The sequence below is a fragment of the Bacillus sp. ABR genome (genome assembly GCF_056172715.1).
Window position 1 is genome coordinate 398,910 of sequence record NZ_JAOYSL010000002.1, and the last position, 57,671, is coordinate 456,580.

The following is a 57,671-nucleotide window of genomic DNA, read 5'->3' on the forward strand; positions in this document are numbered from 1 at the left end:
AACAATGTTTCCCCCTACTTTCCATTACGCTTTGACTTTCTACGTTCCTGTCTTTTGATTTTATCCATCTCACGTGTCATTTTCTTTTTATATCCAGGTTTGACGGCTTTCGGTTTTCTCACAAGACGTTTTGCTTTTTCTTCAATTTCATTTGGTGCTTTTTTACGTCTTTGACGCTTCAGACGGTCATCTGCATCTCGCCATTCGCCATGAACAATGGTTTTGTTTTCAAACACAACGCCCATTTTCTCAATTTGAATGAGTGCATCCTCATCAGCCAGCTCATAAATGGTCATGGCAATTCCAGATGAACCAGCACGAGCTGTTCTTCCAACGCGGTGCACATAAAAATCAAGATCAGATGGTAGCTCATAGTTAATCACGTGGCTGACGCCTTTAATGTCAATGCCGCGAGCTGCAAGATCAGATGCCACAATATAAGTGAACTCCAAATCTTCAATTTGTTTCATGACTTTTTTACGTTCGCGCGGCGTTAATCCGCCATGAAGCAAACCGATTTTCATTCCTTTTTCTTGTAGGAACGATGCGATTTCATCAACAGTTGTTTTTGTATTGGCAAAAATAATCCCTAAATATGGCTGTACATTCGTCACCATTTCATGGAGCAATTTTAATTTATCACGCTGTTTAGATGGAACTAAAATATGCTGAATGTTTTCTGCTGTAATCCGTCTTGGTTCAACATGCGCATACTTTGGATTGTCCATATATTTTTTCAGGAAAGGCTTTAGTTTTTCTGGGATGGTTGCAGAGAACACTAGCATTTGCAACTGTTCTGGCATTTGTGCACCAATACGGTCCACATCTTCTAAAAATCCCATATCCAGCATTAAATCCGCTTCATCAATGACAAGAGAGGTCGCTTTGTAAACATTCAGCGCCTGCTCATGAATGAGATCAGCAATACGTCCAGGTGTGCCGACAACCAAATGCGGCTGGTTTTTTAGCTTTTGAATCGATTTCTGCTTGTCCGTTCCGCCAATGTAAAGCTTTGCTTTGATCTCTTCTTCTGGAGAAGCATTCTTTAAAATCGTTTGAGCTTCTTTGAAAATTTGATTGGCTAATTCTCTTGTAGGCGCAGTAATCACGACTTGTACCTGCTCTTTGCTTGGATCAATTGAATGAATCAGCGGCAGTAAGTACGCATGAGTTTTTCCTGTTCCTGTTTGTGACTGGCCAATCACGCTTTCTCCTTTTAAAACAGCAGGGATGATTCTTTTTTGAATATCAGTCGGCTCATAAAAGCCTAGTTCATGAATAGCATCTATAATAAAAGGCTTTAATTCATATGTCGTAAATTTTGTTTCTTTCATGTTTTCACTCCTTAAGGCAATGCCTTTTTGCTCATCTCCTCATTATAGCTGATTTTCAGTAAAAAAACCATGTCCGCTTTTCCTACAGGAAACCAATTGATGCTTCCTTGCATAACCTATGAAGAGAAAGAGAATGCAGTAAGGGAGGTACAAGTATGTTAGGGCAAAGGCCTATGGGCGATTTTCAGCCGCGCCGCCCCTCACGCCGGCACCTTGGAAATGGCGGACAGCCCCGAATGTTTCAAAGAGGGCAGCAGCCTCCTATCCAACAGCCTTTTCAAGGGCAAGGCAATCCATTTCAGCAAATGATGCCTCGCTCCCCGTCTGTACAGGGAGGCGGTTTACCCGGGATGGGCGGAATTCCAGGAGGTGAGAGCCGTGCACTAGGCGGCGGAGCAGGAATTAAAGGCATGCTCTCTAAATTTCTTCCTGGTGCAGGAGGAGCTGGAGTCTCTGGAGGTGGTGCGGGATTACAAGGAATCCAGAGCTTCACGAATCCTGCGACTCTCTCAAGCATGTTAGGAAATGTTCAAAAAGTGCTCGGGATGGCGCAGCAATTTACGCCAATGATTCAGCAATACGGTCCTTTAGTGAGAAACTTACCTGCAATGATTAAACTGTACAGCCAGCTTGGCAGTGCGGACGATGATGAAGCAAATGCAAATGATGATGATGCAGAATCAACGGAGACCAGCGCGGAAACAGAAGTGCCCGAGGAAGAAGCACAAACTGATGAAATAGAAGAAAATGTTGAACCCGAAGACATCCTTGTCAAAAAAGCAGCACCACACACATCACCTGCTCCTGAAGCAAAACCGAAAAAAAGATCTGGCAGCTCTGTTCCAAAACTATATGTCTAGTGATCTTTTAACGGCGAAGTGTTCACTGCGTATAACAATCTTTGATATATACGCTTACTTTGGCTATAATGGAAGCAAGAGAATGATAAAAAGCCGTTTTTTACGGCTTTTTATATTGTTCTTCTCTAGCAGCACTTCCCTACAGGAGGACGAATAAATGAATGTAATTAAAATATCGCCGCGTGGCTATTGCTATGGCGTTGTGGATGCAATGGTCATTGCTAAAAATGCCGCACTTGATAAGAACTTGCCACGCCCAATTTATATATTAGGTATGATTGTGCACAACAAACATGTCACTGATGCCTTCGAGGAAGATGGAATCTACACACTGGACGGACCAAACCGCTTAGACATTTTAAAGCAGGTAGAAAGCGGAACAGTCATTTTCACGGCTCACGGCGTTTCTCCTGAGGTTCGTCAAATCGCAGAAGAAAAAGGCCTTGTCGCCATTGATGCGACCTGTCCTGATGTCACGAAAACCCACGAACTCATTTCAGAGAAAACAGCCGATGGCTATGACATTATTTATATTGGAAAAAAAGGGCATCCTGAGCCAGAAGGAGCTGTCGGAGTAGCCCCTGACAAGGTACATCTTGTCGAAACAGAAGCCGATATTGAGGCGCTCGATCTAACATCAGAAAAACTGCTCATCACGAACCAAACGACGATGTCTCAATGGGATGTCCACGATCTGATGGAGCTGATTAAAGAGAAATACCCTCACGTCGAGTATCATCAAGAAATTTGCCTTGCGACACAGGTGCGTCAAGAAGCTGTCTCGCAGCAAGCTGGTCAAGCCGATTTAACCATTGTTGTCGGCGATCCAAAAAGTAATAACTCCAACCGTCTCGCACAAGTGTCAATGGAGATAGCCGGAACGCAGGCTTACCGTATTGGCGATTTAAGTGAACTCAAGCTGGAATGGCTGCAGGGCGTCAAAACCGTTGCTGTTACTGCTGGTGCTTCAACACCAACACCTATTACAAAGGAAGTCATTCGTTTCTTAGAAAACTATGAACCGGATGATGAAACGACCTGGAAGATTGAACGAACGGTTCCTCTTTCTAAAATTTTACCTCGCGTCAAAACAAAGAAATAAGAAAACGTCAGAGCATATCCGCTCTGACGTTTTTTGTTTACATAAATTGAAATGGGTTTGTGTTTGATTCAGAAACAAAGAGCTGTACGTCATACTTTTTATCTGCACATAGCGATTGAAGCTTCGCCTTTACGCCCTCTTTCATAATCTTTTCAGCATAATGCCCTGGGTCCACTACGTTCAGCCCAAGCATCATGGCATCATGCGCAACATGGAAATAAAGGTCTCCTGTCACATACACATCTGCACCCATTCTTTTCGCTTGATGGATGTATTTATTTCCGTCTCCGCCAAGCACCGCCACTTTTTTCACTACAGCGTCTTGATCTCCTACAAAACGAGCACCATGCACATCTAGCTTCGTTTTCACAAATTGTGTGAAATCTCTAAGTGTCATAGGCTCATTTAGCTCTCCAATACGGCCAAGGCCTTTTTGAATAGGAGGAAGATCTGTCGTGTGTACACTATAGGCGACTTCTTCATAAGGATGTGCTTTGATCATGTCGCGAATCACTTGTTTTTCTATACTTGCTGGGAAAATGGTTTCAATCCGCACTTCTTTCACAAATTCTAATTGACCCGACTCCCCAATAAACGGCTTAGCTTCTTCTGATGGCAAAAAGCTGCCTGTCCCTTCATTTGAAAACGCACAATGGCTGTAGTTGCCGATATGTCCTGCGCCCGCATTTCCTAAAGCTGTCCGGATGGCCTCTTCAAACTCTTCAGGGACATACAAAGCAAGCTGTTTGATTGGATCCTCGTATGTCGGCACTAACACACTTGTGTCCTCAAGCTCTAAAGCCTCAGCAAGCAAGTCATTGACTCCGCCATCAGCTACGTCTAAATTCGTATGTGCCACATATACTGCAATATCATGTTTGATGCATTTTTCAATGATCCGTCCAGCCGGCTGATCTGTCGCTACATTTTTTAATGGACGAAAAATCGGCGGATGGTGAGCAATAATGAGATCCACTTTTCGCTCGATCGCCTCATCTACTACATTCTCTAATACATCTAGGGTGATCATCACATTACTTACTTTTTTATTCAATGTTCCAATCTGGAGACCAATTTTATCACCTTCCATGGCATATGCCTTTGGTGAAAATTGTTCAAACAATTGGATGATTTCATGCCCGTTTACTGTTTTAGCCAACAGTCAAAACCTCCTTTAGCGTCTTTATTTTCGCATTCAGCTCTTCAAGGCGCTCTTTGTTTTCTTCTGTCCGTGCTGCCTGCTGAATTTGACTTTCTATCTTCTCCATATGCTGAAGCTCTTGCATCCACTTGCGCTGGAAGACGTCATTTTGCTCTTTCGCAAGAAACGGACCAACCAGCATGCCTGCTTCAAGTGACATTCCTTCATAAGCTTTATCTTTATCGCCTTTTTCTGCGATGATGATTTCGTATATTTTGCCGTCCTCTTCTAAAATGACTTCATCCATCAATTCATACCCCTCTTGATAAAGCCATAAACGAATATGGTGGGCATGGATATTTGGCTGAAGAATGAGCCGCTCATGGCCTGCGAGCTTATGCCTTCCATCATTTAGAATGCTTGCGATGAGTGCCCCGCCCATACCTGCAATCGTCACTGCATTCACTTCGCCTTTTTCAATGACTTCAAGGCCATTTCCTTTTCTGACCGATATCTGTTCATCTAATTCAAGTCTATGTACTTGCTGCTGCGCCGATTGGAGCGGTCCATCGGTAATCTCACCAGCAATGGCTTTCACTGCTTTTTGATGCAGGATCGCATAGCATGGCAAATAGGCATGGTCTGAGCCGATATCAGCGAAGACTGCCTCATCTGGTAAAAAGTCTGCGACTTTTTTTAATCGTTTGGATAAATTCATTTCATTCATACGTATCACTACTTTTCTTTAATGTTCATACTTGTCTATCTTATATAAATTATGGACTTTTTAAAAGTCGTTTTCAAATGAAAAAAGCTCTTCTTTTGAAAAAGAGCTTTTTGTGTAAGATTATTTAATTTTAGACACCCATTCCGCCATTTCATCGAGCTTTTCATTCGGAATCAGCCCGCCTGGCATCCCGTTGCCGCCTTCTTGAATTTTCTTCTTGATGTCAGCCACTTCAAGCTTGTCTCCAACACCTTTTAAAGCAGGACCTGCGCCGCCTTCATAGTTTTCCCCGTGACAGCTTAGACAGTTCTGTTTATACAATTCTTCCGGCGTCGCATTTGCTGTCTCTTCTTGCTTTTGCTCCTTGCCCCCTGAGGCAATTTTTTCTTCATCTTTCAGCCCCTTCATTGATAAGAAAAAAGTGAGTCCAATACCTAAAATGGCAATCAATAAAAATGGTATAAGTGGATTCCGTTTCATTTCTTTCATCCTCCCCTTTGTAAAAACCCCTTTGAGACTATGCAAACAATTCTAATTCTACTTTAATTTTACAAAAAGTAAACGAATTATGATACAAAACTTTGGTCAAGTTCACAGATTAGACAAAAATGATTCAAGATGAGAAATGAAGCCTCCAGCACATTTAGATGTATTTTTTATACATCTTTTCTCTAAGAACGTTGCAAATTCATTTGTTATTCAGTAAAATATAATCAGATTGAAAAAAGCGTTTTCATTTTTGATAAGAAAGAACGGATCTCTTTCAAGATCCGTCCGGTTTCTACTCTAAGAAGTCTTTTAATCGTTTACTTCTGCTTGGGTGTCTTAATTTACGAAGAGCTTTCGCTTCAATTTGTCGGATACGCTCTCTTGTTACGCCGAACACCTTACCAACCTCTTCTAACGTGCGTGTTCTTCCGTCGTCTAGTCCGAAACGTAGTCTCAGCACATTTTCTTCACGGTCCGTCAGCGTGTCTAATACATCTTCAAGCTGCTCTTTTAAGAGTTCGTACGCAGCGTGGTCAGATGGAGATGTCGCCTCTTGGTCTTCGATAAAATCACCAAGATGCGAGTCATCTTCTTCACCAATAGGTGTTTCTAAAGATACAGGCTCTTGCGCAATTTTAAGAATCTCTCTTACCTTTTCTGGAGTTAAATCCATGTCTTCAGCAATTTCTTCAGGCGTTGGTTCTCTGCCTAGGTCTTGCAGAAGCTGTCTTTGAACACGGATCAATTTATTAATGGTTTCCACCATATGAACCGGGATCCGGATTGTTCTCGCCTGATCGGCAATCGCACGTGTGATCGCCTGTCTAATCCACCAAGTCGCATATGTTGAGAATTTATATCCTTTGCGGTAATCAAACTTCTCAACCGCCTTCATCAGACCCATGTTTCCTTCTTGAATCAAGTCAAGGAACAGCATACCACGACCGACATAGCGTTTCGCAATGCTGACAACGAGACGAAGGTTCGCTTCCGCTAATCTTCTTTTTGATTCCTCATCGCCCTCTTCAATCTTTTGAGCATACGTTATTTCTTCTTTAGCAGATAACAAATTGACGCGTCCGATTTCTTTTAAGTACATACGAACAGGGTCATTGATTTTGACACCTGGTGGTACGCTTAAATCATTCAGGTCAAATTCTTCTTCCGCTTTAGCCAGCTGCTGAACATTTGGGTCTTCTGTCTCTTCGTTTTCACTAATGAGCTCTACACCCTGTTCGCCTAAGTATTCATAGTATTCATCCATTTGGTCTGATTCAATTTCAAAGCTAGACATACGCTCTGCAATTTCTTCGTATGTTAAAACGCCCCGTTTTTTACCCGTTTCAGTGAGCTTATCTCTCACCTGTTCAAAGGTTAATTCAGTTTCGGTTTCGTGGGCTTGTTTATCAGCCATTATGGATCCCTCCTTCCAAAGCTTGCAACGAATTCTAAAGTAACTTGCGATTTGCTTCCGCCCTGCTTTTCTCTCTCTGTCAAACAGAAGACGAAGCAAATAGGAATAAAATAAATAATGATGAAGGCAAGATGCTTGCGGTCTTATGCTCCTCCCGTAAAGGATTCATTGCCAGCCGTAAGTCCTGTCATTAATAATAGACGTATTACTTCAGCGAACGGTTCAACTGAATAATTTCTTTTGCAAGTGTTGCCGCTTTGAAGAAATCTTTTTGCCTCTCCGCTTCTGCACGTTCTAGTTCTTTTTCCTTTATCATTGACAAATTCCGATGATTCAACACTTTTTTTACATAATCACTTAATTCAGCTTCACTTAGTTCGTCTCCGACTTGAATCATCAATATATCCGTCAACAGCTGATTCATGACATCATCTTCTATCCGATTCATCAGATGCTGCGGCGTTGGTTCTTTGCCTTCTTCATACAAGGCATAAATGTACGTTGCCAGCGCCCTGTGCGAATCTATATTAAATTCAATCCCGATTCTGTCAAGTACTTTGCGGATCACGTCATCGCTTTTTAACATATGAGCAAGCAGCATTCGCTCTGCATTTTCATATGCCGGCCGCAGACGCTTTCTTCTCACTTGTGTTGACAGATGTGCACGCCGTTTTTCAAGCCCGTTTTCTTCCTGTGTGCTTTTGGTTTCTTGCCGCTGCTGCTTTTCAAACAGCTCCAGTTGTTCTTTTAATGAATCAAGTGAGATCGAAAACTCCCCAGCAAGCTGTTTCATGTAAATCTCTTGCTCCAAAGAGCCGTTTAACCGGCTGATTTCTCGGAGAACCTGCTTCATATAAGTAAGACGGTCTCCTTCGTCTGATAAGTTTTTTCCTCTTCGGAAAAAATTCATCTTAAACGTCATTAATGTCACACTTGCATCTATGATGTCATTCCTAAATTTCTCGCCGCCATATTTACGAATGTAATCATCTGGATCAAGTCCATCTGGTATCATGGCAACGCGAACTTTACATCCTCTTTTTCCAAGCAAATCTGACGCTTTCATGGTCGCTTCGTATCCGGCCGTATCAGAGTCATAGCAAAGGATGATCTCTTCTACGTTCCGCCTGAGAAGCTTTACGTGCTCTTCTGTAAGAGACGTACCCATTGTTGCAACACTTTCACCGACACCTGATGTAACAGCTGAGATGACGTCTGCAAATCCTTCAAAAAGAACTGCCCGTTCGCGTTTGCGAATATGCATACGTGCGTCATGAAAGTGATAAAGCAGCTTACTTTTATGAAAAAGCGGCGTTTCAGGACTATTCATATATTTAGGCTGCTGATCACCAAGCGATCTTCCGGAAAAAGCGATGACCGTTCCATGATGATCATGAATGGGAAACATGACACGATCTCTAAAGCGGTCAAAAAAGCCTGTGCCGTTTTCACGTTGAATCAAAAGACCAGCCTTCTCCATCATCACAGGATCAAATCCTCGTTTTTCTAAAAACTTGGTCACGAAATCCCAAGAATCAAGAGCATACCCGATCTCAAACTTGGCAATTGTTTCATCCGTAAAGCCTCTGGACCGTAAATAATCGAGTGCGTTTTGACCTTCCTTTGTATTTACCAGCAAATGGTGGTAAAATTTCTTAAGAAGCTCATGGGCCTCAATCATTTTATGATCTGCTGTGTCCTCTTGCTGAGAGGAACTCATCTGAGCATTCGCCACCTGATCAGGCAGATCAATATGGTACTTATCAGCCACATGTGAAACGGCTTCAATAAATGAGTAGCCTTCCATTTGTCTGAGGAACGAAAACACATTGCCTCCTGCACCACAGCCAAAACAATGGAAGATTTGCTTATCTGCTGAAACAGAGAATGAAGGAGTATTTTCACCATGGAATGGACAAAGACCGAAGTAATTTCGACCCTGCTTTCTAAGCTGTACGTATTCTCCAATCACTTCGACAATGTCTGCGTTTTTTTGGATCTGCTCCAAAAGTTCATCTGGTATACGTTTGCTCATCCTAATAACACTCCGTCGTACATTATTCGCCTTTTAATTTAAAAATCCTTCATGATTCGACAGGATTTTTTGTAGTTGCGCCATAAATCGCTTCTTATCCTCTTCTAAAAGCTTTTTGGGACCTTTTCCGTATACACCTTTTCTTCGCTGTTGGCTGGAAACATGCCTGCGTTCCAAATCAAAATCAATTGTTTCGTTTGTGTACATTCGTCCTCTTTCAGACAGAACAATGACCTGTCTCGGAAGCAGTAAGGAGGCAAGACCAATATCTTGGGTGACGACAATATCATGCGCGGCAGCTGAGTTGGCAATGACTAAGTCCGCTGCTTCCTTATGTGTATCTACAAACCGCCAATCTTCAAGTGGAGATCTTTTGGTTTGAAAATGCTCATATGAAGCAATGAATGTCACTGGTACTTTAAATTGAGATGCGACAGAAAGGATTTCGTCTTTTACAGGACAAGCATCTGCATCGACATAAATCGTCCTCTCTTTTTTACGTTCATTCAGGTGACTAATTCTCCATCCCTCCACCTTATTCCTGCTTTAGAGAAGCAAAAAGACCATACTTTTCCCCCATAAAGCAATCAACAGTAAAACTCATTTTGTCGAAAAGTTATGTTCAGAATCACTTGACTTCTGCCAATATTAGTTTATTCGTTCTTGACTTAACTTAAACCTAAAATCAATCATTTTATCACAATTTTTTATTATAATACAAATGCAGCAAATATGCTATTGTTTTTGTTTACCCGTTTCCCCCCATAGGAAAAACCCAGGAGGAGCATCCTGAGTTTATTCGGAACCTCTTTTGGTCAGCATTTGATGAATGACATTTGCCGTTTCCTCAACTGCTTTATTCGATACATCAACGACTTGACAGTTAATGCGGTCAACCACTTTTTCAAAATACTCTAGTTCCTCTTTAATCCGCTCAATGTTCGCATAAATAGCGCGATCATTTAAACCAAGAGATTTTAAACGCTCTTTGCGAATATGATTTAGTTTGTCTGGACTAATTTTCAAACCGATACATTTCTTCGGATCAACTGAAAATAACTCTTCTGGCGGATCAACTTCAGGTACAATTGGTACGTTCGCTACCTTCAGCCGTTTATGCGCCAAATATTGAGATAATGGTGTCTTAGACGTGCGTGATACACCAATGAGCACAATATCAGCCTTTAGAATACCTCTTGGGTCTCTGCCGTCATCGTATTTCACAGCGAACTCGATGGCTTCTACCTTTTTAAAATAGTCCTCATCTAATTGACGTACACGACCCGGCTCATGTTTCGCTTCATTTCCATAGGCCGTCTCCATTTTATCAATGAGTGGACCGATGATGTCATAATAAACAACACCATTTGCTTCTGCTTCCTCGATTAAGAATTGGCGCATTTCTGGCACAACAAGAGTAAAGCAGACGATCCCATTATCTGCTTTCGCCAGTGAAATGACTTCTTTAATCGTACCAACATCCTCTACATACGGGATTCTTCTAATATTTGAATGGTCTGATGAGCCGCCATCAAATTGGCTAAGTGCCGCTTTGACCACGAGCTCTGCCGTTTCTCCTACTGAATCTGATACCACAAAAATTACGCGATTACTCATAACATCCCCTCGCAGTCTTCTGTCATTAGATTATTTCGTTCTCCGATAAGCTGACAAGTATTTTCGTCATGTTTGTTTTCGTGATTCTTCCGACTACTTCAAAGCCTTTTTCCGTATCTTTTATCACAGGAAGTGCATCTATTTGCTTTTCAATCAAGTGCTTCGCCACATCCATAATGAAATCTTCTTTGCGGCAAACGGTGATGTTCGGCATTCTTGTCATAATAATATGGACAGGGATAGATGGAAGCTCCTGTTTCCCTATACTTGCGCGAAGGAGGTCTTTTCTTGATAACACCCCTGTTAAAATAGAGTGATCATCCACAACGAATAATGTGCCCACATCCTCTAAAAACATCGTACAAATCGCATCATAAACCGAAACATTCTCATGTATCACCACTGGAATGGATTGAAAGTCTTTCACTTGAAGTTTTTTCAGCTTATCTGCGAGAAGCTGCGTGCCTGTTTTTCCTGTGAAAAAGTAGCCGACCCTTGGTCTTGCTTCTAAAAAGCCTGACATTGTTAAAATGGCTAAATCCGGTCTGAGGGTCGCCCTTGTTAAGTTCAGCCGATCGGCGATATGCTCTCCAGTGATCGGACCATTCTCTTTGACAATCTGTAAAATCTGCTCTTGCCGTTTATTTAACTCGATTGTACTCACCACCTTTAAATAGAGAGAGCGAAATCTTTATTTTATGTATATCATTTTCATAACTCATCATATTATAGCGCATCTTTGTCCGAATGAAACAAAAATCCACTCAAAAACCGTGAATTAAATGAGTAAAAAACGATTGCCCTTCGGAAAAGGCAACCGTTCTTAGGTATTTATTTTACAATTAAATTGTTCATATTCGCAAATGATTGAATCACTTTGGCCAGTTTGACCATCTGTGCCAAACGATTTCGCTTCAGTTTTTCATCATCCGCATGAACCATTGTGTGATCGAAATAATGAACGATTGGTGTTTTTAACGTATCCAGCGCCTCAAGTGCCAAGCTGTATTGTCCTGCTGCTACATGTTCCTTGACAGCTTTCTCTACTTGCTGATACGCCTCAAACAGCTTTTGCTCATGTTCATTTTCAAACAGTTCAGGCTGAATCTCTGCGTCTTCGCCTTTTTTACTGATTGAAATGACACGTCCCAATGCTTCAGCCGTTTCTTTGAAGCTTTCTTGTTTTACACTCTCTTCAAGAACAGCTGCTTTTTTGACGACTGCATATGGCTCAATATTTTCAACATCCAGCACTGCATCAACAACATCATGGCGGATATGCTCTGCTTGAAGAACATATTTTAAACGATGCGTTAAAAATTCAATTAGAGCAGCTTCATGTTCTGTCTTTACTTGAGCAAGTGCTAACAGCTCTTTAAATGAAATATTCCAATGACGGTCGAGCAGGATTTGAACGATACCACTCGCTTGTCTTCTAAGTCCATAAGGATCTTGAGAACCTGTAGGGATCACATCGATTGAGAAGAATGAACAAATAGAGTCGAGCTTATCTGCTACGGCCACAATCGCACCAATCAAAGTAGACGGCGCCTCATCACCAGCAAAGCGCGGCATATAATGCTCGTTAATGCTTCTTGCCACTTCTTCATGTTCACCAAGAGCTCTTGCATATTTCTCACCCATGATTCCTTGTAATTCAGGGAATTCATAGACCATTTGAGTCACAAGGTCAAACTTCGAAATACTTGCTGCTCTAGCCACGCGTTTTGTTGTTTCGTCATCTGCTCCGACATGCGCCGCTAGACGGGTTGCAATGTCTGTCACTCTCTTCAGCTTGTCGCCGATTGTTCCAAGTTTCTCATGGAATACCACTTTATCAAGCTTTTTAATATTGTCTTCAATCACTAGTTTTTCGTCTTCTTTATAGAAGAATGCAGCATCTGATAAACGTGCGCGAAGTACTTTTTCGTTCCCTCTTGCGACATTTTCCAGCGCCTCACTGTTTCCATTTCTGACTGTAATAAAATGCGGCAATAATTCTCCTTGCTCATTTTTCACAGGGAAGTAGCGTTGATGCTCTTTCATTGTTGTCACCAATACTTCTTCCGGCAATGCAAGAAACTCCTCTTCAAAGGAACCAGACAGCACAGTTGGATATTCTACAAGATCGTTCACTTCTTCTAGAAGTTCAGGATCAACAGGAATGACCCAGCCTTTTTCTGAAGATAGCGCATTTAGCTGTTCAGTAATTAATTGTTTTCTTTTATCTGAGTCTGCAATCACAAATTGATCGCGCAAAGTTTGTTCATAAGAAGCAGGTGAGTCAATGCTGGCTGTCGTACCAAGGAAACGATGTCCTCTTGTTTCACGGCCGCTTTTCACCCCGGCAATTTCAACAGGTACAATCTCTTGTCCAAATAAACAAACAATCCATTTAATCGGACGGATATAGCGTAAATCTTCGCTTCCCCATCTCATGTTCTTTGGAAAGCTTAATGAAGCAGCGATCTCACCTAACGCTGGGAGAAGGTCTTTGACTTGCTTCCCTTCTTGAAACTTTTGGACATGGACATAATCCACTCCTTTGATCTCTTTGAAATAGAGATCATCTGTTGAAGCACCTTGGCCCCGGGCGAAGCCTTCAGCAGCTTTTGTCCAATTGCCTTCAGCATCTTGGGCAATCTTTTTAGCTGGACCTTTTGCTTCTTCTTTGATGTCTTCTTGTTTTTCTGCAACACCTTTCACAAGTACAGCAAGACGTCTTGGTGAGTTGAATAAAGCAGTCTCTTCGAATGAAATATTTTGCGTTTCAAACCATGCTTTTACTTTCTCACCTAGCTGTTTTGTGCTTTCTGGCATGAAACGAGCCGGCATCTCTTCTAAGCCGATTTCAAGTAATACATCTTGTTTATTCATGAGAAGCCGCCTCCTCTTTTAGCATAGGGAATCCCAATTTTTCGCGTTCTTCATAATAGGTTTTGGCTACTTTTCTTGCTAACTGACGCACTCTTCCGATATAACCAGTCCGCTCAGTCACAGAAATAGCGCCCTTTGCATCGAGCAGGTTAAACGTATGAGAGCATTTGAGGACATAATCGTATGCCGGGTGAACAAGTCCTTTGTCCATTTGACTGTGTGCTTCTTTCTCATAGGTTGTAAATAGCTCGAACAGCATGTCAGTATTAGATGTTTCAAATGTATAAACAGAGTGCTCATATTCAGCCATTAAGAATAAATCTCTGACCGTAAATCCGTCTGTCCATTCAAGATCGAAGACATTTTCTTTGTCCTGGATGTAAGAAGCAAGACGTTCAATACCGTATGTGATTTCAACAGAAACAGGCTTACATTCTAATCCGCCGACTTGTTGGAAATACGTGAATTGCGTAATTTCCATCCCATCAAGCCATACTTCCCAGCCAAGTCCTGCACAGCCAAGAGATGGATTTTCCCAGTTATCTTCCACAAAACGAATATCATGTTTCAGCGGGTCAATGCCAAGTGCTTTCAATGATTCAAGATATAGTTCTTGAATATTGTCAGGTGATGGCTTAATGATCACTTGAAATTGATGATGCTGATACAATCTATTTGGGTTTTCTCCATATCTGCCATCAGCTGGGCGTCTTGAAGGCTCTACATATGCTACCTTCCATGGCTCTGGGCCGATGCTTCTGAGGAACGTGTATGGACTCATCGTTCCGGCACCTTTTTCTGTGTCATAAGCCTGCATTAATACGCAGCCTTCATTTGACCAATGCTTTTGCAGCGTCAAAATCATGTCTTGAATATTCAATGATCGCACCTCCATCTTTTCTACACCAACCGCTATGTATGGCGGGTGGGATTAGAACCTTGTAAGAGAACACAAAAACTCCCGTCTCTATGCTCGCAAGGTTCTTTGCAAACATAGGGACGAGAGTTTTTCCCGCGGTTCCACCCTATTTGCTGGTGTCGTAGCATCCAGCCGCTTTGTTTTACGCTGCTCAAGAATGCCTTTCGTTACGCCTCCATCCTTAGCTCACACCGCCCTAAGGTCGCTTTTTATGGATTTTACGTAAGTACTTCTTTCTGTCAATGCAACATATTTTATCTTAGATGATCTTACAAAAAGTCATGGGAGATGTCAACTTTTGTTTTCGTCACCCATTAGCTTTTTCATGGATTCCATCTGATTCATGAATTTTTTTGATTTTAAATAGAGGCCGGAATATTCGTCATAGTAGTGATCAAGCACTTGACGAATTTCTTGTTTCGTCTGAGGCTTCACATCAACCTGACCAAGCCTTGATAAATCAAAATAATGAAACAAACGGAGCAGCCTTGCAGCTGCGGGGGATAAGGGCAGTTTATATGGATCTTTCGAAAAACAATTTTGACAAATAAAGCCGTTATCTCTTATCGAGAAATGGAACTGCCCTTCTTTTTGACCACAGTGAACACATTGATCAAGTTCAGGCTTCATCCCCATCACTGATAACATTTTAACCTCTACGATAAATAAAATAATATCAGCATCTGTGCCTTCGTTGAGATGACGCAGAGATTGAAGTAGAAGCTCAAACAAATAAGGGTTTGGCTTTTTTTCATCTGTCCCTTTATCAATCAATTCCGTCATATATGCGGCATATGCGGTCAGAAATAAGTCTTCCCGAATGGCCCGCATACTTTCAATCATTTCGCCTTGCTGGAGCGTTCCAAGTCCTGTTGATGATTGGATAAGAAAGGTGCCGTATAAAAACGGCTGACTTATGGCTGACAGGCGGCTGTTTGATTTTTTTGCGCCTCTTGCCATCACGCCAATTTTCCCATGTTCTCTAGTGAGCAGCGTGACAATTTTGTTTGTTTCGCCATAATCTGTTGTTCTAAGGACGATTCCTTCACTTTTAATGAGCATTTGTCTACACTCCGAGCGCTGGAGGGGGTCAAGAATTATAAAATTGGAAAATCAAATCGTGCTATTTCTTCTTCAAGTACATCGGGTCTTTCCAGGTTCTCCTTTTCTAACTCTTTGAAAAGCAGATACGTGTCAACGCTTCCTGTTTGTGAAAATACGTTCCATGTAAAATTCAACATAAAAACCCCACCTTTCTTTATTAGAAGCAGCAACGCTACATCCAACATATTAATTTTATCTTGACCAGGCTACCTCCATTTCATGATAAACAATTTTTACTAATCGAACCGCACCATTGTCAGATTTACTGACAAATGCAGCGATTTTTTAATATTCGTCTTCTCTAAATCCGAAGTCACGAAGGTGAGTGGATTTATTACGCCAGTCCTTCTGAACTTTGACCCAAAGCTCTAAATACACTTTTGAGCCTAGAAGTGCTTCAATATCTCTGCGCGCTTTTTGTCCCACTTCTTTTAACAAGCTGCCTCGTTTACCAATGACGATCCCTTTTTGCGAATCACGTTCTACGACAATGGTTGCCGCGACATGGATCTTGCCATTTTCATCTGGCTTAATCGATTCAATCGCAACCGCAATACTGTGCGGAATCTCTTCTCTCGTTAAATGCAGCACTTTTTCACGAATTAATTCAGAAATAATAAACCGTTCTGGATGATCTGTTACTTGATCTGCCGGATAAAATTGAGGGCCCTCTGGAAGATAACCTTCAATCTGCTGAAGAAGCGTGTCGATATTGTTTCCTTCAAGAGCTGAAATTGGCACAATTTCCTTGAATGGATAACGTGTACGGTATTCATCAATTAAAAGAAACAGTTCATCTGGATGAATTTGGTCAATTTTATTCACGACAAGGAACACCGGTGTAGATGTTTGCTTTAGTCGTTCAATGATGAATTCATCACCTTTGCCATAGCCTTCCTGTGCGTTGATCATAAATAAGATCAGGTCGACTTCCTTCAGTGTATTTTGAGCCACCCTCATCATAAAATCACCAAGCTTATGCTTAGGTTTATGAATCCCCGGTGTATCGATAAAGATCGTTTGTGATGTGTTCGTTGTCAGGACACCTTGCACTTTGTTTCGCGTCGTTTGGGGCTTATCGCTCATGATGGCGATCTTTTGTCCAATAACACGATTAAGAAAGGTTGATTTCCCTACATTTGGTCTTCCAATAATTGATACAAATCCTGATTTGAAGCTTTCGTTAGTCATTTAAATCCTCCGGTGAAAATGCTCCTGGCAATAGTTCGTTTACTGTTGTTTCGTATATATGTCCTTTTAAGTTCGTTAGAATCACTGGCATGTCAGGTGCACATAGCTCTGAAATGACCTGTCTGCATGCGCCGCACGGCGAAACAGGACGGTCTGTATCAGCCACCACTGCTAACATTTGAAAAGATGTAATGCCTTCTGAATAGGCTTTAAAAAGTGCTGTTCTTTCCGCACAATTACACATACCATATGCTGCATTTTCAATGTTGCAGCCGCCATACACTTTTCCATCATTCGACAGTAACGCTGCACCGACTTTGAATTTAGAATAGGGTACATATGCAAAATCTCTTGCTTTGATTGCTTCTGAAATCAACTCTTGTTTGTTCATTCCTAGTTCCCACTTTCAGAAGAAATGGTACCACTGTCACATTTATATTTTACATAATTCACGTGACATTTTCACGCCCATTTCTAAAAATGTTAATAAATAGTAATATTGTTCTATTGCATGATCTTCGGTAAGAAGATGATCAACCCAATCATAACCGAAATTGCGGCGTAAACGCAAACAGCGCCTGCCGCAGCGTCCTTCGCTCTCTCTGCAAGCGGGTGTCTTTCTTCTGTCATCAGATCCACTGTATGTTCAATGGCTGTATTGACAAGTTCAAGCGCAAACATCCCCCCGCATAGAAGAAGAACGATCAGCCATTCAAATGGGTCAATGCGGAACCAAAAGCCGCAGATCACCACGATGATGGCTGCGACTGTGTGAAATCGAAAATTCCGTTCATTCAAGAAAGTTCGCCATATTCCTCTAAATGCATAGTAAAAACTCCGAAAAAAACGAGCGAGCGGCCTTCTTTTCTTACGATGATCTCGAAAGGCCATAATCATCCAAGATTTTTGTCTGTTTGGCGAACATTTCTTTTTCATCTTCCTCTGTCATATGATCATACCCGAGCAAATGAAGGAAGCCATGAATCGTTAAGAATCCAAGCTCTCTCATAAAGGAATGTCCATATTCCTCCGCCTGCTCTTTCGTTCGATCTACACTAATGATAATGTCACCAAGTACAGGCGGGATATCATCCGCTCCAATGATTTCAATCTCCCCTTCTCCTTCTTCCTCAAGTGCAAAGGAGATCACATCCGTTGGCGCGTCTTTTCCGCGGTATTCTTTATTGATTTGATGAATCTCTTCATTCGAAACGATCGTCACTGATACTTCCGCTTGATCCTTGACCTCAAGTTCGTCTGCAGCAAACTGAAGAAGCTTTTCCACTTCTTCAAGCTGCTCTTTTGATACTTGTCCTGTTTCATCTATTAAATCGATTAACAATGTCATTTACTTCACCTTCTGCTTCGGGGCATCTGGATATTCAATCCGAGAATGGAAAATCCCCTTTAATGTTGTACAAATTGTTTGGCTGATAATATTTAATTCTTTAAATGTCAGGTCACATTCACTAAATTGCCCGTCCTGCATTTTATCCGAAATAATGCCTTTGACAAGCTTTTCAATCCGCTCTGGATTTGGATTATGCATGGAACGAACCGCCGCTTCAACGCTGTCAGCCACAGAAATAATCGCTGCTTCTTTTGATTGCGGCTTTGGACCAGGGTAACGGAATTCTTCTTCTGTCACCTGATCATCACGCTCTTTTGCCTTATAGTAAAAGAACTTTAAAAGAGACTTTCCGTGATGCTGTTCTGCAATGTCGACAAGCTCTTCAGGAAACTTCTTTTCTCTCAGCATATCAGCGCCATCTGTCGTATGGGCAATAATAATATTTTTACTCAGCTGAGGAGAAAGCTTGTCATGCGGATTATCAATGTTCATTTGGTTTTCGATAAAGTACTGCGGTCTTTTCGTTTTCCCAATGTCATGATAATAAGCGCCGACCCTTGCTAAAAGACCGTTTGCACCGACTGCTTCACATGCAGCATCCGCTAAATTCGCCACCATGACACTATGATGATATGTACCTGGTGTCTCGGTTAAAATCTTTTTGAGCAGCGGATGATTTGGGTTAGATAATTCGATCAGCTTCATTGTGGAAAGAATGCCAAACATGCTCTCAAAAACAGGCATTAACCCAATGACCAAGATAGATGATGCAAACCCTGACACAATCGCCATCATGAGGTTCACACCGATTTCAAGCCCTGATGGTGAAGAGTTTTGGATCAGTGTAATGGATAAAACCACAAGTACATTCACCAGCGCCACCAAAAGCCCCGCCTGCAATATTTTTGATCTTGCATTATGTTTTCTTAAAAATAAAATACCTGCCATCCCGCTCATCAGATAATAGGCGCAGATCACATAGTTAAAGACGCCGGTTACTCCTTGATTAAACATCATACTGCCGCAAAGAGCAAATACAAGACCGGAGAAGATTGCTAACCGCTCATTAATGAGCAGTTTGATCAACATCGTGCCAAGTGCCACTGGCACAACATAGCCTATCGTTGTATATTTCGTTTCCTGGAAGAGACTGAACACTTCCATGATCATTAAAATAATCGTAAAAATAAGCGAATAGAGCAGTAATGACTTATTCTTATGGACAAGCGACTTTTTTCTCGATTCAAGGGAATGAATAATCGTTGCTAAGAACAGGCCAATTAATATGAAAAGACCACTTACAGGCTTAAATAAATTTGAGCTGTTTAATAGACCCGTGAGTTCTAATTTGCGATAAACTTCCCGGTCGATGAGCTCTCCTTCTTCAACTAAGATTTGCCCTTGCTTAATTTGCACTGGCTGAATATTGTCAGCCGCTTCCTGTCTTTTCTTCTCTGTTGCCACTGGGTCAAATACATAGTTTGGGATGATCGCAAATTCACCGATTTCTTTCGCTGCATTTAAGTATTTTGATGGAATCGAATTATTTTCAAGCTCTGTTTTGACTTGTTTTTTCTCATCTTGTAATTTCGCTGCTGTGATTTCTTTACTCATCAGTGAATTCACCACTGTGATGATGGAATCTTTAGTAAATGAGAGATTCTCATCACTTGCCTGAAGCAGTGCTTTGATGGATTGATCCGAAACAGCTTCCTGCATATCTGTTGTGAGCTTTTCTTTGACACGCTTGACCATTTCTTGATCTGATGGCGCTTTCTCTTTATCATCAGCTGCTTTCTTCTCTTCTTTAATGGCTTCAAAGAGGGATGAGATGAGGTCTACACGATTATCAGAATACGCTTTTTTGAGCGTATATTGATCTTCCACTTGATCTGTTGCTTCTTGTTTCTTTTCTTCTGTCGCTTCTTGATCATCAACGGTTGACGGAGAATAGATGGTCTGTTCGCTCACAGAAAATAAATCTAAGTCGAGCGATTCAGGCTTTACATGGAAGAAGAGCACCACGAATAAAATGGCTGCTAAAGCAGCGTACAGCAAAACATTTAAATAACGTGAGCGCTCCATTTTCTGAGGTTCTTTTTTAGACAGCAGTCTTTTGCGCTTACTGCCTTTTTGATTCTTTCTCAAGGAAAGTACCTCCTTTTTTACTTTAAACCACGATCGAAACAAAATGACCCGATGAAGACGATCGGGTCACTCAGTTCATTTTTGCTTTTCGTATGCGCCAATGATCTTCGCCACAAGCGGGTGTCTGACCACATCTGTCTGGTCTAATTCAATAAATGAGATGCCCTTGATCTCTGCAAGCATGTCCTTTGCAGCCGCAAGACCTGATTGCATGCCCTTTGGCAGATCAATCTGTGTAATATCTCCTGTAATGACCATTTTAGAACCAAAGCCAAGTCTCGTCAAAAACATTTTCATTTGGGCAGGTGTTGTATTCTGCGCTTCATCTAAAATAACAAATGCATCATCAAGCGTCCGGCCTCTCATATAGGCAAGGGGTGCTATTTCAATCACGCCGCGCTCGATTAAACGTTCCGTATGATCACTGCCAAGCACATCATGCAAGGCATCATATAGTGGTCTTAAATAAGGATCTACTTTTTCCTTTAGATCGCCTGGTAAAAAGCCAAGACTCTCTCCTGCTTCAACAGCTGGTCTTGTCAGGATAATCCGTTTCACATGTCCATTTTTCAATGAATGTACCGCATTGACGACTGCCAAATACGTCTTCCCTGTACCAGCTGGTCCAATCCCAAAGACCAGGTCATCTTTTTTCATCGCCGCAGCATATTCCCGCTGGCCGATTGTTTTCACCCTGATCGACTTTCCTTTGGCATTTTTCGTAATTTCATCTTCATACATATTCTCAAAATAATTCAGCTTGTTTTTTTGCGCCATTTTAATGGCATAGACGACATCCCGTTCAGATATCTCGATTCCTTTACGGATGAGATGTAAAAGAGATGTGATCAAACGGCTTACTGTATCTCTTGATGCTTCCTCACCAGAAACATACACTTTTTCTCCACGCGTAATAATGGAGACGTTCAGCTCGTTTTCCATTAGTTTCAGATAAGCATCTTGATTGCCAAATAAAGCAATCGCTTCGTTTGGACTATCCAATTTTTGTTGAATCTCAAGTAAATGTTCTGTCATTCTCTAGTCTCCCTGAACAATAGGTGTTGGTTGAACAATATCTTCTATTACTTGGTAAAGGATGATTAACTTAACTTTACCATTCCCTGTTGTCTCGTGCAAAACTTTTTCACTTTTCACCTCTCCTGTTTGACCTAGCTTCTCTTCTAATTCTTTTTTACCCATTTTAATCCCTGCTTGAACCGCTTCTTTATTTGTGTATTCTCGATTTATTTTCTCACTTTCACGTGTGATTTCCTTTTCATAAGAGAATGGGAGCTGCATGTTTAAGAAATGAAGCGGATGAACTTCTGTTTCTGTTTTTGGCTGCTTAAAATCATCCTTTTTAAAAGAAAAGCCCCAAAATGGCAGTGAGCCTCCAAATGCGGAGAGCTTGTGCTTTGTCTTCATTTTACCCGTAAAGACGTCAAAAGATGTTCGAAGAGGGACAGAAACTTCAGAACGATACCACGTTTCACCATAGATTTTCGCTTTGGCTCCTACCGTTTTCTGCTGATCTTCGCTGCCAATGAGTCCAGAGACAAGCATCTGTCCTTTCTTTACATGTTCATCAACCGCGGCAAGCGGCTCCCCCTTTTCTACATACATTCTCGTGATGACAGCCTTTTTCTTGGCGACGATATGCTGAGGACTCGTGTATTTTTCTTTTTCGGGTTCATTTTTTTCCACAACTTTCATTTGAAAGGTTGTGCCGTTTAGTTCAACGCCGACCCATGTGATGCTTTGAATATTGGTTGTCAGGGATTTTTGAATTTTTTCAGGTGTTCCCATTAGAAACTGAAAACGTCCTTTTTGCACCCCAATGTCGTCTAAATGCTTTCTCATTTGATGTTCAGTTTCTGGATTGGCTCCTTTAATATCAATTTTCCATACCATGTTTGAAAGCGCCAATATCGTCACTAGAAAGCATACAATCCCAAGGGTAAATCCGATATTCTTCCTTGACCAAAGAAGTAGAAACGGAAAGCCCTTCTTTTGATGAAATGAACATGTCACGTCATGATGTCTGCGTACTTTTCTGAAGGCATGTACATCTGATAGGCGAATAAATAAGCGCACGCTGTCTTGACGGCGGCTCACTTGTAACATTGTGATCCCCTGCCTCGTGCACTCATTGATGAGCCGCTCAATGCCATTTCCTTTGATCTCCACTTCCACTCTGCCAATAAAATAGCCGAACCATTTATTCTTCACGCTTCTCCCCTCCGTCAGTTAAGAATCAATATAACGGACCTCATCGATTTTCCCTTCCAATAAAATCTCTTCTGGCAAAATCGTTTTAATCACAAAATCTTTCCCTGAAATAATGCATTGTCCCTGTTTGAGCATCAGCCTTACCTCTTGATCACTGAAAAGCAAAAGCCCTTTATGGTTCTCTATGTAAATGTGGAGTCTGCCAACCATCGTAATACGGGGAAGATCCATCATCACGTCTGGAGGGATTTCAAGTGTTCTTGTCAGCCATGCTTTAAGTCGATTTTTTCTTTTTCCCATTCAATAAGAACCCCTTCCCACCTCATGTGTATGATTTCAAACTGAAAGATGGTGAGACTGATGAGAAAGCCTCTATATCATCCTATTCCTCAGGGGTTCATATCATGCTAATGAATCCCGTAAAACAGCCGTTTCAGCATTTTCTTTATGAAAAATCGTTATCAGGCAAAAAAAAGCCCCCTTTTTTGAAGGGGACTTTCTTCTTTATCTTTTATATGGCCGTTTCATCGTTCTGTGCGGCTTTTTCGCGCGCGGCTCTCCAAATACTTCTCCAAGGATCATTCCTTGAACAATTGTATCTTGGTTCAGCTTCTCAATGATTTTTGGCCTCACTTCAGCAGATGCAGCCTTTGGCCTTGTCAGCTCTCTTTCAAGCGATTGAAACTCTTTGTTCAACTCGTTTTTTCTTTCTTCCATTTCGGCAAGTGTAGCCGTATAGCGATCTTGTAAGGACTGAGAAGTTTTTTTCTTCATCCCGCCATGATCATGTACATCACCGAAATCGTCCAGCTGATCCGTCACGACTGGATCTGGACTTGTTTGCTTTGTTTGTTTTTGGGCCACCGGCTTACGCTGAGGAGCGGGCTTCTTTTGCTGATTCTTCTCTTCGTTCTCCTCTTGTTTGCCGATTTTCCCAAAGACGGCAGAGATGATACCGATGATAATCGCAATTAGTAGCGGATTTTCAAATAGAATGTCCAATGGGCTCCCTCCTTAAAGCGTGAGAGGATGCTTATTTGTTTTCATTATCAGATGGACCTTTTGTCATTTTACCAAATGAATCTCTCATATCCGTATCAGCATCGATATTTTTAATGTTCATGTAGTCCATGACACCAATATTGCCTTCACGTAATGCTTCAGCCATTGCAAGTGGTACTTCAGCCTCTGCTTCTACTACTTTCGCGCGCATTTCTTCAACTTTCGCACGCATCTCTTGCTCTTGTGCAACAGCCATTGCGCGGCGTTCTTCTGCTTTCGCCTGTGCAATGTTTTTGTCTGCTTCTGCTTGGTCTGTTTGCAGAATCGCCCCGATGTTTTTACCGATATCCACATCTGCGATATCAATCGAGAGAATTTCAAATGCAGTACCTGAATCTAATCCTTTACCAAGAACCGTTTGAGAAATCATATCAGGATTCTCAAGAACCTTTTTATGATTATCTGATGAACCGATTGTCGAGACAATCCCTTCACCTACACGGGCAATAATTGTTTCTTCCCCTGCACCACCGACAAGACGGTCGATGTTTGCACGAACTGTAATACGTGCTTTTGCTTTGACTTCAATCCCGTCCATCGCAACACCAGAGATAAATGGTGTTTCAATGACTTTAGGGTTTACACTCATTTGAACTGCTTCTAGTACATCACGGCCTGCTAGGTCGATGGCTGCACAGCGAGCAAAGTTCAATTCGATATTCGCACGTTGAGCTGCGATCAATGCGTTCACAACTCTGTCCACGTTACCACCTGCAAGATAGTGGCTCTCCAGTTGGTTAATCGTCACATCAAGACCTGCTTTATGTGCTTTGATGAGCGGGTTGACCACTCGGTTTGGAATGACTCGGCGCAGTCTCATTCCTACAAGTGTAAAAATGCTCACTTTTACGCCAGCCGCTAGGGCAGAAATCCACAGCATCACCGGTACAAAGGTGAAAAAGATCGAAAGAACAATCAAACCTGCTGCGATAATCACAAATAATAGTAAAGTAGATGGATCCATTTTATTCCTCCTCTAAAATCAGTATATCTATACTTTCCTCACGACAATGCGTGAGCCTTCCGCTTTCACAATTTTTACTTGCTCATCCTTATCGATAAATGCACCTTCTGACACAACATCAATGCGCTCATCTCCGAATACGATCGTACCAGATGGACGAAGTGCAGTTGCTGTCACTGCGATTTGTCCAACAAGATCTTCTCTTGTTTCATTTGAGACATAACCGCTTTCCTTATTGGTTGAATCGGTTAAAATGAACTTTTTAAAGAATTTCATACGTTTCCCCAACACCTTTGTCAATAAAATAACTGCTATGATTGAAACAGCAGTGGCAATCAAGATGGAAATCGCCATTTCTGTAAAGCTTCCAGCTGCTAAAAATAAGCTGACAACGACACAGATCAGTCCAATGACACCTACGATTCCCCCTGGCAAAAACAATTCCAGAATGATGAGTGCAATCCCTGCTAAAAACAGGAACAATGTCTCATATCCTGCAAAACCTGCCACGAGATGACCATAAAAGAATAGAAGAAGCGCTGTCACTCCCATGGTGCCCGGGACTCCAAAGCCAGGAGAATAGAGCTCAACAATTAATCCTAAGCTTGCAATGGATAAAAGGATCGGAATGACGATTGGGTGCGTAAGAAAACGCGCAACCTTTTCAGCAAAGCTCACTTCATCGTATTGAACAGAAGCGTCTGTTAATTTCAGCTTCTGAAGCAAGTCATCCATATTTTTCGCTTCACCTTCTGCATACCCGAATTGAAGCGCCCGATCTGTGTTAAAGGTGAGCAATTCCCCTTTTGGTGCACCGGCTTCTTTTGCGTCTATATCTACATCCGCCATGGCAAGAGCATACTTTGGATCACGCCCCTGCTTTTCGGCAGCATCACTCATTTCAGCAAGCCATAGAGATTCAGATTTTTGATCGGCAGCATTGCCTTCTCCATCAATGATCGCAGCAGCCCCCATCTTTCCATTCGGGGTCATATAAATTTGCTCGGCATTTAGCGCGATGAATGCCCCGGCTGAAAGCGCTCTATGATTGACAAACGCTGTCACTGGGATATCGGAAGCGCGGATGGTATCTGCGATCTCAAGCGCTGCATCGACTGCACCACCCGGTGTATTGATGTCGAGAATAATATGCTTCGCCCGTTCCGCCTTTGCCTGCTCAAACGATCGTTCAATGAATTTAGAAAGTCCTTTTTCTACTGTATCTTCAATTGGGATAACATGAACTTTCTGATCTGCTGATTTCGCGGTCAATTGAACCCCTAATAACAAGCATATTATAAAACAACTGAAGAGAGCAATATAAATTTTTATTTTTTTCATCTATTTGGTGATCCCTCCTCTCTTTCTTCCATTTTACTGTTCCTTTACATACGTTACAAATGTATCATAGGTTTCATTTTTATATGACAGAATCATGAGGGCATAAAAAAAGTACCCTTCTAACAATAGAAGGATACTTTTTTATTGAGACAGCTGCTCGCTGACAAGTCTGTTAATGACAGCTCCATCAGCTTTACCTTTTACTTTTGGCATAATAGCGCTCATCACTTTACCCATGTCAGCCTTTGAGGAAGCACCTGTTTCAGCGATCGTTTCTTTCACGATCGTTTGCAGTTCTTCTTCAGAAAGCTGTTCAGGTAAATAAACGTCTAAGATGTCAATCTCTTTTTGAACTTTATCTACTAAATCTAAGCGATTAGCTTTCGAAAATTCATGGAGGGAGTCTTTACGTTGCTTAATCTCGCGGGAAAGGACGGTTAGTTCCTCATCGCCGGTCAAACTGTCTTTCTTAAGCTTAATTGCTTCATTTTGCAGCGAAGCCTTTACCATACGAATGACAACAAGCTTGTCTTTCTCACGGTTTTTCATCATAAGCTTCATATCAGAATTTAATTGCTCAAGAAGACTCATAAAATCCACCCTCTTTAGAATTTACGTTTTCTAGCAGCTTCAGACTTTTTCTTGCGCTTTACGCTAGGCTTTTCATAAAATTCACGCTTTCTTGCTTCTTGCAATGTTCCAGTTTTGGATACACTGCGTTTAAAGCGACGAAGAGCATCTTCAAGCGATTCGTTTTTTCTAACGACCGTTTTTGACATTCTCTTTCCCTCCCTCCGAATACACCAATCGACTGCATTAAAAAAAGATATACATGCAAAACATGTACCTAGACATTATAATATAAGCCTTGTGTGAGGTCAACTAAGTGATTTGGAAATATATTTTCGTCATGAGCAGGTAGACAAGTCCATATATTCATTGGTAAGAGGAGGACTTTTCTATGATGGCGATCATTTATTTTTGTGCACTTATTTTCATTTTTTTATGGTCAATGGGTTTGCTGAGAAAAGGATTAATGGCGCTTGCGTCCTCTCGTATTGAGAAATCACTTCTTCTCTTTACAGATCACCCGGTCAAAGCATTCTTGGTCAGCATTGTGTTTACAGGGGTTCTACAAAGCAGTTCGGCGTTTATGGTCATCGTCATCGGCTTTGTCAGTACAGGCATTCTCTCTTTTAAAAAATCGATCCCTATGATTCTTGGAACCAATATCGGCTCCACGTTTACGACAGAATTTATCGCTATTAAAATGGATGTCTTCATGTGGGTTTTGATCATAACCGGTCTTGTATGCATCCTTTTTGGCAGAACATCTTTTAGACATGCAGGAAAAAGTTTATTTGGGCTCGGGATGATCTTTTTTTGCATTCAAGGCTTCTCAAAAATTGCAGGGATGATGACAAGTCAGCCTGAGACATTGCGTTTTCTTGAAATGATGCAGCATTCAGACTGGACAGCGCTGCTTTCGGGTACCATTTTCACAGCGATTGTTCATTCGAGCTCCGTCTGTATCGGCATTTTAATGGGATTTATGAATGAGGGAACTGTGGCACTTCAGGAAGGCATCAGCTTTGTGTTAGGTTCCAATATTGGGACATGTATTACGGCTGTGATGGCTGCGATATCTGGCGGCTACGCAGCACGTCAAACGGCTTATGCACACGTCGTGTTTAATGTAATCGGGGTTCTTTTATGCCTCCCGTTTCTCGTCCTGATTACAGAGGTTGTCGCCCTTCTTGCAAGCTCACCCGCCCAGCAGATTGCGCATTTCAGCCTGCTGTTTAATGTGGCAAGCTCTCTCCTCTTCTTCCCGTTCATACGCCCTTTTCACGCATTGATCTTGTGTCTCATGCCGAATCAGTCAAAATAAAAGAAACCGGCTTGCCCTTTTGGCTGCCGGTTTTTTATCTATTATGAGGTCATTCTCACTTTGTCTGGCTGCACATCATCGCTGATGCGAACGAATTGTCCTTCGTTATAAGGATAGCCCGCTTTCGTAATTTTCACTTTGACCAGACGTCCGATCATGTCCTCTGTTCCTTCAAAAACAACCTTCATATAGTTATCGGTATAACCAACATAAAGATTGTGGTTTCCTTCTTGTTCTTTGAAGGATTCTTCCGGAATAATTTCTAGCACATCCCCCTCATATGCAGATGCATACTCTTTCGCAAGCTGGTCAGAAAGAGCGATCAAACGGTGAACACGTTCGTTTTTCACATTTTCATCCACTTGATCTTCCATTCTTGCAGCCGGCGTACCTGTACGTTTGCTGTAAGGGAAGACGTGCAGCTCAGAGAATTGATGGTCTTTGACAAAATTGTACGTTTCCAAGAATTCTTCTTCTGTTTCCCCAGGGAATCCTACGATTACATCAGAGGTGACAGCAAGTCCTGGCAATGCTTTTTTCAGCTTTGTTAAACGCTCTGCAAAGAATTCCATCGTATATTTACGGCGCATTCTTTTTAGCACAGTATTTGAACCAGATTGAAGCGGGATGTGTAAGTGTCTGACAATTTTATCTGACTGATCCAGCACTTCAATCACTTCATCTGTAATTTGACTAGCTTCAATAGATGAAATACGGATTCGTTTTAAGCCAATAACACGTTCATCTAATGCTCTCAGAAGCTTCGCAAAGTTATAATCCTTTAAGTCTTCTCCGTATCCGCCTGTGTGAATACCTGTAAGCACAATTTCTTTATAGCCTGCATCAACAAGCTGCTGCGCTTGATTGATGACTTCTTCTGGATCGCGAGAACGAAGAAGGCCGCGTGCCCAAGGAATAATGCAGAATGTACAGAAGTTGTTACAGCCTTCTTGGATTTTTAATGAAGCGCGCGTTCTGTCTGTAAAGGCAGGAACATCAAGTTCTTCAAACACACGTGCTTTCATGATATTGCCAACCCCGTTGATCGGCTGTCTTTCTCTGCGGTATTCTTCTATATAACCTAGTAATTTATGTCTGTCCTGTGTTCCAACCACAATATCAACACCAGGAATCGCCATGATTTCTGCTGGAGATGTTTGCGCATAGCAGCCAGTTACACAAATGACACCATCCGGGTTATGACGAATGGCTCTTCTAATGACTTGGCGGCTTTTCTTATCGCCTGTATTCGTGACCGTACATGTATTAATGACATATACGTCTGCTTTTGATTCATACTCTTTTCTTTCATAGCCAGCTTCTTTAAACAGCTGCCAGATCGCCTCTGTTTCATAGTGGTTGACCTTACAGCCAAGTGTATGGAACGCTACTGTTCCCATCATGATTCACCTCTTAATAACTCTGTTTGATAAGATATAGCGGAAAGCGCGTATAAAGGAGCGGTTTCTGTTCTTAAAATGCGTGGTCCGAGCCCGCAAATGACTGCACCAAGCGTTTCAAGCTCTTCAATCTCCTTTTCTGCCAAACCGCCTTCAGGGCCAAAAACCACTAACAAGGTTTGTCCGCCTTTCATCTGTTGAAGCACAGTTTGAAAACGGCTTTGCTCTCCTTCTTTCGATGATTCTTCGTATGCAACGACACATTTATCGAATTCACCAGCTAATTGCGTCAGCTCTTTAAACGTTGATACTGAATAAACACGCGGAATGATATTCCGGTAGGACTGCTCTGCTGCTTCTTTCGCGATTTTCTCCCAGCGCTCTCGTTTTTTATGTGACTTTTTTTGGTCTAGCTTTGTAATAGAACGAGCCGCTTGAAATGGGATAAAAGCACTTGCGCCAAGCTCTGTGCCTTTTTGGATAATGAGCTCAAGCTTATCTCCTTTTGGAAGACCGCTTGCGATCGTCACCCGAATCGGAAGTTCTCTGTCCTGATTTGTCCAGCTTTCAAGGTGACAAATCACTTCTTCCTTTGTTATTGTATCAATTTTACTGAGCGCTTCAAAGCCGTCTGTTGTTAAACAAAGGATTTCCTGCCCTGCTTTCATCCGCATGACATTGGAAAGATGATGTACATCTTCACCTTTTATAACGATGGCTCCCTTTAACGTCACTTCTTCTTTCGTGAGGTCGATAAAATATCGTTGCATACGTGTCCTGACACCTACTCGCTTTATTTTTTCGCTATAATGCTGACCCAATCTTCCATTGACAGCACTTCAACAATATCAAAACCTGCTTCTTCTAATGCTGTTTTGACTTGTAATTTCTTTTGTCCAATGATGCCTGATGTAATGAAATAGCCATCTTTCTTCAATAGGTCATAGGCTTGATCTGTAAAGCGCAAAATTACTTCTGCCAGAATGTTGGCGACAATCACATCACGCTCACCTGAAATCCCATCAAGCAAGTTGTTTTGTTTGACCGTCACTTGGTCACTTACACCATTTAGTTCGATGTTTTGCTTCGCACTTTCTACCGCAACGGTGTCGAGATCAAAGGCTTGAATGTCCTTTGCACCAAGCATTGCTGCTGCCACACTTAAAATCCCAGAGCCTGTTCCAACATCAATCACCGTATCGTTTTCCTTTACATAGCGCTCAAGCGCCTGAATACAAAGGACGGTTGTGGGATGCGTACCTGTTCCAAATGCCATTCCAGGGTCCATTTCAATAATCAGTTCATCAGAATGAACCGGCGTATATTCTTCCCACGTTGGAACGATGGTGAATTTTTCAGAAATTTTCACAGGATGATAGTATTTCTTCCATGCGGTGGCCCATTCTTCTTCATTTACTTCACAAATTGACAGTGTATTGCGTCCAAGGTCAATATCGTATAGAAGAAGATTGTTGATGGCTTCTTTGATCTCATCTACCGTTTCCATCAAAAAGCTGTTCATTGGAAGATAGGCTTTGACAATGACACCTTCATCCGGATAATCATTCGGATCGAGCTGGTAGATCTCACCGTATACATTTTCACGTTCCTTGACTAAATCAAGCGGGTCCTCAATCACGACACCACTTGCACCTGCTTCATGCAAAATATTGGTGATCGGTTCCACCGCTTCATTTGTTGTATGGACGCTAATTTCTGACCACTTCAATACTACCAACTCCTTATCCGTCTTACTCGCCTTTAAATGCGCGTTTTACCTTATCGAAAAAGCTCATTTCTTGTTCGTCCGGTTTATTTCCGCTCACTTCAGCAAATTTTCTAATGATATCTTTTTGATTGTCTGTTAAATTTGTCGGTGTGACGACACGTACAACGATATGCTGATCGCCTTGGCCGTAGCCGCGTACATTTTTCACACCTTTTCCTTTAAGTCTAAACTTCGTGCCAGTTTGAGTGCCAGCAGGAACTTTTAATTTTACTTTTCCGTGTAATGTCGGCACTTCAATTTCGTCACCTAATGCAGCTTGGGCAAAGGTGAGCGGCATCTCGCAGTAAATGTCATCTCCATCACGTTCGAAGAATTCATGCGCACGCACATGGAATACAACGAATAGATCGCCTGGAGGTCCTCCATTTACACCTGGTTCACCTTGACCAGATACTCTGAGCTGCTGACCATCATCTACACCTGCAGGGATTGTCACGTTAATTTTCTTACGCTTACGCACTTTGCCAGATCCGCCGCATGTTGAACATTTATGATCAATTTGTTTCCCTGTTCCGCTACAGTAGTTACATACTCTGCGGTTGACCACTTTACCAAATGGGGTTGACTGTTCAACATTTAATTGACCCGATCCTCCGCAATGTGAACAAGTTTTCGCCTGCGTACCAGGCTTTGCACCTGATCCATGACATGTTTCACAAGATTCTTCACGAGGGATTTCAATCGTTGCTTCTTTTCCAAATGCCGCTTCTTCGAATGAAAGCGTCATTGTATATTGCAGGTCCGCTCCTTGGCGCGGTGCATTTGGATCTCTTCTTCTCGCTCCGCCGCCAAAAATACTAGAGAAGATGTCATCAAAGCCGCCGAAGCCGCCAAAGTCTCCTCCTCCACCAAAACCGCCGCCGCCAAAGCCTTGGTTTGGATCGGTATGACCGAACTGGTCATAATGCGAACGTTTTTGATCATCAGAAAGGGTTTCATAGGCTTCTTTTACTTCTTTGAATTTCTCATCTGAGCCAGCTTCTTTATTAATATCAGGGTGATACTTTTTTGAAAGCTTGCGGTATGCCTTTTTGATTTCGTCCTTTGAGGCGCTCTTACTTACGCCAAGCACTTCATAGTAATCACGCTTACTCATCTCTTCACACTCCCGATTTTCTCACATAAATACGATTGTATCATTTTGATTTAACTTTTTTCAATTCCTTTCATCGTTGAAAAGAAAAAAAGTCAAAGCCAAGAGATCCTGACTTTGACTTTCTGACGAGTACGTTTCAGCAGTCTTTTTCAAAAGTAAAGGTGATTATTTTTTCTCTTGATCGTCGTTTACTTCTTCGTATTCTGCATCCACTACATTGTCATCTGCTTTTTGAGCACCTTCAGCGCCTTCTTGCTGAGCTTGTGCTTGTTTTGCAGCTTCTTCATAGAGCTTTGTCGTTAATTCTTGAACGATTGTTTGCAGCTCATCTTTTTTCGCTTTGATGTCTTCAAACTCGCCTTTTTCGATCGCAGTTTTTAGTGCATCTTTCGCGTCGTTTGCTTTTTTCACTTGCTCTTCATCGATTTTGCCTTCTAGATCTTTTAATGTTTTTTCAGTTGTAAACACTAATTGATCTGCTTCGTTGCGCACTTCGATTTCTTCTTTTTTCTTCGCATCTGCTTCAGCATTTTCTTCTGCTTCTTTGACCATTTTTTCGATCTCATCATCAGAAAGACCTGAAGAAGATTTGATTGTGATGTTTTGCTCTTTGCCTGTACCCATATCTTTCGCACGTACGTTGACAATACCGTTTTTATCGATATCAAATGATACTTCAATTTGTGGTACGCCGCGTGGTGCTGGCGGGATATCAGTCAATTGGAAGCGGCCTAATGTTTTGTTATCTGCAGCCATTGGGCGCTCACCTTGCAAGACATGGATATCTACAGCTGTTTGGTTGTCAGCAGCCGTTGAGAATACTTGAGATTTACTTGTTGGAATTGTTGTATTACGTTCAATCAGCTTCGTGAACACGCCGCCCATTGTTTCAATTCCTAAAGAAAGTGGTGTTACGTCAAGAAGAACAACGTCTTTGACATCTCCTGTGATAACTCCACCTTGAATCGCTGCACCAAGTGCAACAACTTCATCAGGGTTTACACCTTTATGAGGCTCTTTGCCTGTTTCTTTTTTGATTGCTTCTTGTACTGCAGGAATACGAGTTGATCCACCTACAAGGATGACTTTATCAATCTCGCTAGCAGATAAACCAGCATCTTTCAGTGATTGACGTACTGGTGTCATTGTACGCTCTACAAGATCTGCAGAAAGCTCTTCGAATTTAGCACGCGTTAACGTTAATTCAAGGTGAAGAGGTCCTGCTTCTCCAGCTGTGATAAATGGCAGTGAAATTTGTGTAGAAGATACACCTGAAAGATCTTTTTTCGCTTTTTCAGCAGCATCTTTTAAACGCTGAAGCGCCATTTTATCTTTAGAAAGATCAATGCCATTTTCTTTTTTGAATTCTGCCACTAGGTGATCAATGATGACTTGGTCAAAATCGTCTCCACCTAGACGGTTGTCCCCAGCAGTTGAGCGCACTTCAAAGACGCCGTCTCCAAGTTCAAGAACTGACACGTCAAATGTACCGCCGCCAAGGTCGTATACAAGGATCGTTTGATCTTCATCTGTTTTATCTAAACCATACGCAAGTGCAGCTGCTGTTGGTTCGTTGATGATACGTTCTACTTCAAGACCGGCAATTTTACCAGCATCTTTCGTTGCTTGACGTTCTGCATCGTTGAAGTATGCAGGAACAGTGATTACTGCTTTTGTTACTTCTTCACCAAGATAACTTTCAGCGTAAGATTTAAGGTGTTGAAGAATGATTGCAGAGATTTCCTGCGGTGTATAGTTCTTGCCTTCAACTTCTACTTTATAATCTGTACCCATATGTCTTTTAACAGACATGATTGTGTTTGGGTTTGTAATTGATTGACGTTTTGCTACTTCACCCACTTGGCGCTCTCCGTTTTTAAAAGCGACAACAGATGGTGTTGTACGTGCTCCTTCAGCGTTTGCAATGACTTTTGGCTCGCCGCCTTCAAGTACTGCAACACATGAGTTTGTTGTTCCTAAGTCAATCCCAATGATTTTACTCATATTCGATGACCTCCCATTATGTAGTTATTGATTTACTTTTACCATTGATGGACGAATAACTCGATCTTTGAGTTTATAGCCCTTTTGCAATTCTTCTACAACGATATTTGAATCGTAGTTTTCATCTTCAACTTGCATGACGGCTTGATGAAGGTTTGGATCGAACTCTTTGCCGACAGCTTCAATTGGTTCAACGCCTTCATTTTTCAACGCTTCTACCAGCTGGCGGTAAACCATTTGCATTCCTTCTAACAAACTTTTCGTCTGCTCATTGTCTGGATCAATTCCAAGCGCTCTTTCAAAGTTATCAAGAGCTGGGAGAAGATCACTGACAACATGTTGAGAACGATATTTTTGCACGGTCTCCACTTCAGTTCGAGCACGGCGTTTATAGTTTTCAAAATCTGCTTGAACACGCAGAATTTTGTTTTCTTTTTCATCTAGAAGCTGTTGCAATTCATCGATTTTTTCTTGGAAGGCAGACTGTTCATCATGTGTTACTTCCTCATTATCTGCTTGAACTGCTTCTTCTTGTGCTTCAACCTCTGCTTCTTGCTCAGGTGTCTGTTTTTCTTCTGACATTGTGTTCACCTCCCTCAAAAGATTCAAAAATACGAAGGGGCTATGCCCCTATCTTTTATCACCCTACTCATCATACAAATTGGAAAGTGCGTTTGACAAGTCTTTTGATACATGATGCAAGAGGCTGACAACCCTGCCATAATCCATACGGGTTGGACCGATGACAGCAATGGAGCCGAGTGATTTTTGATCAATCGAATAAGTGGCTGTGATTAAGCTGCAATTCTCCATCGCTTCCAAATTGTTTTCTGAACCGATTTTAATGGTGATTCCTTGCTGATTTGGATGAAACAGCTGCATGACATCATTCTTTTGCTCAATAAGCATCATGAGTGAACGAATGCGGTCAATGTCATGAAACTCCGGCTGATTCAACATATTAATCTTCCCGCCAAAGAAAAGTTTTGATTCATTTTGAGTCGATGTAAATGTATTGCCGAGCGCATCTAAAATATGATCATAATCTTTTAAATGCGTGCGAAGAAGCATCACAACTTCTTTATACATTCTGTCCTTCAGCTGATCCATCGGGACTCCGGCTAGGCGGCTGTTTAAAATATTCATCAGCTTCTCAATATCGGAGACATCGAGATGCTCAGAGAAGGTAATGGTTTTGTTTTCAACATGTCCGCTGTCTGTAATCATGATTGCCACTGCTTTGTTCGGTTGAACAGGGACAAGCTGAATTTGCTTTAATCGATTTTCACTTAGCTTTGGACCAAGCACAATCGATGTATAGTTTGTGAGATCTGATAAAATTTCCGCCGATTTTTGAACTGTCTTTTCCAGCTCAAAAATTTTCTCCTGAAAGGCCGACTGGATGAGCACAAGCTCTTTAGACGACAGTTTTCGCGGAGAGAGCAAATGATCTACATAATAACGATATCCTTTTTCGGAAGGAATTCTTCCTGATGAAGAATGGGTCTTTTCAATAAAACCAAGTTCCTCCAAATCAGCCATTTCGTTTCTAATCGTCGCAGAGCTGAATGTAATGTCTTCTTTTTTAGAAAGAGTCCTTGATCCAACTGGCTGCGCCGAACGAATAAAGTCATTAATGATGACTTGCAGAATCAAAAGCTGACGATTTGTTAACATCATCATCACCCCTGTTAGCACTCTCTTTCAACGAGTGCTAATTGTATAAACAAAATTACCAAACTCAAATTAAAATGTCAATTATAACTCACCGAGAAACGCTTGAAATACTTCATTCCCTAACAATTTTCCTTTTCTTGTTAAACGGATCCCGATGTCATCTTTTACAATGAGGCCTTTTTCTTCTAATTCTTCAAGAACAGTGGGAAAAAGTGCTTCTGGTGCAGTACCATATTTTGCTTGGAAATCAGCACTTTTCACTCCTTCGATCTTTCGAAGACCTAAAAACATTTCTTCTTCTATTTGCTCTGCTTTTGTGACCTGATGTGTTTCCTTATACGGGAACCCTGTTTGATCAATCAGCTCCAAATAATGCTTCACCGGCCCTGCGTTCACATTTCGGACGCCATCTACATACCCGTGTGCGCCTGCACCAAAACCGAAGTAATCTTCATTGCTCCAATAGGTCAGGTTATGCTGACTTTCAAAGCCAGGTTTGGCGTAATTGCTAATTTCGTACTGCTTTAATCCATGGCGCTCCATTTCATCCATCACAAGCTCATACATTTCAGCCTCACGTTCTTGCGGCGGTAAATGAAGTTTTCCCTTTTGCATTAAGTTGTAAAAAACGGTTTTCGGCTCGACGATGAGTGAGTAAACCGAATAATGCTCTGCCCCCAGCGAGAAAGCTGTCTCAAGTGAATTCATCACATGATGCTTTTCTTGATGCGGCAAGCCAAACATGAGATCGAGGCTAATATTGTCAAATCCAACAGCTCTAGCCCGCTCAAAGGACGTAAGGACATCCTTTTTTTGATGAACTCGTCCGATTTTTTTGAGCAAATCGTCTTCAAAGGTTTGAACGCCAAAACTCAGCCGATTGACACCGGCTTCTTTTAACACATGCAGCTTCTCGAGTGATAATTCATCAGGGTTCGCTTCCACTGCAAATTCAATCAGGTTTTTTGTCGGCTTTAATACATGGTGAATGCTGTTCATGAGCTTGTCTAGCTGGCTGACAGTCAGTGATGTCGGGGTTCCCCCGCCAAGAAAAATCGTCTTGAGTTCCTGCTCGCCCTTTTGTTCGATCGTATGCTGCATCTCTTTTTCAAGAGCCGCTAAGTATTCATCGACTGGCTGCGTTTTAATGAAAAATTTATTGAAATCACAATAGTGGCAAATGTGCTCACAAAATGGAATGTGAATGTATGCTGCTTTCATTTGATGACACCTTCTTTACAGGTAAAGAGCCGCAGTTTATCGCTGCGGCGCCTTTGTTTGTTATCGACTATAAACGTCAAGGCGAACATTGTAAAGCAAGCAGCCTTGAGGATGTTATTTTTTCGGTGTGCTGTCGTCCATCTTCAGCACGGCCATAAATGCTTCTTGCGGGACTTCAACAGAGCCCACTTGCTTCATGCGTTTTTTCCCTTCTTTTTGCTTCTCAAGAAGCTTTCTTTTCCGGGAAATGTCTCCACCATAACATTTGGCAAGTACGTTTTTACGCATCGCTTTAATGGTGGAACGAGCAACGATTTTTTGACCGATTGCTGCTTGAACTGGCACTTCAAAGTGCTGGCGTGGAATCAGTTCTTTTAGCTTTTCTACGATGATCTTACCTCGTTCATACGCATAATCGCGGTGAACAATAAAGGAAAGGGCATCGATTTTTTCGCCATTCAGCATGATATCCATCTTCACTAATGTCGATGGACGATAGCCAATCAGTTCATAATCAAAGGACGCGTAGCCTTTTGTGTTGGACTTTAGCTGATCAAAGAATTCGTATACGATCTCTGCCAAAGGAATTTCGTACACAATGCTCACACGGTTCGCATCAAGATACTGCATATCGATGAAATTTCCGCGCTTTCCTTGGCAAAGCTCCATCACAGAGCCTACATAATCGTTCGGCACCATCATTGTTGCTTTTACATATGGTTCTTCAATTCGCTCAATCTTTTGCGGATCAGGCAGATTGGACGGGTTATCTACGACGATTTTTTCTCCATCTGTCATATATACATCATAAATAACACTTGGCGCTGTCGTAATCAGATCAATTTTAAATTCACGTTCAATCCGTTCTTGGATGATTTCCATATGAAGCATTCCAAGGAAGCCGCAGCGGAAACCGAAGCCAAGTGCTTGGGATGTCTCTGCCTCATATTGAAGTGAAGAATCATTTAATTCAAGCTTTTCTAACGCTTCACGTAAGTCGTTGTATTTCGCTGTATCAATCGGATAAAGTCCGCAGTATACCATTGGGTTTAGCTTTCTGTATCCTGGCAGCGCTTCTTTCGCAGGGTTTTCCGCACTTGTGATCGTATCCCCTACACGTGTATCACCGACATTTTTAATCGCAGCGGTTAAGTAGCCAACATCTCCAACTGTGAGTTCATCTGTTGGCATGGCTTTTGGTGTGAATACGCCGACTTCAAGAACTTCAAATTCTTTCCCCGTCGCCATCATTTTAATTTTCTGACCAGGTCTGACGGTTCCTTCAACAATTCGTATGTACGCAATAACGCCGCGATACGCATCGTAAAGAGAATCAAAAATAAGGGCTTGAAGTGGTGCTTCTGGATCTCCAGCAGGTGCCGGCACCTTTTCAACGATTTGTTCTAAAATATCCTCGATTCCAATACCCGCCTTAGCAGAGGTGAGAACAGCTTCAGACGCATCCAACCCGATGACATCTTCAATTTCTTCTCTTACACGCTCAGGCTCTGCACTCGGCAGATCGATTTTATTGATAATCGGAAGAATTTCTAAGTTGTTATCAAGAGCTAAATAAACGTTCGCAAGTGTCTGTGCTTCAATTCCTTGTGCTGCATCTACTACGAGAATCGCACCCTCACAGGCAGCTAGGCTTCGAGATACCTCATAGGTGAAGTCGACATGCCCTGGTGTATCAATCAGGTGCATGATATATTCTTCTCCATCCTTCGCCTTATACTTCAGCTGGACAGAGTTTAGTTTAATCGTTATGCCGCGTTCACGCTCTAAATCCATGGAATCAAGTAATTGTTCTTTCATTTCCCGTTGAGTAATCGCCGCTGTTTTTTCCAAAATACGGTCCGCCAATGTGGATTTCCCATGGTCAATATGGGCGATAATGGAGAAATTTCGAATTCTTGATTGCCGTTCTAATCGTTTTTCTTTATCTGTCACAATCTATCACTCCTACTATAAAACGCGGGTTGCGCTAGGTTAGATTATATCAATAGGGCTGTAAAGATTCAATCGAAATCAAGAAAAGCCGCTTATCGGTCAGCGGCTTTGATTAAAAGGGTGATATCTCATGAAATTCGTTTATTTCCCATTCACCCAATCATAAAGAGAACGGGCTGCATGTGTCATACCATCAGACAGGGCTTTTCCTGCTTTGGAAAAGGCATTAAAGCCTTCTATTTCCTCGAGCTGCTTTTGTTTTTCGGCAAGATCCTTTTCTGTAACAGCCGTTCCTAAGATAGAAGCTTCCTTTTCTTCATCGTCGTTCATTTGAATGGAGAAAGCTCCTTTTAATTGCGGATCATGGTAGCCCTTCATTTGCAGCATGCCATTATTCGCTTGCTGCATTCCTAAAAAGACACCAAACAGCAAGACCAATCCTAAAATAATGGTTTTCCCAATAAATGAGCCCATACCCGTCACCACCTTAAGAGCGTTTTTTCTCACCCTTTGCTTTGCCATCCACCTTTTCCGCGTCCCAGAAAATATCGCTGAATACATCAGCTGCTGCATTGGATGCATTTCTTAATTCTTCCATATTATTATCCACTCCGCCAAATTCTAAAAGAAGGGCTTTGTCGGATAAATCTTGATTATAGATTCCATTATCACCAATTTCTCCTTTGGCAAACACACCGACACTAAGACCTTTATATTTTTTCTCCATCAAATGGTGGAACTCTGTCGCAAGCTTTAAGTTTTTCTCATAGCTTTGATTCTTCTTCCCTACAACAAACGCAATTCTCGCATATTTCTTCCCTTTGATTTCGACTGTCGTATCTTTCTTTCTTCTTGAGTCCCGGTGAATATCAATTAAATAATCGAGGTCATCATTTTTCGCTAAGGCTTCTTTCACGACTAATCTTGATTCATTATAAGACTGCGGATACTTTAATCCTTTTTTCACGAGTCTTTTTTCAATTTCCGTTTTGTCGACTGTATTGCCGATTCCTTGCTGATCAAGTGCCTTTCCAAACATGTCGCCGACAAGGGTAACATTCACTTTTGAGTGCCGTGCATTATTTGGGTTCGTTTCTCCTTTTAAAAATGGTAAATATGATTCCGTATTATGTGTGTGATAAATGTACACAGCTTTTCGTTTTCCTGTTGACCGGTCCGGTTCTTTAGCAGGCTTTTTCGGCCCATCTTCATCGAGCTTGTCCAGTTCAGCTAAATTTGCTTCTTTTTCATCTTGGATCACTTCACTCGGAGGCGGCGATTCCATTGGCATGTTGGTATAGTCTGTGCCTTCACCCGCTAAGATGATTTTTGTATCAAAATGTTCAAAGCCTGGAAGTTCTCTTCCTAGAAAACTGCGCGGGTCTTCTAAATTAATACTGGTTGCAAGCTTCAGTGACAGCCCAGAGAAATGAAATCCTTTTTGAGCTTCTGGAACTGCTGAGGCGAAATATTGGTTTTCCATACCCATTAATGTGGCAAAAAATGCGCCAGAGAGCTCATCTGCTACACCATATAACGAGGCTTGCGGCCTCAGCTCGGGTTTTAAAGATGTCAAAGCTCCTGACATCACAAACACCACAACAAGAGCGGCAATAAATAAGAAAATGCTTTTGACTACTTTCGTTCCATTAATCGCAACGACCAACTGTCGAGGACGGCGGGGTCTTTTTTTCATGATTTACTCCCTCCAGCACGCTTTCTAGTAATTACACTATGAGCGAGCTAGAGAAAGTAGAACCGATTAATGATTATATGAACCCTTGTTATCTTGAGTGATTTTTTGATGAAGCGCTGTGTTTAATCCGTTGGCAAGTACGTTTGCCATATCATCAATGAATGTATCGACTTCTTTAGGCGTGACCATTAAATTTTGCCCGAGCGGCGCAAGCACTTCATGGATTAGCTGCCTTTTCTCTTCTTCTGGAAGGGTTCCTACGATGCCTAAGAATGATTGACGTGTTTCCTCATCTGGCAAGTCTTCTTCGTTAAGCACTTTTTTCTTCCCGAATGTCAAACCAGCCGGCACAAGAGAGCGGGATGGTCTATCATCTTTTAGTTCTCTACCAAAATGCTTTAAGACATAATCAATTGTGTCACTAGCAATCGTTACTGCATCCACCACTGTCGGAACGCCAATCGCAATCACTGGAATGCCCAATGTTTCTTTGCTTAATTCTTTTCGCTTATTCCCTACACCAGAACCGGGATGGATACCTGTATCAGAAATTTGAATGGTTGTATTCACTCGTTCCACCGCACGAGCAGCAAGGGCGTCGACAGCAATGACAAAATCAGGCTTAGATCGCTCAATCACACCTTGGATAATGTCACTTGTTTCAATACCAGTCAGTCCCATCACACCTGGTGACAAAGAGGAAACCGGGCGATAGCCTTCTTGAACATTTTCCGGCTGCAATTCAAAGAGATGGCGGGTCACAAGCAGGTTTTCAACTGTGAGAGGACCAAGTGCATCTGGCGTGACATTCCAGTTTCCCAGTCCTACTACAAGGCAGCTCGCATCTGCCTGAATGCCTCTGTCTTTTAAAAACTGAGCAAAATGACGGGCAAAGACTTGGACGACTTTTTCTTGCATTTCAGAGTCTTTCTCCCGAATGCCTTGCGCTTCAAACGTCAAGTAGGTCCCTGCCTTTTTGCCAGTCAGCTCCTCCCCTTCTTTCGTGATTTCTACAGTACGGATGCGGATGCCTTGCTCATCTTTTTCCTTTTCGACGATCCCTTGGATCCCGTCCTTTTTGACGACATTCGGATCGTTCTCTTGTTCTAGTATCTCTTTTGTTTCAACAGCAAGGTCTGTCCGGATTTGATAAACGCTTAAATCGAGCTTCTGTTTCTCCATAAAAAGACTCCTTCCACCAAGTAATTAACAGTAGTCTTTCCATCTCTTGAAAGAAACATTCGAGCACGTCATCAATGAAAAATACTTTACATTTATATTGCATTCTAAAGGTGTGTTTGATAGAATACAATTTGTTCTATTGTGAAGATTTAACCTTAAGACAATTGTGTTTAGGTTGTATCTTAGGAGGTGAAACACATGCCAAATATTAAATCAGCGATCAAACGTACAAAAACGAATAACGAACGCCGTGCACATAACGTAACAATTAAGTCTGCGATGCGTACTGCGATTAAACAAGTTGAAGTTTCTGTAGCTAACAACGATGCTGAGCAAGCAAAAGCTGCTCTTGCTTCTGCTGCAAAACGCATTGACAAAGCCGTTAAAACTGGTCTTGTACACAAAAACGCAGCTGCGCGTTACAAATCAAGACTTGCTAAACAAGTAAACGGACTTTCTGCATAATGCTTGCAACGCCTCAGTAATGAGGCACCTGTTTAACTGTACGTCCGTCCTGACCGGCCGAGCCTAAGGACAGACTGGCAATTATACATCTAAACAAAAACGACCCTCTTTTTAGAAGGTCGTTTTTTTATGTTCAAGCGCCTAACAATCGAAGCAGGAACAATTCTAACAGCAGCTGCTTGTCCTTTTTACCCGTTTTCATTTCATAATCAATCGTTGAAAGCTCTTTGACGATCTGCTTTAGCTCTTCTTCTGAAAACAGTCTTGCCTGATCCATAGCAAGTTTGACCCGGAATGGGTGGACTTTTAGATTTGAAGCAATTTGTTTTTGTCCATATCCTTGCTGAGCGAAATACTTCGTCTGCAAAATCAATCGAAATTGAGTTGAAATAAGTGCTAATATTTTAATGGGTTCCTCATTTTGCTTCAAGAGGTCATAAAACATCTGCATGGCCTCAGAGCGGCGTCTGTTTACGATTTGATTAATCAGCTCGAAAATATTTTGCTCCAAGCTTCTTGCAACGAGCTGATTGACATCTGCTAACTCAATTTCTTCCCGCTCTCCAATATATGTACTTAGCTTCCGAACCTCTTGGAATAGAGAGGATAGACTTCCGCCGCATAACATCACAAGCTGCTCAGCCGCTTCAGATGTAATCATCTTTCCTTCTGTCTTCACCAGTGTGATGGTGAAATCAGTTGTTTCTTTTGGGTTTAATTCTTTCGCCTCAACAACAGCAGCTTTCTTTTTTAGCAATTTGGTGATTTTTTTACGCTCATCCAGCTTTTCATACGGTGCTAATAACACGAGAATGGTATAGGGCGCTGGCTTTTCTAAATAAGCTTCTAATACAGAAAGCTCATGCTCGATCTTTTCCTTTTTCTTCTCAGCTGTAAGAAAATAAGGATTCTTGATCACGACGAGACGTCGTTCTCCCATAAACGGAAATGTTTCTGCATCCGTCACAGCCTGTTCAAGCGGCACCTCTTCCATATCGAAGATGGAGTAATTAAAATCTTTCGTTTCCTCGTCTACTACAGCTTGTCTCAATTTAGCGGCGGTTTCTTGCAGTAAATATGTTTCTTTCCCATATAAGCAATAAACGGGATGGATATCCCCTCGTTTTAAATTGTTCCATACATCAAAGACCATCAATTGAATCCCTCTCTTTCACTTCCTCCTCTATCCTAAAGTGTGTGAAGACATTAGTAAAGAGGAAGCTGAAAGTGCCGCCTCCTCATTTATAGTAAACGTCCGGCGCAAGCTCCCGGGTCAGCCTGCTGTCAGACGATATTCATAAAATGATCATGAAAATGGAAAACGGTTACTTTACCTTCTAGCAATTCCAAATGAGTTCAAGTATACTAAAATTAGCCAGGAGGGATGAAAATGAATGAATTTGAAAAAAATGTTCAAAGCAAGCGGAATGATGTGACCGACTCAGCCGTTGGTTTTATCGTCACATTCGGATTTTTCGCCTCAATGTTTATTTTGGCAACTATTATACACCTCGTTGGATCTTAACTTCATGAAGGTTACACGACTGCCGTTTTGGCAGTTTTTTTATTGAGTTTGTAAGATATCATATGGAGGGTGAGTGTAAAACGTTCCTTCCTCATCGAGAAATTCATACGTCACACTCCCGTCGGTATCTGTACGATACACCTTCATTTGCTGATCCTTTAATTTTTTCAAGACTTCCTGATGTGGATGCTGATAACGATTGCGTTCACCTGCTGAAATGAGTGCATGTGAGGGCTTGAGATGCTGAAGCCATTCTTCGCTTGTCGACCCTTTACTCCCGTGATGTCCAACCTTTAAGATATCTGCCCGCAGATGAGGAAAGGCTTCTATAATGTCTCGCTCCCCTTCTTGTTCAAGATCTCCAGTGAGCATAAACCGCTTCCCGCCTAGAGTACATGTCAAAACGAGTGAATCATTATTCTTAGTTGTCACTCGATCACGAGACGGATGAAGAACGTCAAATATTTGCTCTCCAATCTGAAGCTGATCTCCTCTCTCTAATTCATCAATCATGATCCCTTGATCAGCTGCTTCTTTTAACAGCTCCGCATCCTCTGGACTCCGTGCAAAGCCTTTTGGAATGGCCAGCCGCTTTACTTTATTTCCCTTGATTAAACGAACTGCTTCTCCCATATGGTCTTGATCCGCATGCGTCAGAATAAGGACATCAAGTTTCGCTATTCCTTTAGAATGCAAAAACGGGATCAGCGTTTGATCACCGATCGTAGACACTTTTCGTCTTTTTTTCCACGGTTCTTCTTCAAAAGAAAGTCTGCCTCCCGTGTCCACAAGCAGGTGCCCCTTTCGATAGGGCAGCTGAATTAACAAACTATCCCCCTGTCCTACATCCAGCATCGTCACTTCCCCTTTTTCGAAAAAATTCGGGGTGAAATAGTGAACACTCAAGACACCAATGAGAAAAAGGAGCGGCACAGCATAGGACTTCACAGACGTTTTGCACTCCATCACAACTAACAGAACAATTAAGGCACTCACCTCAAGAACAATATGCCACCAAGTTGACTTCATAAAAATCAAGTTGAATCCATCAAAATCAGCCATATAGGCTGACAATTGATGACTAAGCTGGATCACCGAATCAAGCAGTTGAAACAATGTTTGTCCAAGCGGAAGATAAACGATCGTCAAAAGAAAAAAGAGTAAGGATAATGGCATGACGATCGTCGTAAAAAAAGGAACAAATATCATGTTCAAAGGAACGCTCAGTAAAGAGAATTGATGAAAATGATATAAAAGAACAGGGAGCGAAGCAAGCTGTGCAATAAAGGAAATCAGGAATAATTGCATGACCGAACTTTTTGGTTTTGATAAAATCCTCGTCGATAACAAAATAAAAAACGTCACCACGAAGGAAAGCTGAATCCCATATCAAATAAATAAAGAGGATGAATCGCTAATAAGAGTAAAAACGTTGCACTTAATACCACAGCAGAAGGCTGTTTCAATTCTTTTGGCAGACTAGTCATCACTAAATAGATTCCTGCCATGAGACAAGCTCTTAACACAGATGGTGCAGCACCTGTCAAACAAGCATAAATAGGAAGAAAGCATAATAGAAGAATACGTGCTGTCTCTCTTGTCACACCCACACGAAGGAGACACCAAAATAAACACGCAAGAAGCGTTTGCACATGCAATCCTGAGATCGCTAGTAAATGAATAATACCGAGCATTTGATAATCTCTTAATGTGTCAGGTTCTATCAACTCACGATCGCCAAAAATAAGTGCCTGTACAATGCCAACAGAGTGTTTTGGCACATGGTCCTCTAAAAATGTCAAACCCTTTTGCCTCATCGCTTGAAGATAGTAGGAAGAACCGCCTTTTTTTGTACAGTTTTTGATCGACTGCGGCAGAAAAATAGCGTCAATGCCTTTTGTTTTTAAAAATTGATCGTATTGAAACCCGTTAGGAATGGTGGCGTGTTTTGCTGGGCGAACATCACCTGTCATGTGACAGCTCATACCAGGTTCTACCTCTTTTAATGCCTCCTTTTCACGCTCTGTTTGAATTGTATAAAATGTGGCTAGTCGTTCATGGTCTGTCGATACAGTCGCTGAAAAACGATTGCCATCTGTTTTCGGAATGCTTTCAATCACAACGGAACCAGATAGGAATTTTTCTTGTACGGGCAGCTCCGTTTCAAGAGACTCATGAACCATAAAAATGAGTATATAGACAGCCCCGCATAGGCTGACCATTAAAAAAAGCTGGGGCATTTTTTTCAGTAGGCTGAGAAGTAATATGATAAGAAGAAAGAGAAGGAAATACATATGAAGATGATATGCAGCAAGAGCAATTCCAACAGCTGCTGAAATTGCCCCAAACGGCAAATATTTAAACATAGGAAGTAAATAATTGATTCGCCTTCTCATGCATATCGCGAATTTCTGTTTCGCTAAGTCCTGATTCACTCAGCTTCCCAATTAAATCTGCAACAAAGGCCAATTTTTCTTGATTTTTTAAGTCGATGATCATTTCTTCTAATTCAACTTGCTCCGTTTGAACACCCGCCTGCTCGAATAAATCAACGGCATATGGATGATTTTTATAATCCTTTGCATAGTACACTGTCCGTATACCCGCTTGAATGATGGCTTTACAGCACTGTAAACAAGGAAAATGTGTGACATATATTTCAGCATCAGCTGTAGGTGCTCCAAATTTGGCACATTGTAAAATAGCATTCATTTCCGCATGGATGGTGCGAACACAGTGATGATCAATGACATAGCACCCTACATCCGCACAATGAACATCACCGGCAATGGAGCCATTATACCCCCCTGCAATGATGCGCTTGTCCCTTACGATGGTTGCCCCAACAGCTAACCGCTCACAGGTGCTTCGTAAAGCAAGCAAATGGCTTTGTGCCATAAAATATTGATTCCATGAAATTCTTTCCACGAGCTGATCCCTCCAGAATGATGGTTGATATTAAGTGTACATGCCTTTCTTCTATACCGTCAATTCTACTTCACGGTCAATTGACTTTTCAGCCGTTCAATCGTCTTTTCCCCAAAACCTGAAATGTTCCGCAAGTCTTCAATTTGTTGAAAATCCCCGTGTTCCTCTCTATAGGTAATAATAGCTTCGGCTTTAGCTGGTCCTATGCCGTTAATGGTTTGCAATTCGGATGCATCGGCCTGATTGACATTCACACCCTCACTCTTTTCAACGCCCGTTGATGCGTCGGCTGATGCTGTTTGCGTCTCTCTTTCCGCTTCCCCCTGCTTCCGAACATAAATCATCATACTATCCTCTAATTTTGCTGCTTGGTTGATTTCAATCGAATCTGCTTTGCTAGTAAAGCCTCCTGCCCTTCGAATCGCTTCTTCTACCCGAGCATCAGATTGAAACGTATAAACACCTGGCTTTCTTACAGCTCCTTTGACCTCTACAAAAATCGTCGATGGCTCTTTTTCTGTCTTTTCTTGTTTGTCTTCTAATGTGACTTGCATGTCTTTATTCCCCTTCAATACATTTGGTTCTCTGCTGCCTTCCCCTTTTCCAGTAAAAAAGAAGAAACTGATGATTATCACAACCATGAGCCCAGCTGCAATATAAAGACTGTATTTTTTTAATGGAATGAGTCGTTTCACTTACTCACGCTTCTTTCAATCATATTTTTCTACTGCTCAACATACTGTTTAGAAGATAACAGATCCTATGCGTCTAAGGAGGGAGAACGTTTGAATATAGGGTTAATCGGTACAGGAAACATGGGTACCATACTTACTGAGGCATTTATTGAATCAAAGGCAGTCAATCCCTCATCGATCACCATTACAAACCGAACCATTGAAAAAGCGTTCAATATAAAAAAGAACCATCCAGAGCTTGAAGTAACGAAACAGCTTTCAGGGGCTGTCACGAATAAAGATTTCATTTTTGTTTGTGTCAAACCACTTGATATTTATCCACTTTTAAAAGAGCTGAGTCCTCTTTTAACGGAGCAGCAAACCATTGTCATCATTACAAGTCCGGTTCATCCTGAACAGCTTCAGGATATCGTTCCTTGTCAAACAGCCAGGCTGATTCCAAGCATTACAAACCGCGCTTTATCAGGCGCATCACTTTTAACTTTTGGTTCATCATGCAATGCCGCGACGAAAACAGCGTTAAGACAGTTGGCTTCGTGCATTTCAACACCAATCGAGATCCATCATTCGATTACAAGAGCGGCTTCCGATATTGTCAGCTGCGGTCCTGCTTTTATCAGTTTTCTCGTTCAGATGATGATTGAAGCGGCCGTAGAAGAAACGGATATTTCTAAAGAAGAAGCCACCACCTTAGCAGAAGATATGCTGGTTGGACTTGGCCGTTTGATTGAAAAAAGAGTCTATACCCTTCCGACACTGCAAGACAAAGTATGTGTGAAAGGCGGGGTCACTGGTGAAGGCATTAAAGCACTTGAAGCAGGTGTGCAAGATATGTTTCACCGCCTCTTTCAAAACACCCATGAAAAATTCGATGAAGATCTTGAAGCAGTTGCGCATCAATATCCACCAAGTGTGTTCACTGATGATCGCAGAAATTAATCATCTTTGCAACAAGCGAAAAAAGGGTTTTAAAAAACCATCGTTCTATTAAACGATGGTTTTTGGTTTCTTAGCTGAGATGAAATATCTTTCGGCAAATTCACCGGGGGCTTCATTTGTAAAATCAGCGGTCACTTCTATTTGTTCAAAACCAGCGGACTCAAGGAACGCTGCATATGTTTCAAATGGAAATGTGCGCTGTTCATGCGTCTCATCATAACGCTGATACATGTCTCCATCTTTTACAAAAAAGCTTAAATCATGAATGACCGAATACATGTCATCCCCTTTATCACTCTGCCAAATATAACTAATCTCTTCATCTTGATCTGCAAAAGTCGATCCCGGGAATACCTCTTCCATTTTATAAGGCGTATGAACATCAAAAAGTAAAACCCCATCTGCCTCTAAAAGCTGAAACATGTTTTTAAAGGTTTTTTTGACGTCATTTTCGTTTTTTAAGTAATTCAAGGAATCACAGCAAATAACGGCTGCCTGGAAGGCTTGCACAAAGCCCGTAACCTCTCTCATATCTTGATGTAGAAATTGAATCGACTGCTTTTTCGCCTGAGCTTTTTGCTGCGCGAAGGCCAGCATTTCTTCACTGAGGTCAATTCCTGTGACCTTGTGGCCCTTTTCAGCTAACCGAAGAGAAATCTCTCCAGTTCCACAGCCTACATCGATGATGGCAGCATGCGGCTTCATATACTGCTGGATCCATTGAACCCATTCATCATAAGGTGCATGTGTCATGAGCTCGTCATACACACCTGCAAACCCTTGATAAATCATGAGTTAATGCCAAGTGAAAGCGTTTCTCTCGGCGCATCTCCCCAAAGCTTTTCTAGATTGTAATATCCTCTTTCTTCTTTGTGGAACACATGGGCAATGACATCTCCTAGGTCAATCAATACCCATCTTGCTTCATCAAAGCCTTCCATCTTCTTTACTTCAATTCCACTTTCCTCTGCAAGATGTTTTACTTCTCTTGCAATGGCTTGCACTTGTTTATCAGAATTCCCGTGACAAATGAGAAAATAATCTGCAACAAGTGAGATTCCTTGCATATTAAGGGCAATAATATCCTCAGCCCGTTTATCATCGCATGCTCCTGCTGCGACGTTTAAAATTGATGATGAATCCATCCAAAATTCCTCCTTAGTTGTTCTTATGCACAAGCGAGTTGTAAGTAGCAAGCGTATCTGGAAAGACTGGCTGATTCTTTTTCATTAGAAAACTGATGGTGTTTTTTAATGATTGGATCAGTGCACGATCTAGATCATGTTCTGCTAACTCCCTTACTTCTTCGACACCAGGGAAATGTCGTCCTGGTTCAATATAATCTGCGACATAAATGACTTTTTCAAGTAAAGTCATGTCTGGTCTGCCGGAAGTATGAAATTCAATGGCTGTTAACACATCGTGATCATCAATTCCAGCTTCTTTTTTGACCAAATAGGCACCAACCGGCGCGTGCCAAAGCTCAGGCGAATATTCAAGCAATAAAGGGTTCATCTTCTCTTGCTCGATAATCCCCTTCATTTCTTCCTTTGGTCTAAATTTCGCATAATCATGAAAAATAGCGGCGATCTCTGCTTTTTTCACATCTGCACCGAACCGTTCCGCTAATGAAATGGCTGTTTCCATGACTCCAAGTGTATGTGTATATCTATGCTCTGTTAACTGCTCTTTGACACAGTTCAATGCTTCTTCACGATTCATATAAATGATGCTCCTTTATATAACGCTCAACAGCTTTCGGAATCAAATAATCAACAGGTTTCCCCTGCTCTATTCGCTGCCTAATCAATGTCGATGATACATCAAAAGCTGGAACATCTGCAAATAAAAGAGGATATGCCGTACTTCCAACGTAACCCGGTCTTTTCATCCCAATAAAGGTGATCATTTGAAGCAAGTCATCGATCCGATGCCATTTTGGCAAATACTCGACCATGTCCGCTCCTATCATAAAAAAGAACTGATCTTCTGGATGACGCTTCTTTAACAGATTGACTGTATCTACCGTATAAGACGGACCCTCCCGCTCCATTTCAATGAGCTCGAGCTGAAAATACGGATTTGACTGAATCGCCGCCTCCACCATATTTATCCGGTGATGACTATCTGCTCGTTTCCGCCCTGTTTTGTGAGGAGGCATATGGTTTGGGATAAACCAAATTTCATCAAGCCCAACTTGAATCCGCACCTCACTTGCCATCAGCAAATGCCCATTATGGGGAGGATCAAACGTACCGCCGAACAACCCTATTTTTTTCATATCGCATCCACCTTTACGGCAGCTTAATTTGTTTATTTTCCTTAGATTCTTTGTAAAGGACAATCACATTTCCGATCGTTTGAACGAGTTCAGCCTTTGCACCTTTTACAAGTGCTTGCGCAACTTCCGTTTTGTCTTCATCGCAATTTTGCAATACGCTGACCTTTAACAGTTCTCTTGCTTCAAGCGCCTCGGAAATTTGCTTGACCATATTGTCATTTACCCCGCCTTTTCCAACTTGAAAAATAGGTGATAAATGATGTGCTTGTGCACGTAAAAAACGTTTTTGCTTACCTTTTAACATGGTGTTCCTCCTAATTTCTCTATGACAATTGACTTCATTTTTCCGGCGTCAGGCGTAATGCCTGTCCACAGTTCAAAGGCTCTTACTGCTTGTCCAACAAACATGCCAACCCCATCTACTGTTTTCAAGCCTAAACCTGCTGCTTCACTTAGCAGTTTTGTTTCTATTGGATTATACACAATATCACAAACGACCGCTGTTTTTTTTGCGTTCGCTAAAGAAATCGGGGTTTCTTCAACATTCGGATACATGCCGATCGAGGTCGTATGGATGATGACATCATATTCCCCAAGTTGCTCTTCTGCTGTATTTAATGTGATTGCATGAGATGTGATTTTCCCCTCTGCACTTTCAATTAAAGCTTCAGCTTTTTCAATGGTGCGGTTCGTAATATCAAAGCTCTTCGGTGCATACTGAGCAATTGTCGTATAAATCGCTCTTGCCGCTCCGCCAGCACCAATCAAGAGAAATGACAGCTCTGATAACGGCTGATCCAGGGCTTCAAGCAATGAATGAAGAAAGCCTTCTCCATCTGTATTGTACCCAACGAGCTGATCTCCTTCGAGCCGCACCGTATTGACGGCACCGAGGCGTTCAGCTGTTACATCAATTTTGTCAAGGTACTTCATGATTTCTACCTTGTGCGGAACAGTGACGTTAATGCCTCTGATTCCTAACGCTTTCATGCCGCTAATCGCATCTTTCAGGTCATCATTTTCTACTTGAAAGCCATGATAATGTCCATCTATTCCAGCATCCTTTAGTGCTGCATTATGAATATCCGGAGACATTGAGTGGCCAACAGGGTTTCCGATTACTCCGTATAAAGGTTTCAAGGTCTCTCCCCCTTTGAACATTTAAATTAACGAACGTCTCATAAACACATGAACGCCTTTTGGCGCATAAACTTTGATTTGCTTGTCCGCATCATTTGCAGTGACCCAGCCTAAACCTGAAAAGACGATGTCCATTTTTGGCTGATCAATGGTAAAGGTATGCGGAACGAGCGGCGGGAAATCTTCTATTCCCTCTTTTGATGGCGGTGACAGCAGTTCTCCTGCATGTTTTTCATATAAATCATCTGCGTTCTCCAGCTTTGTACGGTGAATGTTCAGCTCATTTGGCATATAGCAGACAAATGACGTTCTGCCGCCTTTTACGTAATCAAATCGAGCCAGTCCGCCAAAATAAAGCGTTTGTGCTTCATTTAATTGGAACGTTCTCGGTTTCAATTCTTTTTTCGGCGTTAAAATCTTCAAGTCATTTTTACTGACATAGTGTGCCATTTGATGGCGGTTGATGATGCCCGGCGTATCGAATAAAGCAGACCCGTCATCAAGCGGAATTTCAATCGCATCAAGTGTAGTACCTGGATATTGGGAGGTAGTAATGACATTCTCTTCTCCAGATACTTCTTTGATAATTCGATTGATAAATGTTGATTTCCCAACATTCGTACAGCCGACAACATAGACATTTCTTCCCTCGCGGTAATGATCAATCGCTTCCATCACCTCAGGTACGCCCTGGCCTCTGCTTGCACTAATTAAGAAAACATCAATAGGGTTTAATCCGTTTTCCTTTGCTTCCCGTTTCATCCAATGAATCAGACGATCTTTTTTCACGGATTTCGGTAAAATATCCACTTTGTTACCGACAAGTAAAATCGGATTACCACCGACAATACGGCTCAGTCCATTGATCCAGCTTCCGTTAAAGTCAAAAATATCAACGACCTTCACAATGAGAGAATCTGTCTCTCCAATGCTGTGCAATATATTTAAAAAGTCGTCTTCTGTTAAAGAAACATCTTGAATTTCATTGTAGTTCTTTAACCTAAAACAGCGCTGACAGATCACATCTTCTTTCAATAGAGATGCTGCCGGCGCATATCCTAATTGATCTTTATCTTCCGTCTGAATGGCTACACCGCAGCCAATACAAACAACCTTTTCCATTATTACTCTTCCTCCCACTGAATGTGGCCCTTACGCTTTAAGGCTCCTAAAATTCTGCGTTCAATCTGCCTGTTAAACTTTGTGAAAAATCCGTCCGAGGCAGCAACAGGAACGACCAAAATCGTATGGAAGCCATGACGATTCCCGCCAAGAACATCTGTCATGAGCTGATCCCCAATGACAACCACATCTTCTTTTTTCAATTGCATATCAGCGACTGCCTTATTAAAGGCTCTTCCCATAGGCTTTCTCGCTTTATAGATAAACGGGATATGAACCGGTTCAGAAAAAAGCTTGACCCTTTTTTCATTATTGTTCGATACAATCGTCACTTGTATCCCGTGATCTTTCATTTCTTGAAACCACTCAATTAAGCGCGGTGTCGCACTTGGACGGTCCCATTCTACTAGTGTGTTATCTAGATCGGTAATAATTCCTTTTACATTTCGTTCTTTTAATTTTTGCGGTGAAATGTGGAATATACTTTTCACAAATTCATCCGGTAAGAAATACTTCTTTAGCACAATTTGCACCCTTTCTTCCATTGGTTTTCAGCGATTGTGTCGAATCAAATCACAATTTGTCTGTCTATCGAATACAATGAAAAAGTTTTCGACATATGATGAGGCCCTTCAACAGGTGTGGATAATTTTACACACATTATCCACCTATATTTCATCACGCTTTCATTCAATTATAAACACTCTACCCACAAGTTATCCACTTAACCATGTGGATAACAGAACGATTGTTCTTGTTTCCCATTCATGGTAGATTAAAGGTACTTCAAAGACAGTCGATCAACCTATGATGATATGTCTTTTCCTCAAATTTTATGCCAACTTTTTCAGGGGAGGTGTTTTTCCCATCATATGGGTTTCTAGTATGAAAAAGCTGTCAGATGATTTACTTATAGAATCGTATTATAAAGCAAATGAAATGAACTTAAATCGCGACTTCATTGAATTAATTGAGACAGAAATGAAAAGACGTTCGCTCGGGCATATGCTCTCTGTTTCCTCTTAATTCCATATCACAGGAACCATGCCTCCCGAGCACTCTCCTTTTTTAAACTCAGGTGACTGATATTATATCACTTGCGCTATAGGCTTACTACTATTTTCCGTAAAAAACACCCCTTCTGATAAAAGAAGAGGTGTCTTAATTGTAAGGCTGTTCATTCCAAAACCATAACCCTCCGCCTACGACTAAAATGACCACAAGGAACACAACAAGAAAAGCGTAACCGATTCCTGCTCCTTGTGCTGGATAAGGCGAACACGCAGGGTAAGGATAAGGACATCCCCACATATCAGTTACCTCCTTCTAGGAAGATATACTGTTAGACTATGCTGGATGGATGGTCTTGTTTAGGCAGATGGCCATCATTTAAAAATGTTTGATGACATCACGCTCTTTGATTTCGTTATAAATAATTCTCGCACCTTTTGGTGTCATATGATTGCCAGAAGGGTCGATCAAGCCTGACTGAATCAGGGCATGATCACTATCTTCACCAGCTTCTCGGATGAAAGCTTTCCAGTTGTCGACAAGCGGCACCTGCTCATCCTTCGCTACTTCTCTCGTGATGTCATTATAAGAGTTTTGCCAAGCTCTTGCCCCGCCTCTTCCGGCAAAATAAGATGACTTATATCTAGAGTAATAATACAAGCCCTTTTTCCCGCCTTCTACAACAGGCACACAGGTCATGAGAATCGGGGTAATGCCTTCTTTTCTACTTTCAGAAATGAAGTAGGATAAATTTTCTTTAAACCTTTTTTTCGTCACTCGGGGATGTTTCCCGTCTAAAATCGCCGCATCATTCGTACCGAACATGATGAGGACGTAAGTTGGTTTCTGCTTTAAAATATCCTGCTCAAAACGAAGCTTCGCATCTTCAGTCGTCTGCCCGCCAATGCCTGCATTCTTCACTTGAATTTGGCCGCGCTCGACGTTTTTCATGAGATTCACCCATTTTTCAGATGTTGGATAATCTCGAAAGTCCCAGTTCGATCCTCTCGTATTGCTGTCACCAAATGCAATGACGCTTTCTTGTACTGGCTTTGAGCACCCGGCAGCAACACATAATAGGATAAAAAGGAAAACATACTTCTTCACAACATTCACCTCCAAAAGCCCTCTTCATATAGTAAACGACAAGACTTTTGGTTTCAATGAATGACTGTTTTTGACGAATGATTACTATTGCAGTTGAACTGGCATATATGCTTTGTCATGGTGAAGCAGCTCACTTATTTTTACAAATTCATAGCCTCTCTTCTTTAATTCAGGAATCACCTGCTTTAATGCTTCTACCGTTTGCTTGCGATTTCCCCCGCCATCATGTAAAAGGATGATATCGCCGCCTTGAATATGATCAATAATTCGGCTTGCAATTTTATGTGCGCCTGGTCTTGACCAGTCCTTCGGATCTTGCGTAAAGGACCACATAACCACATCGTACCCTTGCTTTGACAGAATGCGGAATGATTTCATTGTTAAACGTCCACCAGGAGGGCGAAATAATAAGGGACCGCCAGGCTGGAGTGAAGCGATATGAGCCGCTGATTCTTTTAATTCCCGCTTGATCTCCTTTGACGACAACAGGTCAAAATACGTATGATTCATCGTATGATTGCCAAGTTCATTCCCTTCGTCCACAATCCGTTCTGCGATCATCGGATATGCATGGATTCGGCTCCCTATCACAAAAAAGCTCGCATTCACTTGATGCTCCTTCAGCACATCCAATATTTGATTTGTATACACTGGGTGAGGTCCATCATCAAAGGTGATTGCAATCTTTTTCCGTTCCGCTCTCATGTCCCAAAAGGCACGTCCCGTTTTTTCAAGATCGACTCGTTTTAATGTACGTGCCTCTACTTTATTAGGAACAAAAGCACATAGCAGCCATATACACATTAAGATATGCAGCCCTTTCATTCGACCGCCTCCTCCACCGAACATCATTACCAATTAAATTGCCCGCTTTCTCATCAATTCATGCAAACCTCATGAGGATATCGACATCTTTTTCACATAAAAAAAAGCCGGCCATACTGGCCCGCTCTTTGTGTTTCACGTTTGGTTTCTCTCTTCAACTGTCGAACGTTGCTTAGAATTCATACAGACACTCTCCTTCTTGGATTTGATTTTGAGCCCATAATAATTTCTGATAATACTGGTTGGACTTTTTGTATTGTTGAGAGGCTTCTAAGGCTGTCGCAATTTCTAGTGAGATATCCTCTATATAAGAGTATAGGCTAAGTTTTTCCAAATAATCAATGGTTTTTTGCAGTTGGTCTTCATTGATTTCCTGAACATATAAAGCATCCAGATACTCAAACATATGACAGAACAGCTGGTCTTCATGCTTCTTTGCAGCCAATTTCCCTGCTTCTAATATGCGCAGGGCATCCGCCTGTTCATTCTGTCTAAAAAGCAGCTTCGCCAGCGTATAGAGCGTATGTGGAAGCGTTGGGAGCAGCTCTTTGCTAGCAAGATCAGCGGATTCCGTTAAATATCGTTCCGCTTCCTCTCTATAGCCAAGCTCGCCATAACATTTTCCTAAATTATAGAGCGCTGAACTGTATATGCGCGGGTGATCAATTTGAGATGCGAGCTGTTTTGCCTTTTTTAAATGAGGCAGTGCCCGGTCTTTTCGTTTTAAATCTTGATAATTTCCTGAAATGACAAAGAGACATTGAATGATGCGAATGGTATACGCATCATGCTGATCGTATATTTCCAGCGCCTTTAAAATATGGTGCATGGAGACATGTGTTTGTTTCATTATATAGTAGGCTTCTGCCACTTTAAAATGAAACTCTGCCTGCTCAATATCATCAAATACCATGGACAGCTGCTTTTCTGCGACTCGATAATATTTGACGGCTTCTAAATATTCTTTTTGACTAAATTCATGCATGCCACGAAAAAATGCATGGTAATAATGCAGCATATCAGATAACTCATGATTGGAATTTTCGATTTTATCGACTAGATTAGATACTGAGAAAGGTTGGTATTTTGAAGGGTGTATATAGTCAAGCATGATTTGGTGCCGAAAACACATGAGCTGATAATAAATCAGTAAATGCTGGTCCTCTTCCATCTGTTCAATTTCCGCTTCAACTTCCGCTTTCAAGATTTCCGCATCTGGAACACTGAACTGCCGTATCATTCGATACCATTCATTAATTTTCATACCTACATGTGAAGATAGAACCTTCCCCATGTTCCGAAATGACCCCTTCCTTTTCGGTCTAATATTACATATTTTAGCACGCTTCTTGACCGCCAAGCACCGAAAAGAAACCGCAAACATAAAAAAGAGACGAACAGAAGCACGATTTTTTTGAAAAAGAGGATTTTTTCATCGTACAGACACAGACAATCCCTCCTTCACATACATTTGAGGATATAGGCAGCAGCCTAAACATGGTGGAGGTGAAAATCGTGGCAGGAGTATTTACAGCGATGGGATTGATGGTCAAAGAATTGGTGTTTTTAGTGTCCTATGTCAAAAACAATGCCTTTCCACAGCCCCTTTCGGGAGATGATGAAAAAAAATACTTAGCCCTCATGGCACAGGGCGATGAACACGCAAGAAACATGCTGATTGAACATAACCTTCGGCTCGTCGCCCATATTGTAAAGAAATTTGAAAATACCGGGGAAGACGCTGAAGACCTCATCTCCATCGGGACGATCGGACTCATTAAAGCCATCGAAAGCTATTCCTCTGGAAAAGGAACAAAGC

Annotated in this window: 62 protein-coding genes and 1 pseudogene (2 of these 63 cut by a window edge); 8 read left to right on the top strand and 55 right to left on the bottom strand. The window is 41.7% G+C overall.

Annotation, left to right across the window (positions count from 1 at the left end):
• Both OIT90_RS07445 and OIT90_RS07450 read right to left on the bottom strand, forming a co-directional pair.
• Window positions 1–5, bottom strand: partial view of a deoxyribonuclease IV gene (locus OIT90_RS07445; RefSeq protein ID WP_039180018.1) — the start only. Its footprint begins 889 nt before the window's first position; 5 of the gene's 894 nt are visible here — the first part of the coding sequence; its start codon is at window positions 3–5; its stop codon lies off the left edge, out of view.
• Between the two features lie 9 nt (window positions 6–14).
• The gene (locus OIT90_RS07450) at window positions 15–1,334 is read right to left on the bottom strand and encodes a DEAD/DEAH box helicase (protein ID WP_474892412.1); all 1,320 of its coding nucleotides are present in this window, start codon (window positions 1,332–1,334) and stop codon (window positions 15–17) included.
• A 155-nt stretch (window positions 1,335–1,489) separates the two neighbouring features.
• Between OIT90_RS07450 and OIT90_RS07455 the strand changes: the two genes are divergently transcribed.
• Window positions 1,490–2,194: a YqfQ family protein gene (locus OIT90_RS07455; protein ID WP_224928895.1), complete on the top strand. Its 705-nt coding sequence runs from the start codon at window positions 1,490–1,492 to the stop codon at window positions 2,192–2,194.
• 157 nt (window positions 2,195–2,351) lie between these two features.
• Window positions 2,352–3,296: a 4-hydroxy-3-methylbut-2-enyl diphosphate reductase gene (locus OIT90_RS07460; protein WP_024423011.1), complete on the top strand. Its 945-nt coding sequence runs from the start codon at window positions 2,352–2,354 to the stop codon at window positions 3,294–3,296.
• A gap of 37 nt (window positions 3,297–3,333) precedes the next feature.
• Here OIT90_RS07460 and OIT90_RS07465 read toward each other — a convergent pair whose 3' ends face one another.
• From OIT90_RS07465 to rpsU, 25 genes are all read right to left on the bottom strand, one after another.
• Window positions 3,334–4,455, bottom strand: coding sequence for a Nif3-like dinuclear metal center hexameric protein (locus tag OIT90_RS07465; protein ID WP_260774275.1), 1,122 nt, complete (start codon window positions 4,453–4,455; stop codon window positions 3,334–3,336).
• Window positions 4,448–5,164, bottom strand: coding sequence for a tRNA (adenine(22)-N(1))-methyltransferase (locus OIT90_RS07470; protein ID WP_073979119.1), 717 nt, complete (start codon window positions 5,162–5,164; stop codon window positions 4,448–4,450). The genes OIT90_RS07465 and OIT90_RS07470 overlap by 8 nt, the downstream gene beginning before the upstream one ends.
• A gap of 120 nt (window positions 5,165–5,284) precedes the next feature.
• Window positions 5,285–5,644, bottom strand: a complete 360-nt coding sequence (gene cccA / locus OIT90_RS07475; RefSeq protein ID WP_034280134.1) for a cytochrome c550 — start codon at window positions 5,642–5,644, stop codon at window positions 5,285–5,287.
• Between the two features lie 301 nt (window positions 5,645–5,945).
• Window positions 5,946–7,067: an RNA polymerase sigma factor RpoD gene (gene rpoD, locus OIT90_RS07480; protein ID WP_008342392.1), complete on the bottom strand. Its 1,122-nt coding sequence runs from the start codon at window positions 7,065–7,067 to the stop codon at window positions 5,946–5,948.
• Window positions 7,068–7,272: 205 nt separating this feature from the next.
• Window positions 7,273–9,102, bottom strand: coding sequence for a DNA primase (dnaG, locus tag OIT90_RS07485; protein WP_024423015.1), 1,830 nt, complete (start codon window positions 9,100–9,102; stop codon window positions 7,273–7,275).
• Window positions 9,103–9,135: 33 nt separating this feature from the next.
• Window positions 9,136–9,636 carry a YaiI/YqxD family protein gene (locus OIT90_RS07490; protein ID WP_269773153.1) on the bottom strand — a complete coding sequence of 167 codons (501 nt, stop codon included), beginning with the start codon at window positions 9,634–9,636 and terminating at the stop codon, window positions 9,136–9,138.
• A gap of 261 nt (window positions 9,637–9,897) precedes the next feature.
• Window positions 9,898–10,719, bottom strand: coding sequence for a pyruvate, water dikinase regulatory protein (locus OIT90_RS07495; RefSeq protein WP_008342399.1), 822 nt, complete (start codon window positions 10,717–10,719; stop codon window positions 9,898–9,900).
• Window positions 10,720–10,744: 25 nt separating this feature from the next.
• Entirely contained in the window at window positions 10,745–11,383 is a 639-nt protein-coding gene (gene ccpN / locus OIT90_RS07500; protein WP_039180035.1) for a transcriptional regulator CcpN, read from the bottom strand.
• Window positions 11,384–11,550: 167 nt separating this feature from the next.
• Window positions 11,551–13,596, bottom strand: a complete 2,046-nt coding sequence (gene glyS, locus OIT90_RS07505; RefSeq protein WP_144491401.1) for a glycine--tRNA ligase subunit beta — start codon at window positions 13,594–13,596, stop codon at window positions 11,551–11,553.
• Window positions 13,589–14,476, bottom strand: coding sequence for a glycine--tRNA ligase subunit alpha (glyQ, locus tag OIT90_RS07510; protein ID WP_012010611.1), 888 nt, complete (start codon window positions 14,474–14,476; stop codon window positions 13,589–13,591). Before glyQ ends, glyS begins: the two co-directional genes overlap by 8 nt.
• Window positions 14,477–14,806: 330 nt before the next feature.
• On the bottom strand, window positions 14,807–15,577 hold the full coding sequence (recO, locus tag OIT90_RS07515) for a DNA repair protein RecO (protein ID WP_039180043.1): 771 nt from the start codon (window positions 15,575–15,577) through the stop codon (window positions 14,807–14,809).
• Window positions 15,578–15,612: 35 nt separating this feature from the next.
• A complete protein-coding gene (locus OIT90_RS07520) occupies window positions 15,613–15,756 on the bottom strand; it encodes a YqzL family protein (protein ID WP_003217288.1) in 144 nt (47 codons plus the stop codon).
• Between the two features lie 148 nt (window positions 15,757–15,904).
• Complete coding sequence (era, locus tag OIT90_RS07525) at window positions 15,905–16,810, bottom strand: GTPase Era (RefSeq protein WP_007501305.1); 906 nt, start codon at window positions 16,808–16,810, stop codon at window positions 15,905–15,907.
• Window positions 16,803–17,201, bottom strand: a complete 399-nt coding sequence (locus OIT90_RS07530) for a cytidine deaminase (RefSeq protein WP_008356263.1) — start codon at window positions 17,199–17,201, stop codon at window positions 16,803–16,805. Before OIT90_RS07530 ends, era begins: the two co-directional genes overlap by 8 nt.
• 113 nt (window positions 17,202–17,314) lie before the next feature.
• The gene (locus OIT90_RS07535; protein WP_024423020.1) at window positions 17,315–17,701 is read right to left on the bottom strand and encodes a diacylglycerol kinase family protein; all 387 of its coding nucleotides are present in this window, start codon (window positions 17,699–17,701) and stop codon (window positions 17,315–17,317) included.
• On the bottom strand, window positions 17,679–18,158 hold the full coding sequence (ybeY, locus tag OIT90_RS07540) for an rRNA maturation RNase YbeY (RefSeq protein WP_024423021.1): 480 nt from the start codon (window positions 18,156–18,158) through the stop codon (window positions 17,679–17,681). Before ybeY ends, OIT90_RS07535 begins: the two co-directional genes overlap by 23 nt.
• Entirely contained in the window at window positions 18,159–20,270 is a 2,112-nt protein-coding gene (locus OIT90_RS07545; RefSeq protein ID WP_474892499.1) for an HD family phosphohydrolase, read from the bottom strand.
• A gap of 114 nt (window positions 20,271–20,384) precedes the next feature.
• Window positions 20,385–21,344, bottom strand: a complete 960-nt coding sequence (locus OIT90_RS07550) for a PhoH family protein (protein WP_024423023.1) — start codon at window positions 21,342–21,344, stop codon at window positions 20,385–20,387.
• 3 nt (window positions 21,345–21,347) lie between these two features.
• A complete protein-coding gene (gene yqfD, locus OIT90_RS07555) occupies window positions 21,348–22,538 on the bottom strand; it encodes a sporulation protein YqfD (protein WP_064497618.1) in 1,191 nt (396 codons plus the stop codon).
• A gap of 18 nt (window positions 22,539–22,556) precedes the next feature.
• Complete coding sequence (gene yqfC / locus OIT90_RS07560) at window positions 22,557–22,838, bottom strand: sporulation protein YqfC (protein ID WP_012010618.1); 282 nt, start codon at window positions 22,836–22,838, stop codon at window positions 22,557–22,559.
• 204 nt (window positions 22,839–23,042) lie between these two features.
• A complete protein-coding gene (locus tag OIT90_RS07565) occupies window positions 23,043–23,540 on the bottom strand; it encodes a hypothetical protein (protein ID WP_064497619.1) in 498 nt (165 codons plus the stop codon).
• 31 nt (window positions 23,541–23,571) lie between these two features.
• Window positions 23,572–24,564, bottom strand: a complete 993-nt coding sequence (gene floA / locus OIT90_RS07570) for a flotillin-like protein FloA (protein WP_024423026.1) — start codon at window positions 24,562–24,564, stop codon at window positions 23,572–23,574.
• A gap of 27 nt (window positions 24,565–24,591) precedes the next feature.
• Window positions 24,592–25,905: an NfeD family protein gene (locus OIT90_RS07575; RefSeq protein WP_474892413.1), complete on the bottom strand. Its 1,314-nt coding sequence runs from the start codon at window positions 25,903–25,905 to the stop codon at window positions 24,592–24,594.
• Between the two features lie 141 nt (window positions 25,906–26,046).
• Window positions 26,047–26,496: a GatB/YqeY domain-containing protein gene (locus tag OIT90_RS07580; protein ID WP_041086254.1), complete on the bottom strand. Its 450-nt coding sequence runs from the start codon at window positions 26,494–26,496 to the stop codon at window positions 26,047–26,049.
• Between the two features lie 14 nt (window positions 26,497–26,510).
• Window positions 26,511–26,684 carry a 30S ribosomal protein S21 gene (rpsU, locus tag OIT90_RS07585; protein WP_003152957.1) on the bottom strand — a complete coding sequence of 58 codons (174 nt, stop codon included), beginning with the start codon at window positions 26,682–26,684 and terminating at the stop codon, window positions 26,511–26,513.
• Between the two features lie 182 nt (window positions 26,685–26,866).
• Between rpsU and OIT90_RS07590 the strand changes: the two genes are divergently transcribed.
• Window positions 26,867–27,796 (top strand): Na/Pi symporter, encoded by a 930-nt coding sequence (locus OIT90_RS07590; RefSeq protein WP_251180489.1) that lies wholly within the window; start codon window positions 26,867–26,869, stop codon window positions 27,794–27,796.
• A 41-nt stretch (window positions 27,797–27,837) separates the two neighbouring features.
• Here the strand turns inward: OIT90_RS07590 and mtaB are convergent, their stop codons facing one another.
• The 12 genes from mtaB to gpr form a co-directional block, all read right to left on the bottom strand.
• On the bottom strand, window positions 27,838–29,196 hold the full coding sequence (mtaB, locus tag OIT90_RS07595; RefSeq protein ID WP_058839061.1) for a tRNA (N(6)-L-threonylcarbamoyladenosine(37)-C(2))-methylthiotransferase MtaB: 1,359 nt from the start codon (window positions 29,194–29,196) through the stop codon (window positions 27,838–27,840).
• Window positions 29,196–29,966, bottom strand: coding sequence for a 16S rRNA (uracil(1498)-N(3))-methyltransferase (locus tag OIT90_RS07600; RefSeq protein WP_024427953.1), 771 nt, complete (start codon window positions 29,964–29,966; stop codon window positions 29,196–29,198). Before OIT90_RS07600 ends, mtaB begins: the two co-directional genes overlap by 1 nt.
• Before the next feature lie 23 nt (window positions 29,967–29,989).
• A complete protein-coding gene (gene prmA / locus OIT90_RS07605; RefSeq protein ID WP_024423032.1) occupies window positions 29,990–30,925 on the bottom strand; it encodes a 50S ribosomal protein L11 methyltransferase in 936 nt (311 codons plus the stop codon).
• A 22-nt stretch (window positions 30,926–30,947) separates the two neighbouring features.
• Window positions 30,948–32,081: a molecular chaperone DnaJ gene (gene dnaJ / locus OIT90_RS07610; protein WP_024427952.1), complete on the bottom strand. Its 1,134-nt coding sequence runs from the start codon at window positions 32,079–32,081 to the stop codon at window positions 30,948–30,950.
• A gap of 165 nt (window positions 32,082–32,246) precedes the next feature.
• Window positions 32,247–34,085: a molecular chaperone DnaK gene (gene dnaK / locus OIT90_RS07615; RefSeq protein ID WP_126681571.1), complete on the bottom strand. Its 1,839-nt coding sequence runs from the start codon at window positions 34,083–34,085 to the stop codon at window positions 32,247–32,249.
• A gap of 24 nt (window positions 34,086–34,109) precedes the next feature.
• Window positions 34,110–34,667, bottom strand: coding sequence for a nucleotide exchange factor GrpE (gene grpE / locus OIT90_RS07620; protein WP_058839059.1), 558 nt, complete (start codon window positions 34,665–34,667; stop codon window positions 34,110–34,112).
• Window positions 34,668–34,730: 63 nt separating this feature from the next.
• Window positions 34,731–35,762, bottom strand: coding sequence for a heat-inducible transcriptional repressor HrcA (gene hrcA, locus OIT90_RS07625; protein ID WP_003217350.1), 1,032 nt, complete (start codon window positions 35,760–35,762; stop codon window positions 34,731–34,733).
• 81 nt (window positions 35,763–35,843) lie between these two features.
• Entirely contained in the window at window positions 35,844–36,983 is a 1,140-nt protein-coding gene (gene hemW / locus OIT90_RS07630; RefSeq protein ID WP_126681570.1) for a radical SAM family heme chaperone HemW, read from the bottom strand.
• A 114-nt stretch (window positions 36,984–37,097) separates the two neighbouring features.
• A complete protein-coding gene (lepA, locus tag OIT90_RS07635; RefSeq protein WP_024423038.1) occupies window positions 37,098–38,936 on the bottom strand; it encodes a translation elongation factor 4 in 1,839 nt (612 codons plus the stop codon).
• A 141-nt stretch (window positions 38,937–39,077) separates the two neighbouring features.
• Window positions 39,078–39,410, bottom strand: coding sequence for a YqxA family protein (locus OIT90_RS07640; RefSeq protein WP_024427951.1), 333 nt, complete (start codon window positions 39,408–39,410; stop codon window positions 39,078–39,080).
• 13 nt (window positions 39,411–39,423) lie between these two features.
• Complete coding sequence (locus tag OIT90_RS07645; protein ID WP_058839056.1) at window positions 39,424–40,632, bottom strand: stage II sporulation protein P; 1,209 nt, start codon at window positions 40,630–40,632, stop codon at window positions 39,424–39,426.
• Between the two features lie 66 nt (window positions 40,633–40,698).
• On the bottom strand, window positions 40,699–41,814 hold the full coding sequence (gpr, locus tag OIT90_RS07650) for a GPR endopeptidase (RefSeq protein WP_047201920.1): 1,116 nt from the start codon (window positions 41,812–41,814) through the stop codon (window positions 40,699–40,701).
• Between the two features lie 198 nt (window positions 41,815–42,012).
• Here gpr and rpsT point away from each other — a divergent pair, with 198 nt between their 5' ends.
• Window positions 42,013–42,279: a 30S ribosomal protein S20 gene (gene rpsT, locus OIT90_RS07655; protein ID WP_024423042.1), complete on the top strand. Its 267-nt coding sequence runs from the start codon at window positions 42,013–42,015 to the stop codon at window positions 42,277–42,279.
• Window positions 42,280–42,412: 133 nt separating this feature from the next.
• Here rpsT and holA read toward each other — a convergent pair whose 3' ends face one another.
• Window positions 42,413–43,432 (bottom strand): DNA polymerase III subunit delta, encoded by a 1,020-nt coding sequence (holA, locus tag OIT90_RS07660; RefSeq protein WP_047201921.1) that lies wholly within the window; start codon window positions 43,430–43,432, stop codon window positions 42,413–42,415.
• Between the two features lie 237 nt (window positions 43,433–43,669).
• On the opposite strand from holA, the gene OIT90_RS07665 reads away from it, so the two are divergent.
• Window positions 43,670–43,804 (top strand): YqzM family protein, encoded by a 135-nt coding sequence (locus tag OIT90_RS07665; protein WP_012010638.1) that lies wholly within the window; start codon window positions 43,670–43,672, stop codon window positions 43,802–43,804.
• A 39-nt stretch (window positions 43,805–43,843) separates the two neighbouring features.
• Here OIT90_RS07665 and OIT90_RS07670 read toward each other — a convergent pair.
• The 3 genes and pseudogenes from OIT90_RS07670 to OIT90_RS07680 all read right to left on the bottom strand — a co-directional run bounded on the left by OIT90_RS07670 (window position 43,844) and on the right by OIT90_RS07680 (window position 47,427).
• Window positions 43,844–46,170: pseudogene (locus tag OIT90_RS07670) on the bottom strand (DNA internalization-related competence protein ComEC/Rec2).
• Window positions 46,163–46,732, bottom strand: coding sequence for a ComE operon protein 2 (locus OIT90_RS07675; protein WP_058839053.1), 570 nt, complete (start codon window positions 46,730–46,732; stop codon window positions 46,163–46,165). The pseudogene OIT90_RS07670 and the gene OIT90_RS07675 overlap by 8 nt, the downstream one beginning before the upstream one ends.
• 65 nt (window positions 46,733–46,797) lie before the next feature.
• Window positions 46,798–47,427, bottom strand: a complete 630-nt coding sequence (locus tag OIT90_RS07680) for a helix-hairpin-helix domain-containing protein (protein WP_474892414.1) — start codon at window positions 47,425–47,427, stop codon at window positions 46,798–46,800.
• A gap of 90 nt (window positions 47,428–47,517) precedes the next feature.
• On the opposite strand from OIT90_RS07680, the gene comER reads away from it, so the two are divergent.
• Window positions 47,518–48,366 carry a late competence protein ComER gene (gene comER, locus OIT90_RS07685; RefSeq protein ID WP_474892415.1) on the top strand — a complete coding sequence of 283 codons (849 nt, stop codon included), beginning with the start codon at window positions 47,518–47,520 and terminating at the stop codon, window positions 48,364–48,366.
• 48 nt (window positions 48,367–48,414) lie between these two features.
• Here comER and OIT90_RS07690 read toward each other — a convergent pair whose 3' ends face one another.
• The 8 genes from OIT90_RS07690 to OIT90_RS07725 are packed head-to-tail and all read right to left on the bottom strand — an operon-like array spanning window position 48,415 to window position 53,433.
• The gene (locus OIT90_RS07690; protein ID WP_474892416.1) at window positions 48,415–49,158 is read right to left on the bottom strand and encodes a class I SAM-dependent DNA methyltransferase; all 744 of its coding nucleotides are present in this window, start codon (window positions 49,156–49,158) and stop codon (window positions 48,415–48,417) included.
• Window positions 49,155–49,511, bottom strand: coding sequence for a ribosome silencing factor (gene rsfS, locus OIT90_RS07695; protein ID WP_003217467.1), 357 nt, complete (start codon window positions 49,509–49,511; stop codon window positions 49,155–49,157). The genes OIT90_RS07690 and rsfS overlap by 4 nt, the downstream gene beginning before the upstream one ends.
• A 13-nt stretch (window positions 49,512–49,524) precedes the next feature.
• Window positions 49,525–50,088 carry a bis(5'-nucleosyl)-tetraphosphatase (symmetrical) YqeK gene (gene yqeK / locus OIT90_RS07700; protein ID WP_048238932.1) on the bottom strand — a complete coding sequence of 188 codons (564 nt, stop codon included), beginning with the start codon at window positions 50,086–50,088 and terminating at the stop codon, window positions 49,525–49,527.
• Window positions 50,078–50,647: a nicotinate-nucleotide adenylyltransferase gene (locus OIT90_RS07705; RefSeq protein WP_058839048.1), complete on the bottom strand. Its 570-nt coding sequence runs from the start codon at window positions 50,645–50,647 to the stop codon at window positions 50,078–50,080. The genes yqeK and OIT90_RS07705 overlap by 11 nt, the downstream gene beginning before the upstream one ends.
• 13 nt (window positions 50,648–50,660) lie before the next feature.
• Entirely contained in the window at window positions 50,661–50,951 is a 291-nt protein-coding gene (gene yhbY / locus OIT90_RS07710) for a ribosome assembly RNA-binding protein YhbY (RefSeq protein ID WP_058839047.1), read from the bottom strand.
• Window positions 50,945–51,787: a shikimate dehydrogenase gene (aroE, locus tag OIT90_RS07715; protein WP_268465701.1), complete on the bottom strand. Its 843-nt coding sequence runs from the start codon at window positions 51,785–51,787 to the stop codon at window positions 50,945–50,947. Before aroE ends, yhbY begins: the two co-directional genes overlap by 7 nt.
• 21 nt (window positions 51,788–51,808) lie before the next feature.
• Window positions 51,809–52,909, bottom strand: a complete 1,101-nt coding sequence (yqeH, locus tag OIT90_RS07720; RefSeq protein WP_047201929.1) for a ribosome biogenesis GTPase YqeH — start codon at window positions 52,907–52,909, stop codon at window positions 51,809–51,811.
• Between the two features lie 2 nt (window positions 52,910–52,911).
• Complete coding sequence (locus OIT90_RS07725; RefSeq protein ID WP_008356191.1) at window positions 52,912–53,433, bottom strand: YqeG family HAD IIIA-type phosphatase; 522 nt, start codon at window positions 53,431–53,433, stop codon at window positions 52,912–52,914.
• Between the two features lie 361 nt (window positions 53,434–53,794).
• On the opposite strand from OIT90_RS07725, the gene OIT90_RS07730 reads away from it, so the two are divergent.
• The gene (locus OIT90_RS07730; RefSeq protein ID WP_003217327.1) at window positions 53,795–53,935 is read left to right on the top strand and encodes a sporulation histidine kinase inhibitor Sda; all 141 of its coding nucleotides are present in this window, start codon (window positions 53,795–53,797) and stop codon (window positions 53,933–53,935) included.
• A gap of 135 nt (window positions 53,936–54,070) precedes the next feature.
• On the opposite strand, the gene OIT90_RS07735 is transcribed toward OIT90_RS07730, so the two are convergent.
• The 4 genes from OIT90_RS07735 to OIT90_RS07750 all read right to left on the bottom strand — a co-directional run bounded on the left by OIT90_RS07735 (window position 54,071) and on the right by OIT90_RS07750 (window position 57,146).
• The gene (locus OIT90_RS07735; protein WP_181286113.1) at window positions 54,071–54,220 is read right to left on the bottom strand and encodes a hypothetical protein; all 150 of its coding nucleotides are present in this window, start codon (window positions 54,218–54,220) and stop codon (window positions 54,071–54,073) included.
• A gap of 78 nt (window positions 54,221–54,298) precedes the next feature.
• Window positions 54,299–55,027 (bottom strand): SGNH/GDSL hydrolase family protein, encoded by a 729-nt coding sequence (locus OIT90_RS07740; RefSeq protein WP_231730805.1) that lies wholly within the window; start codon window positions 55,025–55,027, stop codon window positions 54,299–54,301.
• Window positions 55,028–55,111: 84 nt separating this feature from the next.
• Window positions 55,112–55,852, bottom strand: a complete 741-nt coding sequence (locus OIT90_RS07745; RefSeq protein ID WP_474892417.1) for a polysaccharide deacetylase family protein — start codon at window positions 55,850–55,852, stop codon at window positions 55,112–55,114.
• Window positions 55,853–56,024: 172 nt separating this feature from the next.
• Window positions 56,025–57,146: a response regulator aspartate phosphatase gene (locus OIT90_RS07750; RefSeq protein ID WP_126681564.1), complete on the bottom strand. Its 1,122-nt coding sequence runs from the start codon at window positions 57,144–57,146 to the stop codon at window positions 56,025–56,027.
• A 218-nt stretch (window positions 57,147–57,364) separates the two neighbouring features.
• Between OIT90_RS07750 and sigK the strand changes: the two genes are divergently transcribed.
• Window positions 57,365–57,671, top strand: the 5' end (the start) of a protein-coding gene (sigK, locus tag OIT90_RS07755) for an RNA polymerase sporulation sigma factor SigK (RefSeq protein WP_034738387.1). Its footprint extends 422 nt past the window's final position; 307 of the gene's 729 nt are visible here — the first part of the coding sequence; its start codon is at window positions 57,365–57,367; the stop codon falls past the right edge of the window.

Bases quoted from the DNA above. Each gene is read 5' to 3' on its own strand.
- OIT90_RS07600 (WP_024427953.1), bottom strand. From the start codon at position 29,966: ATGCAACGATATTTTATCGACCTCACGAAAGAAGAAGTGACGTTAAAG.
- dnaK (WP_126681571.1), bottom strand. From the start codon at position 34,085: ATGAGTAAAATCATTGGGATTGACTTAGGAACAACAAACTCATGTGTT.
- OIT90_RS07665 (WP_012010638.1), top strand. From the start codon at position 43,670: ATGAATGAATTTGAAAAAAATGTTCAAAGCAAGCGGAATGATGTGACC.
- rpoD (WP_008342392.1), bottom strand. From the start codon at position 7,067: ATGGCTGATAAACAAGCCCACGAAACCGAAACTGAATTAACCTTTGAA.
- rpsT (WP_024423042.1), top strand. From the start codon at position 42,013: ATGCCAAATATTAAATCAGCGATCAAACGTACAAAAACGAATAACGAA.
- OIT90_RS07735 (WP_181286113.1), bottom strand. From the start codon at position 54,220: ATGTGGGGATGTCCTTATCCTTACCCTGCGTGTTCGCCTTATCCAGCA.
- OIT90_RS07450 (WP_474892412.1), bottom strand. From the start codon at position 1,334: ATGAAAGAAACAAAATTTACGACATATGAATTAAAGCCTTTTATTATA.
- OIT90_RS07530 (WP_008356263.1), bottom strand. From the start codon at position 17,201: ATGAACAAACAAGAGTTGATTTCAGAAGCAATCAAAGCAAGAGATTTT.
- rpsU (WP_003152957.1), bottom strand. From the start codon at position 26,684: ATGTCAAAAACGGTCGTTAGAAAAAACGAATCGCTTGAAGATGCTCTT.
- mtaB (WP_058839061.1), bottom strand. From the start codon at position 29,196: ATGGGAACAGTAGCGTTCCATACACTTGGCTGTAAGGTCAACCACTAT.
- OIT90_RS07750 (WP_126681564.1), bottom strand. From the start codon at position 57,146: ATGGGGAAGGTTCTATCTTCACATGTAGGTATGAAAATTAATGAATGG.
- yqfC (WP_012010618.1), bottom strand. From the start codon at position 22,838: ATGGGAAAAAGAAAAAATCGACTTAAAGCATGGCTGACAAGAACACTT.
- OIT90_RS07590 (WP_251180489.1), top strand. From the start codon at position 26,867: ATGATGGCGATCATTTATTTTTGTGCACTTATTTTCATTTTTTTATGG.
- ybeY (WP_024423021.1), bottom strand. From the start codon at position 18,158: ATGACATTGTTAATCGATTTAATAGATGAAACAGGACAAGTATCAAAA.
- yqeH (WP_047201929.1), bottom strand. From the start codon at position 52,909: ATGGAAAAGGTTGTTTGTATTGGCTGCGGTGTAGCCATTCAGACGGAA.
- cccA (WP_034280134.1), bottom strand. From the start codon at position 5,644: ATGAAACGGAATCCACTTATACCATTTTTATTGATTGCCATTTTAGGT.
- floA (WP_024423026.1), bottom strand. From the start codon at position 24,564: ATGGATCCATCTACTTTACTATTATTTGTGATTATCGCAGCAGGTTTG.
- OIT90_RS07580 (WP_041086254.1), bottom strand. From the start codon at position 26,496: ATGAGTCTTCTTGAGCAATTAAATTCTGATATGAAGCTTATGATGAAA.
- grpE (WP_058839059.1), bottom strand. From the start codon at position 34,667: ATGTCAGAAGAAAAACAGACACCTGAGCAAGAAGCAGAGGTTGAAGCA.
- OIT90_RS07460 (WP_024423011.1), top strand. From the start codon at position 2,352: ATGAATGTAATTAAAATATCGCCGCGTGGCTATTGCTATGGCGTTGTG.
- OIT90_RS07745 (WP_474892417.1), bottom strand. From the start codon at position 55,852: ATGAAAGGGCTGCATATCTTAATGTGTATATGGCTGCTATGTGCTTTT.
- yqeK (WP_048238932.1), bottom strand. From the start codon at position 50,088: ATGAATCGTGAAGAAGCATTGAACTGTGTCAAAGAGCAGTTAACAGAG.
- OIT90_RS07705 (WP_058839048.1), bottom strand. From the start codon at position 50,647: ATGAAAAAAATAGGGTTGTTCGGCGGTACGTTTGATCCTCCCCATAAT.
- OIT90_RS07550 (WP_024423023.1), bottom strand. From the start codon at position 21,344: ATGACAGAACATTTACTTGAGATTCAACAAAAATTGGATAGTCCAAAC.
- OIT90_RS07520 (WP_003217288.1), bottom strand. From the start codon at position 15,756: ATGTTGAATTTTACATGGAACGTATTTTCACAAACAGGAAGCGTTGAC.
- OIT90_RS07640 (WP_024427951.1), bottom strand. From the start codon at position 39,410: ATGGGCTCATTTATTGGGAAAACCATTATTTTAGGATTGGTCTTGCTG.
- dnaJ (WP_024427952.1), bottom strand. From the start codon at position 32,081: ATGAGTAAGCGTGATTACTATGAAGTGCTTGGCGTAAGTAAGAGCGCC.
- era (WP_007501305.1), bottom strand. From the start codon at position 16,810: ATGACTAACGAAAGCTTCAAATCAGGATTTGTATCAATTATTGGAAGA.
- hemW (WP_126681570.1), bottom strand. From the start codon at position 36,983: ATGAAAGCAGCATACATTCACATTCCATTTTGTGAGCACATTTGCCAC.
- yhbY (WP_058839047.1), bottom strand. From the start codon at position 50,951: ATGTTAAAAGGTAAGCAAAAACGTTTTTTACGTGCACAAGCACATCAT.
- OIT90_RS07470 (WP_073979119.1), bottom strand. From the start codon at position 5,164: ATGAATGAAATGAATTTATCCAAACGATTAAAAAAAGTCGCAGACTTT.
- OIT90_RS07535 (WP_024423020.1), bottom strand. From the start codon at position 17,701: ATGGCCTTTCGAGATCATCGTAAGAAAAGAAGGCCGCTCGCTCGTTTT.
- glyS (WP_144491401.1), bottom strand. From the start codon at position 13,596: ATGAATAAACAAGATGTATTACTTGAAATCGGCTTAGAAGAGATGCCG.
- recO (WP_039180043.1), bottom strand. From the start codon at position 15,577: ATGCTCATTAAAAGTGAAGGAATCGTCCTTAGAACAACAGATTATGGC.
- OIT90_RS07690 (WP_474892416.1), bottom strand. From the start codon at position 49,158: ATGATTTATCAAGGGTTTGCAGGTGTGTATGACGAGCTCATGACACAT.
- OIT90_RS07645 (WP_058839056.1), bottom strand. From the start codon at position 40,632: ATGAAAAAAAGACCCCGCCGTCCTCGACAGTTGGTCGTTGCGATTAAT.
- gpr (WP_047201920.1), bottom strand. From the start codon at position 41,814: ATGGAGAAACAGAAGCTCGATTTAAGCGTTTATCAAATCCGGACAGAC.
- OIT90_RS07730 (WP_003217327.1), top strand. From the start codon at position 53,795: ATGAAAAAGCTGTCAGATGATTTACTTATAGAATCGTATTATAAAGCA.
- hrcA (WP_003217350.1), bottom strand. From the start codon at position 35,762: ATGTTAACAAATCGTCAGCTTTTGATTCTGCAAGTCATCATTAATGAC.
- OIT90_RS07495 (WP_008342399.1), bottom strand. From the start codon at position 10,719: ATGAGTAATCGCGTAATTTTTGTGGTATCAGATTCAGTAGGAGAAACG.
- dnaG (WP_024423015.1), bottom strand. From the start codon at position 9,102: ATGAGCAAACGTATACCAGATGAACTTTTGGAGCAGATCCAAAAAAAC.
- OIT90_RS07455 (WP_224928895.1), top strand. From the start codon at position 1,490: ATGTTAGGGCAAAGGCCTATGGGCGATTTTCAGCCGCGCCGCCCCTCA.
- OIT90_RS07575 (WP_474892413.1), bottom strand. From the start codon at position 25,905: ATGAAAAAAATAAAAATTTATATTGCTCTCTTCAGTTGTTTTATAATA.
- holA (WP_047201921.1), bottom strand. From the start codon at position 43,432: ATGGTCTTTGATGTATGGAACAATTTAAAACGAGGGGATATCCATCCC.
- rsfS (WP_003217467.1), bottom strand. From the start codon at position 49,511: ATGGATTCATCATCAATTTTAAACGTCGCAGCAGGAGCATGCGATGAT.